Source organism: Clostridium sp. DL-VIII (genome assembly GCF_000230835.1).
In the GTDB taxonomy this organism is placed as follows: domain Bacteria; phylum Bacillota; class Clostridia; order Clostridiales; family Clostridiaceae; genus Clostridium.
In genome coordinates this window covers 5,351,521-5,409,191 of the sequence record NZ_CM001240.1, presented here as the reverse complement: position 1 = coordinate 5,409,191, position 57,671 = coordinate 5,351,521, and the positions used below count along the sequence as shown (strand labels likewise).

Here is a 57,671-nt window from a genome sequence, read left to right as displayed (position 1 = left end):
CCAGATCCAGCTACAGATTCAAGAGCAGTACCAATTTATCAAACAACTTCCTATGTATTTAAAAATTCAGCACATGCAGCTGCAAGATTTGGGTTAGCAGATGCTGGAAATATATATGGAAGATTAACTAATTCTACTCAAGATGTCTTTGAAAAACGTGTTGCAGCACTAGAAGGTGGAATTGCAGGACTTGCAGTAGCATCAGGAGCAGCAGCAATAACATATGCATTCCAAAATATTACAAGTGTTGGGGATCATATAGTAGCAGCAAAAACTATATATGGAGGATCATATAACTTGTTAGCCAATACTTTTCCGACTCATGGAGTTACAACAACATTTGTAGATCCAGAAGATCTAGCAAATTTTGAAGATGCTATTCAAGATAATACGAAAGCTATATTTATAGAATCTCTTGGAAATCCCAATTCAAATATTATAGATGTTGATGCACTTGCAGAAATTGCTCATAAGCATAAAATACCATTAATAGTTGATAATACATTTGGAACACCATATTTATTTAGACCAATTGAACATGGAGCAGATGTTGTTGTTCATTCAGCAACAAAGTTTATTGGAGGACATGGTACATCATTAGGTGGTGTTATTGTAGATTCAGGAAAATTTGATTGGATAGCTTCAGGAAAGTTCCCACAATTAAGCGAGGCAGATCCAAGCTATCATGGAATTAAATTTGCAGAAGCAGTAGGAGCAGCAGCATATATAACTAGAATTCGTGCGGTTATATTAAGAGATACCGGAGCATGCATAAGTCCATTTAATGCATTTATTTTATTACAAGGATTAGAAACTCTTTCTCTAAGAGTTGAACGTCATGTGGAAAATACTTTAAAGGTAGTAGATTTCTTAAAAAATCATCCAAAGGTTGAAAGTGTAAATCATCCATCATTACCAGATAACCCTGATAATGCATTATATAAAAAGTATTTTCCTAATGGCGCAGGATCAATTTTTACATTTGAAGTTAAAGGAAGTGCTAAGGAAGCACAGGAATTCATAGATAAGTTACAAATATTCTCTTTACTTGCTAATGTAGCTGATGTTAAATCGTTAGTAATTCATCCAGCTAGTACAACTCATTCACAAATGAATGAAACTGAATTAGCTGAATCAGGAATTAAGCCAAATACAGTTCGTCTTTCAATTGGAACTGAACACATTGATGATATAATTTACGATTTATCTCAAGCTTTAGGAGAATAAATATATAATATTTAATATTTAAGTTTAAATAACTAGAAGATAATCAGTTAAAAGATTATCTTCTAGTTATTTTCATTTTGAATATAAATACTTTAATCTATAATCGCTAGGATATACTCCTACATTTGATTTGAATACACGGCTAAAGTAAAAGGCATCCTTATATCCTATTAATTCTCCAATTTTTTTTATCTCAAGTTCAGGCTGATTAATTAAAAGCTGTTTAGCTTCATTAAGGCGGATTTTAGTTATATATTTTATTAGCGTTACGCCTGTGTGCTTTTTAAATATTTTACTCAAATATTCATTTGTAAATCCAAATTTTTCAGCAATTTCATGAACAGATGTTATAGAGGAATAATTACTAAGTAAATAATTTTCTAAAAGCTGGCTTAAGTCTTCAGGTTTTAAATTGTTATGATCAACTGAAAAGGAAGATATTTCTTTATTTTCAGATTCAAGTATGAGAAGCACATTTTGAAGAGCTGTACTAAGTTCTTCAATTCTTATTGGCTTTAATAAAAAATCTTTAACACCATATTTCAATGCTGTCTGGGCATACTTAAAATCATTATATCCACTTAATATAACAGTTTTAATATGAGGATGATTTTTATATAAATATTTAATTAATTCTATTCCATCATATTGAGGCATTTTTATATCAGTTATAACTAGAGAAGGATAGAGTTCTTCTATGAGAGAAACAGCTTTTTCTCCGTTGCTAGCTTCTCCAGCTAATTGAAATGGTATAGATAAAGAGTTGATTTTTTTTATTATATTTTGCCTTATAAGTGGCTCGTCCTCAACAACTATAAATTTATATATGTGTGTACTGTTCATAAAAATCCTCCTTATTTATATGAATTGGCCCCCCAATTATAAAAACCGTTTTATTTTTTTGAGAATTATCTATTAAAAATATAGCATCTTTGTTATATAAAAGTTGTAATCGTAGATAAACATTTTTTAATCCCATACCACCAATTTTTAAAGAGCGAAATTCCTCATTTCTATTTAAATTATTAAAAGTAGATAATAGCTGTTCCTTTTTTTCATCTGTTAAACATCCTCCATTATCTTCGACGCATATTAACCATTTATTATCCTTTATAATAGATGAAATTTTTAAATTCCATGGAGGAGAAGATGTAAAACCATGTTTGAATACATTTTCAACTATTGGTTGAACAATTAATTTTGGAATTAAGATTTCTTTCGTTTGTTCATCAATATTAGAGGTATAAATGAAATCGTTTCTGTACCGCATTTTCATGCATTCAATATATTTCTCTGTATATGATATTTCTAATTTAAGAGGAACTGCGGTTTCATCATATGTTGTAATGTATCGTAGATAATCACACAAAGCATAGCAGATATTTATGATTTCCTTATTCATATTCTCCTCGGCCATAATGCTTAATGTAGTCAAGCTATTGTATAAAAAGTGCGGATTAATAAGAGATTGAGTAGCTTGAAGTTTTGCACGTGTTTCTTCCGATTTTAATAATAAAATTTCATGAGAAGAAGCTCTAAGTTTATCATACATATCTAAGAATGATTGATATAATTCGGAAATTTCAATTATATTGCTGTTTATTGGTGCTAATATAGTCTCATTTTTATTCAATACACTATTTATAGTTACTTTTTTTGTAGAGTTTGTTAATGCACTTAATGGATGAGTCAAACGACTTGAGATTAAAAAGCATAAGAATAAAGTAAATATAATAGAAAGAATTATTATAAATATAAATCCTTCTTTAAATGATTGTAAAGATTTAAATACAACACTCTTAGATTCCACAGTAACAACTGTCCAATTATATGAATCAATTTTTTGATAAGACATTAATACATCATTTTTATTATTTAAAGTAACAAAGTATCCTAGCGATGGAGCTAAATTATTTTCTTTAATAGTATTCATATAGTTTGTATTGTTATCTACAGTAGTTGAATAAGGATAAATTAATTCATTTTTATCGTTATATACGTAAAAGGATATGGAAGGATTTTTCTGTTTTAATTCAGATATTAGGTTAAATACAGTATTACAATCTTGCAAAACTTCCACTATGCCTTCAGGTTCATTGGTGCTATTAAAAAATACACGAGTCAATGATAGATAACTATGATTAGCAGTATTTTCAACTTTAGTAGGCGAATTTAATAATTTATTTGTAAGGTAAATATTTTTGCCACCATTTTTATTTAAAGTTTCTGAATACCAAGGAATATTATTTAAGTCAACATTTATTACACCTTGAAAATATCCAGAACCAATACAGGTTCCATTGAGCGTATAGAGATTAACTTGATTTGCTGATTGAAAGGGGCCAATTATAGCAGTAATGATATCATATATTGCTAAAACGTTTTCTCTAGATTTTGAAAAATTCTCGAGATCAATTTGTTTTTCATTACTATTTGAAAAACTAGTGAAATTTTTTTTTATAGCATTAGAATATACTATATTCATGGATACTGTAGACATACTATTTAATTCAGTAGATATTGAATTATGAATAGAAGTACAAATGGTCTCTGAGTTTGTCTTAGCAGTTTTGTAAATATTTTCGCTGTAGAAATAATAAAAACAAATGAAGAAGAAAAATAATAAGGTTACTACTAAGAATCCATAAACAATGAATAAATATATTCTTTGAGAAAAATATAATTTATGTTTCATTATTTCCACTCCTTTCCAAAAGTATTATATAATATTGTTCAAAAAAGTGCAAAAATGAGTTCTCTTTTATCTATGTCTTATTACTATGCTTAATGATATTATAATATCATGCTAATGTAAAGCTTATCATAAGGGATAGATTAAAAGTATTGGAGGTAAAATTTATGAATAAACGTCTAGTCAAATTGATTAGTACAGTTTCTATGACTGTATTAATAGGAAGTTCCTTTGCAGGCTGCGGGAGCAGTAATGGGGGTGATGCTAGTAAGAGCACTTCAGGTAATGGTGAAGCAATCACACTAACATTTGGTTCTCATCAATCAGGACTTCCAGACTCAGGGGTAGTACAGGATTTAGCCAAGGATTTTGAAAAAGAGACAGGAATTAAAATTGATTTTCAAATTTCACCTGATGCTCAATGGAGGGATTTATTAAAGGTAAAATTGGATTCGGGAGAAGCACCAGATATATTCTGTGCAGATGCTGATCCTTTAAACTTGGTTACAAGAGTTAATCCTGAAAAATATGTTCAGGATGTAACAGATCAAGATTGGGTAAAACGAATGGATCCTAATGTTCTTCCATCAATATCTTATAACAATAAAGTTTATGGAATTACTTTCCCAGGAAAGAAAATGTATTTTTATGTATACAATAAAGAAATATTTCAAAAGTTAGGTTTAAAAGTCCCAACTACTTATGAAGAATTTAAAAATGTATGCCAAAAGATAAAAGATTCTGGAGTTACTCCAATTTTTGAAGGAACACAAAATGGATGGCATCAAGTGCTTCCACTATTTGAGACAGGAGCTATGTATCAAGAAAAGCATCCGGATTTATATGACAAATTAAATAAAAATGAAGAGGATTTAGACTCTGTACCTGAATTATTAACTATCATTTCTGAGTTAAAGGAATGTGCTGATTTGGGTTTTTATGGAACAGATTATTTAAGTAATTCTGTTGAAAACGCAAAAGAAGCGATGGCTGATGGAAAGGCAGCTATGTTCATAGCTGAATCCGCATGGAGAAATGAAGTAAAAGCAGATTTTCCAGACTTTGATGTTAATAAACTTGGAATATTTGCAATGCCTTGGGGAGATAATCAAACAATTGGTGTGAATCCAGCTAGTAATGCATACTTTATTAATAAAAATGGTAAGCATGTAAAGGAAGCACTACAATTCTTTGAGTTTTTAGCAAGACCCGAGAACTTACAAAAGCGTCTCGATGGACAACCTGGATTATCAGAGGTATGCTGGCCAGAGATAAAATCAAAGTATTCTGAAGAAGATAAAGCTTATATTGATTCCTTAAAGAAAGGAATGGTTATGCAGGCTGGAGTTAAGTATATTGATAGTCAATGGATGGATATTGGAAAGGATTTAGAATCTATGTATACTGGGGCATCAACTCCTAAGCAAGTATTAGAGACCATTATGAATAGAAGAACAGAGCAGGCAAAACTACAAAAGGATCCTGATTGGGACAAATAAAATTAGTTATAAATTATAAGTTAATAGAGAAAAGCCACAGGCTTTTCCAAAAATAAATATTTCAGAAATCCCTTTTGGCATCTATGATTTACTGAGGATAGCTTAATCTTTAGGCGCTCAGTAGAACTTCCTATTATGGTGAAAAAATAGACAGGCATATTGACTTGTTATTTTTTTGATAATGCCTTAAGGGATTTAATCATTAAACTATAACTTGTTACTTATAACCTAGCATCAACACAAGGAGGGGTTAAAATGGACAGAAAAAAAATATATCCCTGGTATTTCACCAGTGGGGCATTAGTTATATTTTTCTTACTTTGCTTTTTGCCAGGAGTTATTGGAATACTTTATTCATTTACTGATTGGAATAACTTCACAGATAAAATTAATTTTGTAGGCTTAAAAAATTACTTGGAAGTGTTTAAAGGAAAACCAGAATATCGTATGTATATATGGAACACAGTCACTTTTACAGTAATAACAACTATTATGAAAACTGTAGTTGGTTTGGCTTTAGCTTTACTTTTAACTCAGAAGGTAATTAAATTTAAAAACTTTCATAGAATGGTTATTTTCTCACCACAGGTAATGTCATATTTAGTTGTTGGTCTTGTATTTAAGAGTATGCTGCATCCACAAACTGGCTTTTTAAATGTTTTTTTAAAGTCACTTGGATTAAATTTTTTAGCTAAAAACTGGTTAACTGATTTAAATATAGTGTTTCCAACGGTTATGTCAGTAGATACATGGAAAGGAATGGGCTATATAATGGTTGTTATCATAGCTGGCCTCTTATCTATTTCTCCAGATTATTATGAGGCAGCCAGTATAGATGGAGCGAATTTTTGGCAGAAGTTTAGACTAATAACATTGCCTTTATTAAAGCCAATAATTATAAATGTAACTATACTAAATGTTACATATGGTTTCAGAGTATTTGATATGATTTACTCTTTAACAAATGGTGGACCGGGAAATGCAACTGGTGTAATTAACACAGCTGTTTACAAGGAGTTTTCACAGGGGGACTATGCAATGGGTACAACCTTATCTAGCATTCTATTTTTTGCATTACTATTTTTAGTTTACTTTATTATAAAATCTATGGAAAATAAGGAGATTGATGTATAATGAACGTTTTAAGAAGATCTATTGGTAGTATAGCAGCAAATATAATAACAATATTTATGAGCCTAATAATTTTAATACCTATAATAGTGTTATTTCTTAATTCCTTTAAGAATAAAGGCGAATCTAATACAATGTCATTATCCTTGCCAAAGAAATGGATATTTGAAAATTATAAAACAGTAATAGAGCAAGGGAAATTAGTATCTTCATTTTTTAATAGTCTTTTGTATGCCACTTGTAGCGTTGTGATCATAGTTTTTGTTGTAGCAGCAGCAGCTTTTGTTATAGCGAGAAATAGAAGTGGAATTAATAATTTTATTTATTATTTTATTATTTCGGGAATAGCTATACCAATAAACAATGTTGCATTAATGAAAGTATTGCAGGCTTTGAATCTTGTAAATACTAGAATAGGAATTATTTTAGTCTATGCCGCAATAAATATTCCTCTTAGTTTATTTTTATCCTATGGATTTATATCAACTATTCCCCGGGAAATAGATGAAGCAGCGATAATCGATGGATGTGGACCGGTGAAATTATTTATAAAAATAATACTTCCATTATTAAAGCCAATTATATCAACGCTCTTTGTTTTAAATTTCATGGCAGTGTGGAACGACTTCATGATGCCTCTATACTATTTAAATAATTCAGGAAAGTGGCCAATGACTTTGGCTGTTTACAATTTCTTTGGAGCGTTTGAAAATTCGTGGAATTTAGTTAGTGCTGATATTATATTAACTTTACTTCCAGTTTTAATAGTATTTATACTTGGACAAAAATATATTGTTGGAGGAGTTGCAGCCGGCTCTGTTAAGGGATAATAAGAGAAAATTAATATAAAGGGCATCAATTATATATTGTAAATTTTAAATCACAACACATATATGGTAAAAAGTATATTTTAAAGTTTTATAATTGCTATCAATATAGTATATAATATAGAAAAAGAAAATCTATAAATATGTCTGGAGTGATATGAAATGGAATTGAATTGGAGTCTAAAAGAAATATACACATCGTTTGAAAGTCATGAATTTGAAGATGATTTGGTAAGAATTGATAAATTAATAGAAGATATTAATTTGTGGGCAGATACTATAGTAAAGGATAGAAAAAATCTAATAGAGAAATTAGAAGCGTATATAAATAAGTTTGAATTAATTAAAGATTTATCAAGCAAACTTGAAAGTTTTATAAATTTCAGCTTAAGTGTAAATACAAAAGATATAGATGCATTGAAATACTCAGATATTTTGGAAAAGAAATTAACTAATATAGTTGAAAGTTCAGTTAAATTAGAAAGATATATAAGTGGCATAGAAAATATTGATGAGATAATTAATCAATCTAAGCTGCTTAAAGAGCATGAATTTATTTTAAAAAATGTAATTGAGCAAAGTAAGTATCTATTAAGTGAAAAAGAAGAAGCAATAATAGCCAATATGAAAAACACAGGTTCTAATGCATGGTTGAAATTAAAGGATAATTTGATTTCAAATTTGCAGGTTGAACTTGAAGAGGATGGAGAGCTTAAAGAAGTGCCATTAACTATAGTATTAAATATGGCTTATGATAAAGATAAAGAAGTGAGAAAAAAAGCATATGAAGCAGAAATAAATTCTTACAAAAAAGTAGAAGACGGTGTAGCAGCAGCTTTGAATGCCATAAAAGGTGAGGTTTTAACAGTTTGTAATTTTAGAGGATATGAATCTCCTTTAGATAAGACGCTTAAAGACTCAAGATTAGATGAAGAAGCTTTAGAAGCAATGCTTTCAGCTATGAGGGAAAGTCTTCCTATGTTCAGAAAATATCTAAGAAGGAAAGGTGAGATATTAGGACATAAAAATGGTCTTCCATTTTATGATTTATATGCACCAGTTTGTGAAGCAGATATGAAATTTTCCTATGAGGAAGGAACAAAATTTGTAGAGAAAAACTTTAGAACCTTTAGCGATAATTTAGGTGATTTTGCAAAGAAAGCAATAAATAATAATTGGATAGATGTAAAGCCCCAGGAAGGAAAAGTTGGAGGCGCTTTCTGTGAAAATTTACATTTCATCGGTGAAAGCAGGATACTATTAAATTATGGAGATAACTTTGGAGATGTTGTAACTCTTGCTCATGAGCTTGGACATGGTTTTCATGGAGAATGTTTAAAAGGGGAAAGTACATTAAATTCAGATTATCCAATGCCTATAGCAGAAACCGCATCTACTTTTTGTGAAACAATAATAAAGAAAGCGGCAATTAAGGAAGCCACTAAAGATGAGGCTTTGGCTATTCTGGAAACTGAAATTAGTGACTGCACTCAAGTAATTGTTGATATATATTCTAGATTTTTATTTGAAAAATACTTTTTTGAAGCTAGAAAAGAAAGTTCATTAAGTGTTGAAAAGATAAAAGAATTAATGCTGCAAGCACAAAAGGAAGCATATGGAGATGGGCTCGATCCTAACTTTTTACATCCATATATGTGGACTTGGAAACCTCATTATTATGATGCAGAATATAATTATTACAATTTTCCATATGCATTTGGTTTATTGTTTGCAAAAGGATTATATGCTGAATATCTCAAAAGAGGAGAGGAGTTTACCAAAGATTATGAACAATTACTTGCTATTACAGGTAAAAATAAGTTAGCAGATGTAACAAAATTTATGGGAATAGATATTAGTGATAAAATATTTTGGGAAAATTCTTTGAAAACCATTGAAGAAGATATAAATAAATTTATTGAACTTAGTAATAAAGCACAATCAAATAAATAATCCTAATACAAAAATAGAAAAACTAATATAAATTTTACCTTCTCCAGTTAACTCATAGATTTACATTATATTACCGAAGCCTAATTAATAGCTTATAAGTTAAAATTAGGAAATAAATTATAAATTAAGTGAAATGTATGTAAAAATATGGTAATATGTATTTAATAAAGCATACGAAAGAAAACAGACAAGTGGATTGATTTGTTATTTCTTGATAATGCTTAAGTAAAATATGAAACGGAGTTGAAAATTATGGGGTTTTTCAAAAAGGATGAGATCCAAGAGAAAGAAATGCAACCAGTTATTGAAACTAAAGCAGACGTAAAGGAAAATGACATAAATGTTTTCAAGAAAAAAAATTTATCTTTATTTGATGTAGATACAATTCAATATGTAATTGAGAATTTTCCATCTATGTCTATTGAAATTCAAGGAGCACTAAATAATCTTGCAAACATATTAGAAAATACTATAGACTACATTGAGGATGAATCGAGTGAAATAATAAAGACAAAAAGAGATTTTAAACTTAGCAAAGCTTATAGAAATACTTCTATATCAATATACGAAGTTGTGCAAAATATAGGAGAATATATTAAGTGGATGCAGCAGGAATATGAAAAAAGCATCAATATAAATCATGATGTAGCTAAAGGATCAGTAAATAAAAAGAATGAAGATAAAGTTCAAGAAAAATCTATTGCAGAAAAGAATGAAAATTTAGGTAATCAGATTGTCAATGAGAAAGAAATAGAGATTTATAAAGATTTTTCATTAAAAGAACCTAAAGGATTCAAGTTGAAGGATAATGTAATTATGGTTGAAAATTGGGATGATCTACTTGTAAAGACAGCAGAAGTTTTAACTAAGAAATACAAGGATAATAGACATAGTAATATTTCAGTTAAAGAATTTCAACCAATACTTAAAAAATCAACTCAAAATTCTTTTAGAGACACTGCTATAGAGATGCTCAATGAATATAAGATAAGTCTTGATGAATTTAAGGTTATAATTAAATAATATAATCCATTATTTAACTTTAGCTGTAAATTAGATTTGCAGTTAAAGTTAAATTTTTCTTACAACTTAATAAATAATTGATATAAATTTAAGAGAAGAAATAAAATTGCATTTAAGATATTGACAATAGTTATTATAGAAAGTAAAATATAAATAAATTTTATTAAATTAAATTTTTATAAATATAATTATGCTATATGCATAGTAATATCATAAATGTTTATAATAATTAATAATTAATTTTAATTATAAAGATAATGGAGGAAGAGAGTATGAAATTAGTAGATAGTGCTGAATTTAGAAGTCAAATAGAAAGTGGTGTTACACTTGTAGATTTTTCTGCAACTTGGTGTGGACCTTGTAAAATGTTAGCACCAGTGCTTGAAGGTTTATCAGGTGAGATGGAAGATAAGGTTAATTTTATAAAAGTTGACGTAGATCAAAGTCCAGACTTAGCAAGCGAATTTCAAATATCAAGTGTACCAACTATGATTGTTTTTAAAAACAATGAGAAGGTAGATCAACTTATAGGATTTTTACCAAAGGAAAAAATTAAAGAAGTAATTGAAAATAATTTATAAAATATTTTTTTGATTATGCCTTAAGAAACATAGTATATATAAAAATATACTATGTTTTAATTTAAGCTATATATATTGGATAAAATTAAATTTTTAGAAATTTAGAATTGGATAGTTTATTGGTAAAAAGAAATGAGTCAAAAGTTGAAACTAATAGAATTATAATACCCTTTAATGTTGGAGGAAGAAATATGAGTGATAGGTATGATATTGCAATAGTAGGAAGTGGTCCAGCAGGCTTGTCGGCTGCATTAAATGCAAAGATAAGAAAGAAAAAATTTATTATTTTTGGAAATAAGGAGCTTACCAGCAAGCTTGCAAAAGCTCATGAGATAAATAATTATTTAGGTTTTTATAAAAAGAGTGGAAAAGAACTTCAAGAGGAATTTTGTAATCATATAAAAGAAATGGATATAAGTATAACAGAAGAAAAAATTAATAATATATATGCAATGGGCGATTATTTTGCTTTAATGGTAAATGAAAAAATGTATGAGGCAACATCAGTGATAATAGCCACAGGAGTGGAATATGGAAAACTATTTGATGGAGAAGAAAGGTTACTTGGAAAAGGTGTAGGATATTGTGCAACTTGTGATGCACCTTTATACAAAGATAAAGTAGTTACAATAGTATCATATAATAAACATGAAGAGGAAGAGGCTAATTTCATCGCATCAATTGCATCGAAAGTTTATTATATTCCTATGTATAAGGAAGAAGTTGAAGTTGATTCATCTATTGAAATTATAAGAGATGTTCCGGTCAGTATTTTAGGAGAAGAGAAATTGAATAAGCTTAAGCTTAAAAATTCAGAAATTGATACTGATGGTATTTTTATATTAAGGGATAGCATTTCTCCAGGACAATTAGTACCAGGGCTTAAAATAACGGATAATCATATTGAAGTGGATAGATTGATGGCAACTAGTATAAAAGGATGTTTTGCAGCAGGAGATGTTGTTGGAAAGCCATATCAATATATTAAATCAGCAGGTGAAGGCAATATAGCAGCATTATCAGCAGTAAGTTATGTAGATTCAATTAGCAAGAAGTGATTTATGTAAGGCACAATAAAATTTAATTTGCATAAACAATGCAATGATTATAGGAGAAAGATTATGGAAGAATGTAAATATGAGAGTATTAAATTAGATAATCAGGTTTGTTTTTCATTATATGCAGCATCAAGGGAAATAATAAAATTATATAAACCTGTTTTGGATAAATTCAATCTCACATACACTCAATATATTGCAATGCTTGTCTTATGGGAAGATGAAAAAAGTACTGTAAAAGATATAGGGAAAAGACTACATTTAGATTCGGGAACACTAACTCCATTACTTAAGAAGATTGAAGGTATGGGATTAGTAACAAGATATAGAGATGTAAATGATGATAGAGTTGTAATAGTTGAGCTAACCGAAAAGGGAAGAAGTTTAAAAGATGAAGTAACTGAAGTGCCAAATGAAATAGCCTGCAAGGTAAAAATGCCAATAGAAAAACTTATGGTTTTGAAAAAACATTTGGATGAATTATTAATGAATTTAGAACGCTAAATAGATATAATTAATGATAAAAACTCTGAGAATATAGAAGATCTCAGAGTTTTTATTATAAAAAATATAACATTGTTTTAAATCATCTTATAATGATATAATTAGGTACACAGAATTTAGGCATATTCTTCATGTGCCTTATGTAAATAATTCGGGAGGAATGCATATGGAAGAGATCATTGATAAGTTAAAAGGAAATGAATTTTTTAAAGATCTTACTGTTGATGAAATAAGAAAGCTGATTTCCAGTATTCCATATTCTTTAAAGGCATATAAAAAAGGAGAAATTATTGCAAATGAAGAAGATGAATGCACTAGCTTAGGTTTTGTTTTAGATGGTACAGTAGAAATTCAGAGAATATATCTTAGTGGGAAGCAAATTATATTAAAGAGATTAAGCAATGGAGATGTATTTGGAGAAGCATTAGTTTTTTCAAAAAAATCTAATTATCCATCAACAGTTATGGCTTTTTCTGAATGTAATATATTATATATAAATAGATCAGATATATTAAAGTTATGCACAATGGATGAAAGAGTTCTTGGAAATTTTATGTCTGCATTGAGTAATAAAATATTCATGCTAAATTCAAAAATAAAAAGTATTGCATTTAAAAGTATTAAACATAAAGTGATTAATTATATTTTAGAACAGGCAAAATTGCAAAGAAGCAAAACGGTTAAACTTAAAGAAAGTAAAGAGGAAATTGCAGCATCAATGGGGATACCTAGGCCATCTTTATCAAGAGAGCTTATGAATCTTAGGGATTTAAATTATATAGAGTTTGATAGAAATATAATTACTATCTTAAATATTGAAGAGTTAGAAGAAGAATTATTTGATTAGGCATATAAAAATAAATTATAGACTCAACATGCACGAATATTAATTTATTATTTATTTGGTTGTGCCTTAGTTTAGGAGTATTATGAAAAGTATTACGAAATCACAGTTGAAGGAATTAGAAATTTTTAACAATGTATCAGAATCTTCATTAGATGAACTCGAGGAATTTGGAGAAATTAAAAAGTGCAAGGTAGGAAGTCATCTATTTAGGGACAAAGAAAATATTAACACTCTATATGTTGTAATAAGTGGAAATGTATCATTATATAAATTAAATGAAAATGGGCAAAAACGCGTGATTTTTATATTGGGAAAAGGCAAAGTGGTCAATGAATCAATGATGGATTTACCTTCATCAGTTAACTGCGAAATATTTGAAGAAGCACAAGTCTTAAGCTATGATAAAAATATATTTTTAAGTATTATGGAAAAAGATTTTAATCTCACAAAAAATGTTATGTATTCCTTAGATATGAAGGTTAGAAGATTATATCGACAGTTAAAAAATTCAACAGGAGTTTTGAAAATGGAAAAAAAGCTTTCTGCAAAGCTTTGGAAATTGAGCAAGGATTACGGAATAAAATGTGATACTGGTGTAATAATTAATATGAATATAAGTGTCACATATTTAGCCGATCTTCTAGGGTCAAAAAGAGAAACAATATCTAGATCCCTTAAAATACTTTCAAATGAAAAGTTAATAGAATACGATAATAAAAAAATAAAAGTTATAAATCAAGAAAAATTATCTAGATTTTTTAAAGCACCGTGATGAAAATCACGGTGCTTTAAATTTTAATAAATTATAATTAAGTTAAAAATATGTGTGCTTATGAAAGGGGAAATTATAGTATGTTTTGTGAAGAATTTAACAGTGTTATTATGGCAGCAAAGGCAAAAGTTAATTTATTAAAGAAAAATTCTCTAGGATATTTCTTGAGTTCTATACTTGCAGGACTTTATGTAGGTATGGGGATCATGCTTATATTCACTATTGGAGGGTTATTAAGTGCCAGTAATTCACCTGCAACAAAAATAGTAATGGGAGTATCATTTGGTATCGCACTTAGCTTAGTTATTATGGCTGGTTCGGAACTTTTCACAGGAAATAATTTTATAATGACAGCAGCTTCTTTAAGTAAAGAAGTAAAGTGGAGCGACACATTAAAAGTATGGATAGTTTGTTTTATAGGTAATTTATTAGGATCTATTATTGCAGGATATATGTTTTATGCAACGGGGCTTTCAGCAGGAGCAGTTGGAGAATTTATTGCAAAGACTTCGGCTACAAAAATGAGTATTCCGTTTTTACCATTATTGATGCGCGGAATATTTTGTAATATTTTAGTTTGTTTAGCTACCTGGTGTAGTTTTAAATTAAAAAGTGAATCTGGAAAGCTTATTATGATATTTTGGTGCTTGTTTGCATTTATAACTGCAGGCTTTGAGCATAGTGTGGCAAATATGACTCTTTTAACAATTGGGTTGCTTAATCCGGGAGCTGCTAATGTTAGCGTAATGGGTTATGCATATAACATTGGAGTAGTAACACTTGGGAATATAATTGGTGGGGCAGTATTTTTAGCATTACCTTATTATATAATTTCAAGAAAAAAGTAAAGGAGTAAGCTTATGGGATATAAATTAAGTAAAAACAATGTAAATGATATTTTTGAACAATTATCAGAAGAATATGTAATATATGCACCTAAGTCATTTGCAGGAGAAGGTACTTATTCTGATACTGATAGAGTGCGTTATGGAGAAATAAAAGTAGTAGATGATATAGTATTTGATAAGAAGGCGGAATATTCATACAAAGAAGTATTGCTTCCTATTTCACAGACACTATTTTTCTTTACAGAAGATTCTATAAAAGAAGCAGATGCACCTAAAAAAGGAGCAATTATATTTTTAAGAAGCTGTGATTTGCATGCAGTTAAACGTATGGATGATATTTACTTAAGAAATGGACAAGAAGATCATTATTATAAAAGAATAAGAGAAAATGCAAAATTCATATTAATGGGATGTGAAAATTCCTTTGAAAACTGCTTTTGTGTAAGCATGGAAACTAATAAGACAGATGAGTACAATGCATATTTAAAAGTAGAAAATGATTTTGTTTTTGTAGATATAAAGGATGAAGAATTAGAAAAAATATTTATTGATAATGAAAAAGTAGAGGTTAAGCCTGATTTTGTTACAAGTAATAATGTAAGCGTTTCTATACCAGAAAACCTTTCTTTAGATGTTATGAAATCAGAAATGTGGAAAGAGTACAGCAGTCGTTGTATTGCTTGTGGAAGATGTAATTTTGTATGTCCTACCTGTACTTGCTTTACAATGCAGGATGTTTTTTATACTGATAATGGAAAAGCGGGCGAAAGACGTAGAGTGTGGGCATCTTGTCATGTAGACGGATTTACAAATATGGCAGGAGGCCATAGTTTTAGATTAGATAAAGGACAACGTATGCGTTTTAAAGTGTTGCATAAAGTTTATGATTATAAGAAGAAATGGGGATATCACATGTGCGTTGGATGTGGAAGATGTGATGATATATGTCCAGAATATATATCCTTCTCTAATTGTGTAAACAAATTAAATGATGGTATGAAAGAGGTGTCACAAAATGAGTAAAAATGAATATATTCCTTTTTTATCAGAAATTAAAGAAGTAATTAAACATACAGAAATAGAGTATACTTTCCGTATGGAATTTCATGGAGATGTAAAACCTGGGCAATTCTTTGAAGTTTCACTCCCAAAGTTTGGTGAAGCACCTATTTCAGTAAGCGGTATAGGTGATGGAACTGTAGATTTAACAATAAGAAGGGTTGGTAAAGTAACTAATGAAATTTTTAATAATTATATTGGAGACAAATTATTTTTAAGAGGACCTTATGGAAATGGATTTGATCTTGAAAATTATAAAGGAAAAGAATTAATAGTAGTTGCGGGAGGTACGGGACTTTCTCCAGTAAGAGGTGTTGTAGATTATTTTGCAAAAAATTCAAGTAGTGCAGAAGGCTTTACTTTAATTGCTGGCTTTAAATCACCAAGTGACGTTTTATTTAAAGATGATATTAAAGTGTGGAAAGATAACATTAATCTTATTTTAACTGTGGATAATGCAGAAGAAAATTATGATGGAAATGTAGGTATGGTTACGAAATATATTCAAGGGCTTCCGATTAAGGATATTAATAATGCAGTAGTTATAGTAGTAGGACCTCCTATTATGATGAAATTCACTGTAGCAGAATTTTTAAAACGAGGAATACAAGAAAACAATGTCTGGATTTCTCAAGAAAGAAAAATGTGTTGCGGAATTGGTAAATGTGGACATTGTAAAATAGATGACACTTATATTTGTTTAGATGGACCTGTTTTTAATTATTCAAAGGGTAAATCCTTAATAGATTAGGAGGAATGCAGCTGTGGATTTAAATACTAAAAAAATCAAAAAAAATGCTTTCAGAGTTACAAAGGTAAGAGGAGTAACTGCTTCTAGAGTTAGGGTTCCAGGTGGACATTTAGATGCAGAACTACTAGGAAAAATACAAGAAATTTCAGAAAAATATGGTAATGGTACAGTTCATATAACTACTCGTCAAGGTTTTGAAATTCCAGGAATAAGATTTGAAGATATGGATAGGGTTAATAAATTATTACAGCCTATTATTGAAAAATTATATATAAATCAGGAGGTTCCAGGAAAAGGATATACAGCAGCTGGGACTAGAAATGTATCGGCATGTATTGGAAACAATGTTTGTCCATTTGCTAACTATAATACAACAAACTTTGCTAAGAAAATTGAAAAGGCAATTTTTCCAAATGACTTACACTTTAAAATTGCATTAACAGGCTGTCCTAACGATTGTATTAAAGCTAGAACTCATGATTTTGGCATAATTGGAATGACAGAGCCACAATATAATATTGATAGATGTGTAAGCTGCATGGCATGCGTGAAAGCCTGCAAGAAAAAATCAGTAGGAGCACTTGAAGCTGTTAATTATAAAATTGTAAGAAATAAAGAAAAATGTATTGGCTGTGGTGAATGTGTAAATGCATGTCCAACAGGCGCATGGACAAGAAGTAAAGAAAAATATTATAAATTAGTTCTTATGGGAAGATCGGGAAAGAAGAATCCACGTCTTGCTGAAGATTTCTTAATTTGGACTGACGAACAAAGCATAATTAAAATAATATTAAATACCTATAAATTTGTTGAAGAATATATAGATAAAGATGCTCCGGGTGGAAAAGAACATATAGGATATATTATTGATAGAGTTGGCTTCGAAGAATATAAGAAGTGGGCTTTAGAGGGGATAGAATTCCCAGAAAAAACTATCATTAAAGACCGCATTTACTGGAGTGGGATACATTTCTGCTAAGGTTAAAAATATTACGAAATGCTCAAAGTGAAGCTATAAACAAGCGAAAGAGAATACATATATGCAGCAGCTTATTTTTCAATGCCTGCTCCGCATATATGTATTCTATTTCTTTGTTTTGATACCATTTTAAGTATTTCACAAATACCTATCTGAAAATTTATATGCATATTGTATTAAAGATTGTAAATATTTTTTTAAAAAGGATTCTTACAGTTAGCAATACAATTTAAATCTGCGTAAAAAATATGATATATATGAAATGACCTAGAAAACGCAAGCTTTCTGGGCTATTTTTATGGTGTTATAAAAATAAATAGCAAAAGGTTATTACTTGTAACAAATGAAACAGATTGTTTTTTCATTTACCTGTAAAATAAGATCATAAGGTAATTCAAGAAAAGATATCCAAAAGAAAATATAAATAAAAATTTATTTGATAAAATTTAAATTACGGAGGAGATATTAAGATGGATAATAAAATGTTTTGTTTTCAATGTCAAGAGGCAGCAGGATGTACAGGCTGTACTGTAAGAGGAGTATGTGGTAAGACTCCAGATCTAGCAAAAATGCAGGACTTATTAATATATACAACTAGAGGCTTATCAGAAGTAGCAACTAGAGCTAGAGAACAAGGAGTTACTGTATCTGGAGAAATTAATACTACAGTTACAATGAACCTTTTCACAACTATAACTAATGCTAACTTTGATAAAGAAGTATTTTATGGAAGAGTAAAAGAAACTTTAAGATTAAAGGATGAATTATTAGCAAAATTAAATAATAAAGAAAATTTAAGTGCGGCTGCTTTATATACTGCTGAAATTAGAGAAGATATGGAAGCAAAAGCAGAAACAGTTGGAGTATTAGCAACTGAAAATGAAGATATTAGAAGCTTAAGAGAACTTATTACTTATGGATTAAAAGGTTTATCTGCATATATGAAACATGCCAATGCTTTAGGATATGAAGATGAAAATATATGTGCATTCATGCAAAAAGCTCTATCATTAACTGCAGATAATAAGGTAACAATAGATGAATATATAGCATTAACTTTAGAAACAGGAAAAGTTGGTGTTGATGGAATGGCTTTATTAGATAAAGCTAATACAGAAAGTTATGGTAATCCAGAAATAACAAAAGTTAATATAGGAGTAGGTAAGAATCCGGGAATATTAATTTCAGGACATGACTTAAAAGATTTAGAACAATTATTAATTCAAACAGAAGGAACAGGAGTAGACGTTTATACTCATTCTGAAATGTTACCAGCTCACTATTATCCACAATTAAAGAAATATTCACACTTAGTAGGTAACTACGGAAATGCTTGGTGGAAACAACCAGAAGAATTTGAAAGTTTTAATGGACCAATACTTATGACAACTAACTGTATAGTTCCTCCAAAGGATAGCTATAAAGGAAGACTATATACTACTGGTGCATCAGGATATGAAGGATGTACTCATATTGCAGCTGATGAAAATGGAAAGAAAGATTTCTCAGTTATTATAGAACAAGCTAAGAAATGTGCAGCTCCAACTCAAATTGAAGAAGGAGAAATCGTTGGTGGATTTGCTCATAATCAAGTATTGGCATTAGCTGATAAAGTAGTTGATGCTGTTAAGTCAGGAGCAATAAAGAAGTTCTTTGTAATGGCTGGCTGCGATGGTAGACAAAAGTCTAGATCATACTACACAGACTTTGCTGCAGCACTTCCAAAAGATACAGTTATATTAACTGCAGGTTGTGCAAAATATAAATATAACAAGTTAGATTTAGGAGATATAGGCGGAATTCCTAGAGTTTTAGATGCAGGACAATGTAATGACTCATATTCATTAGCAGTAATCGCATTAAAGCTTAAAGAAGTATTTGGTCTTGAAGATATAAATGAATTACCAATAGCATTTAATATTGCATGGTACGAACAAAAAGCAGTAATAGTTTTATTATCCCTATTACACTTAGGAGTGAAGAACATTCACTTAGGGCCAACACTTCCAGCGTTCCTTTCAGCAAATGTAGCTAAAGTTTTAGTTGAAAACTTCGGTATTGGCGGAATTACAAATGTTGAAGATGATATGGAAATGTTTTTAAAATAAAAATTGAATAGTATTTACTACAGTATTGAATTGATATAGATTCAAAAGATATTAGTAAAAGCTGTATAAGTATTTAGAATAACGTCGAATCCTTAAACATCATTATTAAATGAAGTTTAAGGTTCGATGTTAATTTTTAATATACTTAATTATAAAAAAGTGGTAAATAGTTAACTTGATAACTATTTACCACTTTCTCCATAACTGAAATATTATTTACAAGAGCTACATGATATTTTCTTCATCGTCTCTTTTTATATCATTTTCATAATAATTTAAATCAACTTCATCTAAAGGAATGACCTTAGTTTTATATTTTACCTTATACCAAACATATAGGATAATGAATAGTGGAATTCCAATATAAGAAGCAATCAATCCCTGCCAGTCAACTCCATCAGGTTTTATACATGAATAACCTTGTCCAAGGATGATTATTATACACATTAATAGTGCTAATATAGGTCCAAATGGATATAAACTTGCTTTATATTTTAAGCTTCCTAAGTCTTTTCCTTGATAAACAAATGCTTTTCTAAATCTATAGTGACATACAGCTATTCCAACCCAAGCTATAAATCCGGCAAGACCTGATGCAGCAACTATCCATACATAAACTGTACTTTCTGCATAAATACCAGTTAAAAAGCAAAGAGAAGCTACTAGTGTAGTTAAAATTAATGCATTTATAGGTACACCACGTTTATTAGTTTTAGCAAATAATTTAGGTGCCATACCCTCTTTAGCCATTGAATAAAGCATTCTGCTTGATGCATACATTCCTGAATTACCAGCGGATAATACAGAAGTTAATATAATTGCATTCATTAACGAAGCAGCTCCAGCTACACCAGCTTTTTCAAATACCATTGTGAATGGACTTGTATTTACACTCGCTTCAGTAAATGGAATAATAGCACCAAGTATTATTATTGTTCCTAGATAAAATATTAGAATTCTCCAGAATATAGACTTTATAGCTTTTGGTATTGTTTTTTCAGGGTTCTCACTTTCACCTGCAGCAATTCCTATAAGCTCAGTTCCTTGAAATGAGAAACCTGCAATTAAAAATATAGCAAAAATAGATTTTATGCCATCATGAAATGGGCCATCAGCTACAAAATAGTTGTGAAAACCGATATTATCGCCACCCATTATACCAACAATCATCAAAATTCCAATTATTAAAAATATAATGACAGTAACTACTTTAATACCAGCAAACCAATATTCAGATTCACCATATGCTTTTGATGAAAGAACATTTAAGCCCACAATTATAACTAAAAATATCACGCTCCAAATTAGCCCGTTAACATTAGGAAACCAGTACTTCATGATTAAAGAACCAGCAACCATTTCAGCAGCTACGGTAATAGCCCAGTTATACCAATAGTTCCAACCAAGTGCAAAGCCTAAGGCAGGATCTATAAATTTAGTGGCATAAGTACTGAATGAACCTGATATTGGCATATGAGTTGCCATTTCACCTAAACTTGTTATTAAGAAATATACCATAAGACCTATTATTGCATATGCTAATAATGCACCTCCAGGACCAGCTTGATTTAAGGTATCTCCCATAGCAAGAAATATTCCAGTTCCTATGGAACCACCTAAAGCAATCATGTTTAAATGCCTTGCACTTAGACCTCTTTTAAGTTCGTTGTTTTTTTCATCCATTTTATGTCTACTCTCCTTATGATATTAATATACATAAGCAAGTAACTAAGATAATAAATAAGGATTAAAGATTTAAGCAATAAAAAAATGCCATGAAAGCATATTCATGGCATAAATACGAAAATCATATATCAACAATATAATAAATCACGTACATTTACATTGAAAATAGCTCTCCACAAATCACTTGTGACAGTTTTATGCATATTCTACATAAAACCAGCAAATAGTATTAAAGCAATTTACTATTTACTTCGGCGAAAGTTCCTTTCGTATTATTTCATTATGCTTGTGTCCATAATACTACTCATAAATTTCGCGCCTCTATCTTAGTTATCTACCTATTAATTTACAGTAATTATCTAATAAAATTAAAAATAAGTCAACATTTTTAATATTTCATGAAAAAAATTAAATAATAGATATTTAAAATAAAGCGGCAATATTTGAAAAGTTAACAACATATAGCTTAACAAAATGATAAAAAGTTTACAAATAACTATGAAAAGTATTTAATTGACAATAATAAGGGGCGAGGTTATAATTCAGTATAGAAATGTTTATCATAAGATGACAATGGGGTCAGCTTTACAAAGGAGAAGTTGACTCTTTTTTTGAAAATTTAATTTGAGGGGGAATATTTCTATGAAAAAATTAAAAAACATAATTGCAGTGGCTTTATGTTTAGCAACTATTACTGTATTAGGCGCTTGCGGTTCTAAAAGCGGGAGCGATGAAAAGATATTACGTGTAGGAACAGAAGGAGCATCTGCGCCGTTTAACTGGACTCAAACTGATAATTCAAATAATGCAGTACAAATCAATGGTACAAATGAATATGCAAATGGATATGATTTAATGATTGCACAAAAAATTGCAGATAAAATCGGTTATAAATTAGAAGTACATAAAATGGACTTTGATGGCTTAATTCCGGGTGTAAGTTCTGGCAAAATTGATGTTGCAATTGCGCAAATGAGTATTACAAAAGAACGTATGCAGAGTGTAGACTTTTCAGATCCATATTATAAAGCTAATATTGTAGCACTTACAAAGAAAGGAACTCCTTATGAAAATGCTAAAAGTGTTTCGGATTTAAAGGGAGCTACTTGTACATCTCAGCTAAGTACAGTTTGGTATGATATGCTAAAGCAAATTCCAGATGCTAAAATTCAACCTGCTATGGATACTGTACCTTCACTAATAGTAGCACTTGCATCAGGTAAAATTGATGTTGTTACAATGGACAAGCCTACAGCAATGGCAGCAGTTCATTCAAATCCAGATTTGGTTATGATAAATCCTGAAGGCGACAACGGATTTAAAGCTTCGGATGAAGATGTAAATATTGGTATTGCTATTAAAAAGGGAAATAAAGAATTAACTGATAAAATTAATAAGGCGATTTCAGAAATTTCAGAAGAAGATCGTAACAAAATGATGGAAGAGGCTATTAAAGATCAACCATTATCAAAATAATAATAAAAATCATACAAGGAGGTTTTTCGAACTAGCCTCCTTTTATAATGTCGTAGTGAGAAAATATTTTTTTGTGAGGTGGAAAATAATATGACATCAAGTTCACCAGAAGGATTTTTCCAATGGGTCTGGTATCTCTTACAACAGTATGGAAGCTTATTTGTTCAAGGAACATTATATACTCTTCTAATTGCAATAGTTGGTACAATAGCAGGATGTATTATTGGATTTTTTGTAGGAATTGTAAGGACTATTGAAGTAAACCCGGAGGATAGTGTAGTAAAAAAAGTTCTTTTAAAATGCATACAATTGGTATTATCTGCTTATGTTGAATTTTTTAGAGGTACGCCAATGATAGTACAGGCTATGGTTATATTCTATGGTGCAATGGAGGTATTTAATATTGATTTGTCTCCATTATCAGCCGGATTAATAGTTGTTTCAATTAATACAGGTGCGTATATGGCGGAAACCGTTCGTGGTGGAATTGATTCAATTGATGAAGGACAAACGGAAGGTGCAAAAGCAATTGGAATGACTCATTTTCAAACTATGTTATATATAGTATTACCACAGACTTTGCGAAATATTATGCCTCAAATAGGTAATAATCTAATTATTAATATTAAAGATACATCGGTATTAAATGTAATATCTGTAACAGAATTGTTTTTTGTAGGAAAATCAGCAGCGGGTGCATATTACAAGTATTTTGAAGTGTTTTTCATAATATGTGTAATTTACTTTGTTGTAAATCTTGCAGTTTCTAGAATATTACGTTTTGTAGAGAAGAAGATGGATGGACCAGATAGTTACAAGTTAATAACAAGTGATTATATGTCAGGAGAGATTACTGAGAATAGTTCAGTTATGAAATTAAAGGGAGGGAAACAATAATGGAAGCAGCAGGGAATATAAGTAGTAATTTTCCTATATTAGAAATCAATCATTTAGGAAAAAGCTTTGGAAAAAATGAAGTATTAAAAGATATTGATTTTAAAATAAACCAAAGAGATGTTGTTTGTATTATTGGTGCATCAGGCTCAGGAAAGTCAACACTTCTTAGATGTATAAACATGCTTGAAACTGCAACTTCAGGGGAAATATTACATGATAAAGAAAATATATTAAGTAAACGTAAAGAAATAACAAAGTATAGAGCAAAGGTCGGAATGGTATTTCAGCAGTTTAACTTATTTAGCAATATGACAGTACTTGAAAATTGTATGATTGGAGTTACTAAAGTTTTAAAAAAAGATAAGGAATATGCAAAGGATATTTCTATGAAATATTTAAAAAAAGTAGGGATGGCTCCATATATTAATGCAAAGCCGCATCAGCTTTCAGGCGGACAAAAGCAGCGTGTAGCTATTGCCCGTGCTTTAGCTATGGAACCAGAAGTATTGTTATTTGATGAACCAACAAGTGCTTTGGATCCTGAAATGGTAGGAGAAGTTTTATCAGTTATGCGTGAATTGGCTAAAGAAGGAATGACAATGATTATAGTTACTCATGAAATGGCTTTTGCAAGAGATGTATCTACTAGAACAGTATTTATGGAAAAAGGAGTTATTGTTGAGGATGATACTCCAGAAGTGATATTTAATAATCCTAAAAATAAACGTACACGTGAATTTTTAAGTAGATTTATGGAAAGATAAATTTAATTGAGTTGTAAAAATATATTTTTAGCATGATACAAAATAGTAAGGTTAATATGTGAAAATAATCTTACTATTTTGTATTATGTTATTTTTTATTTTAAAGTAATAACTTTAATAAAAGATATATGGGCTAAAGGATTAAATTAGTATTATTCTAAATTTAATTTATTCTTCAATATATAATTGGTTATTATAAAGTAAACCAAGAAGAAAATCAAATTAAAGATTATCACTAATATTATAATTAAATGAATATGCCAAATGAATTCAATATTAAGGTTTCTTAAATTTGATAATGAAAATGCTATTCCTATAGTAGATGAAATTGCAGCTGCAATTAAGTTCAAAACAACAAATGCACCAAAAGAATAAAGTATTTTATGCTTACTAAATAAATGTCCAATTGATATAGAAGCATATATCATGCAAACAAATTTTGCAAGCTGCATCAAAGTAGCAATAATTATTTCTAGTATTATTATATAGGTTTGAATTCCAAATTCCCCATAAGCTTCTGAAAGAACTCTAAAAAAATCACTGAAAATCCTTCCAAATGTTCCAGGGTCAAAAGTCATAATAATAATTGAAAGTATAGCTATAATTCCACTTATTATATTCCAAAATGTTGCAATTGAAAGTTTGCTTGCAATATTTGCAGTAGTGCTCACAGGAAGAGTATTCATTAAATATCCCTGATCGCCAAGTAAATTTCTATAAAACCTTTGGACTATTACGAAGAAAGTAACTATGAAAACAGCGGCCATTGTACATCCATATGCAAAGGCACTAAGTATGAATGGAATTGAACTGAAGCCTCCAAGACCTAAATTTTCTAGCTTAGCAGATAAGCCAGTTTCTAAAAAAATTTTATTTATAATAGCAAATGCTAATAGAACTACATATAGTGGGACAAGGGTTCTGCCTGTTGCTTTTATTTCATATTTCATTAGTTTACCTAACATTTAAATACCTCCCTAAATAGAGCATCGACACTCTTTCCTTCTTTTTCTCTAATTTCATCAACACTTTTGGTTAAAGCTATATTTCCATATGAAATAAATATCACATCATCTAATATTCTTTCAATATCTGAAATAAGATGAGTAGAGATAATAATAGTGGCATTTTCATTATAATTAGTGATTATAGTGTTTAAAATGTAATCCCTGGCAGCAGGATCAACTCCAGCTATAGGTTCATCTAATAAATATAAATCAGCTTCTCTGCTCATAACTAGAATAAGTTGAACTTTTTCCTTTGTTCCTTTAGACATAGTTTTTAGTTTATCATTAGGATTAATATTTAATTTCTCGAGCATGCTGTAAGCTTTTTTGGGGTTGAAATTTTCATAAAAGTCTTGAAAGAATTCTATAATATCAGAAACTTTCATCCAATCATTTAGATAAGTTCTTTCAGGTAAATATGAAACTATTTTTTTTGTTTCTACCCCAGGTTTAAATCCATTTATTAATATTTCTCCACTTGATGGAGTTAATAATCCATTTGCAAGTTTTATAAGAGTGCTTTTACCGCTACCATTTGGACCTAAAAGACCAATAATTTTTCCTCGTCCAATTGTTAGATTTATGCCTTTTAAAGCATCTGCATTAGCAAAAGTTTTAACTAAGTTTTTGCATTCTAAAATAGGGTTATTATCCATGCTGTCATTTGTAAGAGTAGACTCTGTAATAGTTTCAGTAAGATCATACAATACTTTATTGTTAGCATTATCCATTATTTCATCTCCTTTGATATGACTTTAATGAGTTCTATAGTTTCATTTTTTGTATATCCGATTTTCTCCATATTATAAAGAAAGTTTTGAATCTGGTCTTTTGCTAAACCGTTCTTTATATCTTTAATCATATTAATATCCTCCGTAATAAATCTGCCGCTTGTTCGCTGGCTAAATACTAGGCCTGTTCTTTCTAATTCTGTAAGCGCTTTTTGCATTGTGTTTGGATTAACCGATGCCTCGCTTGCAATATCTCTAACTGATGGTAATTTTTCACCAGCTTTATATATGCCTGAAACAATTCTAAGTTGTATTTGTTCCATCAGTTGTATATAAATTGGTTTGTCATCATTAAAATTCCATGACATATTCTCACTCCTTTGTAAACTTGATCGATGTATTATTGTATTAAGTTGATAATACAATAATACAATTATAAATATATCGTGTCAATAGATAAGATTTTATTTTTTAAAATGGTAGGAAAGCAATGTATAAAATGGAAGTTAAATATTTTACAAAAATTTATATAGTCTTATTAAGGCAATATCGTAAGTAAACGATAATTAACTTGTAATTATAAATCGAAAAGTAAATATGAGTGATATATTTAGAGAGGATGAATTTTATGGTAAAATTATTAGAAAATAATGAACTGGACATGGAAGCACTTGAGATAAAAGATATAATTGATATTAATTTATTACAAAAGTTTCAGGATGATTTTGCTTTTGCAATGAATTGTGCAAGCGTAACTGTTGATAAGAAAGGTAATCCGGTAACAAATCCAAGCAGCTATACGAGATTTTGTGATAAATTTGTTCATTCAACAAAAAAAGGAGATGATAGATGTGCAGCTTCACATAAGAGAATGGGAGAAGAGGCAACGAGAACAGGAAAACCTTTTGTAGGAGCATGTCATGCGGGACTTGTAGATTTTGCGGCTCCAATTATTATAGAGGGTAAATTAATTGGAACAGTGTTAGGTGGACAAATGTTAACACAGTCTCCTAGTAATGCAGAATTTATTCAAATTGCAAAAGAAATAGATGTAAATCCAGACTCAATGGTAGAGTCAGTTCATGAAGTTAATGTAGTTGATATGAGGCACATAGAAGCAGCAGCTAATGTATTATCTTTAGTGGCAAATTCATTAGCTAAAAATGGGCATAATCAAATTCAATTAGATTTGGTATCAAAAAGATTAGCAAATAATTTTATGCAGATATCTGCTACAGTAGAGGAACTTTCAGCATCAGCAACTAGTATTTCATCTCAACAAGAAGAACTTAATAGCGAAATTACTCAAGTAGGTGAAATAGCTAAACAAATTAATAATATACTTGATGCAATAAATAATATAGCTGCTCAAACAAAGATGCTAGGACTTAATGCATCTATTGAGGCTGCACGTGCGGGAGAAGTAGGAAAAGGATTTTCTGTTGTTGCAAAAGAAATAAAAAATTTAGCAGAAAATTCAAAAGAAACAGCAAAGAATATTGCTGATCTAACAACTAAAATACAAGATTCAGTTGAAGGCACTGTGAAGAACTCTAAGATAACACTAGAAACAAGTAAAGAGCAATCAAAGGCCATGGAAGTGGTAAGTGAAAATATTCAGGATTCTGTACATATTGTAGATCAGTTAGTAGAATTGATGGAAAGTTTAAAATAAATATGCATATATAATGATATTTTATTATAAATCTCAAACTTATGTAGTTTGGGATTTATTTTTTATGAAAGAAAAAGAGCCGTGCACTTTAGCGTGGCAGCCCGTTTTTATATAACAAAGCCTATCATTTGGCCGTTTCTTATATGTAGCTTTTATGCAAATCTTCTATAGGATGAAGGAGACTGCCCCATGTATTTTTTGAAAATTCGGCAGAAATAGCTCATATCTTCAAACCCAACAGACAATGCAATATCTGTTATACTGCTTTTATTTTGTTTTAGCAGCATGGCCGCTTTTTCTATACGAAATAGATTTACATAGTCAGTAAAACTTTTTCCGGTCATTTGCCTAAAACAGGTACAGAAATATCCTTTTGACATTTCCGCAAGTTTAGCCACATATGACAGTTTGATTTCACTTTCATAATTATTTTCAATATATTCCAAAACGCGCTGAAAACCAACACGAGATTTTCCTAGCTGTTCTGCATTCCTTTTTGAAAGAGATCTTGCAACCTCACTTTCAAACAATTCAGAAATAAGGAGGTATAGTAAGGAAAGTAATTTAAGCTCATAACCGTTTGCTTTTTCTTCGCATTTGGTAATTATAAGCCTTAATGTCTCTTTAATATTTTTACTTTCGATTCTGTTATGAAATAAAATCATATTTTGCCTGATCGGCAAGATATATTTCTCGTTGCAATCTGTAATAGTACGTAAATCTAACATATTCAAATCGATTTTTATTATAAAAAATTCTACTGATTCAGACAACCGTTCGTTATCATGATTTTCATTGTTATTAATAAAAATAACGTCCTCAGAAGTAACAGAATAGTGATTACGCCCACAGTAGATTACAGCTCGGCCTTTTTTAAAATAAAAAAACTGAAGCTGATTATTGTGCAGATGCTTCTCAAATAACTGTTCATTCTTTTTATAATGGCGTTTGACAACAGAAATAGGGAAGGGGGTACCATCTGGGAATTTTAGCAAATCGTCATTCATATTATTTTCCTCCGATATTATGAATATTGTACAACTCTGTGAACATAGTCCAAGCAAGGCATAAAGCAATAATATATACTGAATTAGACAAACAAAGTTTACACCTTCAATTATAGAGGTTGTTTAGAGTATTTTCAATTATATTACTATTTTTGAATATGTGAATATAGTCCAAATAAGAATTTTTAATAAAAGCAAATTATCCCACAAAAAATTGATCGTAAAGAAAAACAAAAGGAGGAAATATAATGAATCAAATTAATAAACGTCCTAGGATTGGATATAGTCAAGTAATATTTGTATTATGTCTGACAACTTTAATGTCTTCTATTGATACCAGCATCGTCAACATAGGGCTTCGAACAATTGAAGAAGCGTTGAATGCAAATTTTTCAAGTGTACAATGGGTTATCCTCAGCTATATGCTTGCAGTAACGTCTCTTATCGTTGGCATTGGACGTATTGGAGATATCTTTGGTAAAAAGAAACTTTTTATATTTGGAATAGCACTATTCACTGTTGCTTCACTTTTATGCGGTATATCAGCTTCTATTTATGAATTGATTGTATTTCGTGCATTTCAAGGAATAGGAGCGGCAACGTTAATTGCACTGTCTTTCGCCATTGTGGGAGACCTCGTACCGAAAGAAAAGATTGCAAGTGGTATGGCAGCCCTTACAGCAACAATGCCGATGGGGTTTGCCCTTGGTCCTTCAATAGGCGGTTTATTAATAAGCGCCTTTGGCTGGCAATCTATTTTCTTTTTGAATATACCATTAGGTGCAATCGCTTTTATCATGGTGTTGAGATTTCCATCCATCCCGATTTCTGAAAAAGCACAGAAATTTGATATTTGGGGTATGCTTATTTTGGCTGCAACCCTTATGGCTTATGTTTTAAGTGTTACTTTGGCCGAAAATTTGGGAATAAGGGGGATTGTTATTGGTTTGATAGCTGCTGCAATAGTAGGTCTTGTAGTATTCATTATTGTGGAAAAGAAAATGAAAGCTCCTCTTATAAATTTAAAAATGTTTAAAGACGCTATTTTCAGCGGGAGTTTGGTTATCAGCGTGATACTTTATACAACTACCAACGGATTTAATACTATCTTCCCCTTCTTTTTGGAACAGGCAAAAGATTTATCTGCATCAACTGCGGGGCTATTGATGATGGCTGGCCCTTTGGGATGTGCTGCTTTTACTCCTGTTGCAAGCTTCATGGCAAAACGGTTTGGGAACGCGAAGACTATGATTCTAGGAATTCTGATTTTAGGAATTGGCATATTTATCATGTCTACATTCGGAGTATTAACGAGCACCATTATTATAGCGATCATCGTGTTTTTATGGAATGGTGGCCTAGCATTTTTTCAGGCGCCGAATAATGCTTTTATTATGTCGTTAGCAAAACCGGAACAACGGGGGGTAATATCAGGACTTCTCAATCTTGCACGTACAATTGGACAGACTACTGGGATAGCAGTACTCGGCGCTCTTTTCTATTTATTTACACGCACAAAATCCATTGTAACTGCGAGTCCTAAGGACATAGTGGTTGGAATTCATAGTACATTTTTAGTTACGGTATTGATTATGATCTGTGCTTTTCTGCTTGGTATGATAGTTTATAAGCCATGGAAGAAGGAGAAAACTCTATTAAATGATGAAAGATAAGTTGAATTTTTGATGCATCAGAGTTGCTATCAAATTTTGAAAATAAGCTTGATTACCAGTAGAATTTATATTATTTATTGGTCAGAAAGGATTTGGATTTTATGTTACATAAAAAGACTTCAAACACCCCATCATATAGAAAGTCTCTTACTATCTACATGGTAGTTCGGCTTTCCATCATGTTCACAACCCAGATGGTGAGTGTTGCTGTGGGATGGCAGATTTATGCTATTACTAAATCGGCCTTTTATCTTGGACTTGTCGGTCTCGTGCAGTTTGTACCAATGGTGCTTCTGACACTCATAGTTGGAATGATAGCTGATCGTTTCAACCGTAAGACAATTATTTGTTTAAGCGAAGCGGCGCAGACTGTTATTTTTGTTTTCATGGCGCTAGGCAATTTTATCTCAAGTGAGACAATCCTTATTGCGGTTTTCTTACTTGGTATTTTTAACGCATTTCAAGGTCCAGCACTACAATCTTTGCTGCCTAATATTGTCCCAAATGATGATTTTACGCGTGCCGCTGCCGGATCAACATCAGCAAGCCAAGTGGCCATGGTTGCAGGACCGGCAATTGGTGGGATTCTCTATGCTTTTGGTCCAAAGATTGTCTATCTGATTGCAGGTTTTTACTCATTGCTTTCTGCGATTCTAGTTTTGTTTATTTATGTGATGAATGAACAAATAAAGTCACGTGAACCCGTTACGTTAAGATTAGTTCTATCTGGTATTAGTTTTATCAAGAGCAAACCAGTTGTGATGGGTGCAATACTACTCGATCTCTTTGCAGTACTGTTCGGTGGAGCAACAGCATTGTTGCCTATCTATGCGGAGAATATACTTAATGTTGGTTCTATTGGCCTTGGAGTGCTTCGATCCGCTCCAGCAATCGGAGCTGCAATTATATCTTTTATTTTATCGCGTCGGCCACTTCAGCATAACGTGGGGCATATATTGTTTGCTGCTGTCTTATGTTTTAGCATTACTACAATTATCTTTGCTGTTTCTAAATCATTTCAGCTTTCATTTTTGATCCTCATATTGCTCGGCTGTTCTGACGGAATTAGTGTTGTAATACGTGCGACACTCGTCCAGATTGAAACACCAAATGCTATGTTAGGTCGTGTCAACTCTGTAAGGCAACTCTTTACGGGGACCTCAAATCAGCTTGGAGAGTTTGAATCAGGTATTACCGCAAACTGGTTTGGTGCGATGCCTTCAGTACTTATTGGAGGTATTGGTACTCTCCTTATAATACTCTTATGGTTCCGTCTGTTTCCGTCTCTCTACCATGTTGATCAATTTGATAACAGTAGGCACTAAGAAAGAGATCACATGGACTAATATAAATTTTTTATATCTGATATCTTAATTAGTGTAGAGTAATTTATAATTTGTTCAATGTGCACTAAAACATTGTTGAAAGAAATCATAGAATAGATGTGTATTTTTTGATACTATTAGTTTGACGAAGATGTCTTTAATATTTATAAAGACATCTTTTGTACTTATGTAGGGTTAAAATGAATATAGAATAACGCTTAATAATATGGGAGGAATTGAACATGAAATTTAATTACAACTTACCGGTGAATTTATTATTCGGAAGAGGAAGAAGCAATGAAATAGGAAAAGAAGTGGCTAAATACGGTAAAAAAGCTCTTATTGTAACAGGAAAAAGCAGTACTAAAAAGAGTGGATTACTTGATAAAGTGATAAATTTATTAAATGACGCAAAAATACAATATGAAATTTTTGACAAGGTAGAGCAAAATCCTCTCACAACAACAGTATATGAAGGAGTAAAGATTATAAAAGAAACTGGCTGTGATGTTATTTTGGGACTTGGTGGTGGAAGTATTATGGATGCTGCTAAAAGTATAGCATTTTCAGCCCAAAATCCTGGAGATATATCAGAATATATATTTGGTATAAAACGAGGAAACGAAGCACTTCCTATAGTTTTAGTTCCAACAACATGCGGAACAGGGAGCGAAGGAAATAGTTTTTCAGTTTTAACAAATCCTGAAACTAAAGATAAAAAGTCGCTTAGAACAAATGCAATAATTGCAAAAGCATCAATTATTGATCCAGAACTAATGACAACAATGCCAAAGAGCATTCTTGCATCTGTTGGATTTGATGCGTTAGCACATAATATGGAAGCTTATCTATCAAAAATGGGACAGCCATTGACAGATATGAAAGCATTTTATGGTATAAAGTTATTAGCTGACAACTTAATTAAAGTATATAATGATCCATCCGATTTAGAGGCATGGGAAAAAGTAACATTAGCTAGTACTTTAGGTGGAATGGTAATTGGAGTAGCAGGTGTAGCAGCACCGCATGGACTTGAACATCCAGCAAGTGGACTCTATGATATTGTTCATGGAAAAGGTCTTGCAGCACTTACACCTATAATTGTTGAAAAATCATGGGAAAGTGATATTCAGAAATATGCTGATATCTCAAAATTACTTGGAGGAACAGATGCAAAAGATTGTGCTGATGCTATAAGAAGTTTCCTTGAAAAAATTGATTTAAAAATAACATTAGGAAAACTTGGAGTAAAAGAAAAGGATGTTGAGTGGATGGCAGAGAACTGTATGAAAGTATCAAAACCAAGTATAACAAATCATCCAAAAGAATTCACATTAAATGAGATTAAAGATATCTATTATATGTCATTATAAGCATCTTATACTTTGTGCAGAGTGCACTAAAATATTGTTATTATAGATAATAGAAATATAGATTTTAATGTGATAATATACATACAAGCAAAAAGTTTTTATAAGATTAAATAAAGTTTGTATTAGAGAAAAATTTTAATTTTAGGAAATCAATGATGAGAATGAAGGTCGTGAGATAAAATAAGAATCAAGGTGTTATTTGTCTATGTATATTTTATTTAGATTTTAAATAAAGAAGGAATCTTTATTTATAAATAAGAGGAAAAAGACTAATTTGAAAACATGCTTAATTATTATTTATTGAATGTACCCGGATGAAACTTAAGATTAAATATTATGCACACTGCACAAAAAAAATGTTACTTATGGGCATAGATATTATTATAATATAATGATAATATTATTTTAATTTAAAACAGAACAATTTATATTAAATGCAAAGGCGCACTGAAACAAAGACAGTGCGCCTTTTTCATTACAGCGGAATTGGAGTTGAGATTATGTACAAAGTTTGTGAACTATCAAAAAAATATGGAGAATTAGAAGTATTAAAAAACATAAGCGTAGATATAAAAGAAGGCGAAGTAGTATGCATAATAGGACCATCAGGCTCTGGGAAAAGTACATTTTTAAGATGTTTGAATTTATTTGAAATTCCAACAGGCGGGAAAATGTATTATGAAGGAAAAGATATTATGGACAAGTCTATGGATTGCAGATCTCTTAGAGAGGAAGTAGGAATGGTATTTCAAAAGTTTAATCTTTTTCCACTGCATACTGTTGTAGAAAATGTTATGCTTGCACCAGTGCTTACAAAAAAGAAAAATAGAAAAGAAGCAGAAGAAATAGCATTGGAGCTTCTTAAAAAGGTTGGGCTAAAGGATAAAGCAGATGTGTATCCTAAAACCTTATCAGGAGGACAACAACAACGGGTCGCTATAGCAAGAGCATTAGCAATGGAGCCAAAGATGCTTCTATTTGATGAACCTACATCAGCTTTGGATCCAGAACTAGTTGGTGATGTATTAGATGTTATGAAACAACTAGCAAAGGATGGAATGACCATGATAGTTGTAACACATGAAATGGGTTTTGCAAGAGACGTATCAGATAGAGTGATTTTCATGGATAAGGGATATGTAGTTGAAGAAGGAAAACCAAAAGATATTTTTACAAATCCTAAAAATGAGAGAACTAAGGAATTTTTATCTAGAGTATTAAATTAACAGAAATGTTTTAGTTAAGAAAAATAGTGAAAGTAAGCATAAGCTTTAAATATTAAAAACAATTAAGAAAAGGGGAAATTTTTATGAAAAAACTATGGAGTAAATTAGTAATATTAACGTTAATTGTAGTAAGTTGTGTTGGATTAATGGCTGGCTGTGGTTCTAGCGGAAACGGTGGTACATCAGCAGGCAGTAATTCAAAAGATACCTTGGCGGCAGCAAAAGAGAAAGGTGTATTAACAGTTGCTTCATCAAATGATGCACCATTTGCTTTTATTGATTCTAAGACAAATGAATTTACAGGTATTGACGCAGAAGTTATTAAAGAAGTGGCTAAAAGGCTTGGTATTAATAAAGTTGAAATGAAACAAATACCATTTGAAAACTTATTAGTGGAATTAAATAATAATTCAGTAGATATGGTAACTGATGGAATGTATGTAAAAGACGAACGTAAGAAACAAGCTTTATTTACAAATATATGGTATAAAGAAGGAGAAGCAGTTATTATTCCTAAAGATTCAAAAATAACAAGCAAAGATGATTTAAAAGATGCAGTAATAGGTGGGCAAAAAGGAACAGCTTTTTTAGAAACAGCTCAAAAATGGCAAAAAGATGGTATAGTGAAAGACGTTAAAATATTTGGTAGTCAGTCTGAGCTAATGTTAGCTGTAAATACTGGAAAAATAGATGCCTGCATTACTGATGGTGCAGTTGCAGGATACACATTATCACAAGATAGTAGTTTGAATTTAAAGATCTTATCACCATATAAGGCAGAAGCAGCTGGGATGATAGCAGCAGCAGTTAGACAAAAAGATACTGCTTTAGCAGATGCGGTTAATGAACAAATTGACGCAATGAAGAAGGATGGAACTATACTAAAGATTCTTGAGAAATATGGAATGAATGAAGATAACTTTGTATCAATTGAAGATGGTAAAACTTCAGATAAGTAATAATATGAGCTAAAAAAGAATCCACATGGAATGGATTCTTTTTTAGAAAAGGAGGCAGCATATATGGACATTTTATCTAAATTAGATTTTAACACTGCATTTAAATATTTAGTACCTTCTTTAGTAGATGGTCTTTGGATTGTAGTTCAAGCTACAATATTTGGATTTTTCTTGGCAATAATTATAGGATTGTTTATTGCAATTGGGCGAGTTAGTAAAATAAAGGCATTAAGAGGAATTTTAGTAGTATTTTTAGAGTTTATTAGAGGAACTCCATTATTAGTTCAATTAGTGTACATGTATTACGTAGTACCATTATTATTATCTATGGTTATACAAATTTGGAGTCCAGGATATCAACTTAAAATAAGTTCATTAGCAGCAGGAACTATTGGTCTTGGAATTAATTATGGTTGCTATATATCAGAAGTTATCCGTTCATCAATAGTATCAATAGATGGTGGACAAACTGAGGCTGCATTGGCACTTGGGCTTACAAATAATCAAGCTTTATTTAAAATAGTAATACCTCAAGCTCTACGCAATTCAATACCTGTATTTGGAAATTATTTAGTGATGATGTTAAAGGATACATCACTACTTGCATATGTGTCAGTCAGCGAGCTTTTATTGCGTACTCAAAGTTATGCTTCACAATCCTTTTTAACTATTGAATCATATACAATTTTGGCAGGATTTTATTTAGTATTAAGTTTGCCGCTTTCTCAATTAGTAAAATTGGTAGAAAAGAAAATGCTTAAGTTTAACTAAACGAGTTTAAATTTTATGAGCAATTAAGCATTGATTGATAAATTATTTTCGTTTCTGTAATTGATTGGAAAAATTATAATCGAAAATCTAATTTAAAGAATATTACCCTGTTCAATTAACGTTAATTGTATATTTAAATAAGAGAGTTAGATCAGATAATTGTAGTCAAAGCTTTATTTAAGATAATTGACTATAGATATCTGATCTAGTTATATTTGACTATATTATGAATAATATAAATTTTATATAATTAGCTCTTTTTTTATGGATAAATATATGATAAAAATATAATAAGCGTAAGCAATTATTTTAATGAGGCATATGAAATAAAGTAACAAGTCCCAATATGCAGACAGATTGACTTGTTATTTTTTGATAATGCCTAAGTAGAGGGTAAAGGTGAATTCTATGTCAATTTCGGTAAAAGATATACTCAAATTAGATTCTTTAAAAAAAATAGGTCTTGTTGCTGGAGAAGCGGGGCTAGAAAAAGGTATAGAGTGGATATATGTAGCAGAATGTTTTGAAGATCCATTGGAAGGGATTAAGTGGCTTCAGGGGGGAGAAATTATATTTATAACTGGAGTTGGAATTAAGGATAATATTGAGCTATTATTAGATCTAATTAAAGGTATAAACGAGAAAAATGGATCAGGACTTATAGTAAACATAGGTCCATATATAAAAAAAATACCTGAAAAAGCAATAGAACTTGCAGATGAACTTCAAATTCCACTATTTACGCTTCCATGGGAAGTAAAACTAGTTGAGGTTTCTAGAGAGATTAGTAATGCTATAGTTCTATCTCGTATAGAAGAAAATTCACTAACTCATTTTCTGAGTAATATTTTATTTGGGGATGGAGAGATAGAAGGGGATGCAATACAGAAAGCTGCTTATTTTGGTTATAATTTAGCAGGAGAATGCTGCATATGTGTTATAGACATTGATGGATTTGAAAGATATTTAAAGCTGAAAAAATTGGAAGATGAAGTGAGTATTTCTAGAATTAAAATTACATTTAGGAAAATAGTACAAGATATATTAGAGAAGCATGCATTAAAGGTACCTATAATTGATAAGGATGATGCAGTAATTTTCTTTATTAGATCAGAAGAAAATTATATAAATAGATTAAATAGGGCATTAGTAGAAATACAAGAAGTGATAAAAAAGCGTATGGACGGTCTCTCTGTAAGTGTAGGTATTGGAAATCATTATAAGGATTTAAAAATGATGAAACAATCATTAAGCGAAGCAGAATTAGCCATTGATAGTGCAAAATGTCAAGGGCTAGATGATACAATTACTAGGTATAAGGATATAGGAATATATGGATTGCTCTTTAGCATAAAAAATAGAACCGTTCTAGAAAATTATTTTGCAGAAGTTTTAGGAGAAATAAGCAGCAGTGATAATAAAGATAATAATTTAATTGAAATACTGGAAACATATTTAAATGAAAATTGTAATATTACAGCTACAGCAGAAAAGTTGTTTTTACATAGAAATACTCTTAAGTATAAAATAAAAAAAATAGAAGAATTACTGAATTGTGATTTGCATAATTTTAATGACTGTATAAAAGTAAAAATTGCATTATATGTTAATACTGTATTGAAAAAATGATGTTTTAGATATTATGGACAAAATTTATATGTCTTTTGGACATATAAAATATTAAAAGAATTTTATATAATGTGTAGAAATAAGAAATATTGAATGGGCAATGTTAGTCTATCACTTGTAGTGATAGACTTTTGTTTTTATAAATTCAATTAATAAAAGTTTAAGATAGGTAAAAGCAAGGATTATATTTAAATGAAAAGCTGTTTTTTAAGTACAAGCATTAGCTCTTCTATTATAAATTATTAACTTAGTAAAGGGATGATTATATGGCAATTTTAGTGAAAGATATTTTAAAATTAGAGACTCTTAAAAAAATGAAGCTTGTGGGTGGGAGTTCGGGTTTAGAAAAATCTATAGAATGGGTATATGTATCGGAGTGTCTTGAGGATCCTTTAGAGGGAATTAAGTGGCTGCAAGGAGGAGAAATAGTTATTATAACTGGAGTAGGAATAAAAAGTGATGGCAGTGTTTTAACTAAGCTTATTGAGGGAATAAGCGAAAGAGGTGGAGCAGCGCTCGTTGTGAATGTAGGGAGGTACATAAAGGATATTCCAAAGGAAGCTATTGAGAAAGCAGACAAGTTAGAGCTGCCATTATTTACATTGCCATGGGAAGTAAGATTAGTTGAAGTCTCAAAGGAAATAAGCAATACAATCATATTAGCACGAATTGAAGAAAAGTTCATGAATGATTTCTTAAATAATGTATTATTTGGCCAGATGGATTTAAGTGCAAATATAAAAGAAAAAGCAAATTATTTTGGGTATAATTTGCAGGGAAAGTGTTGTATATGTATCATAAAAGTTAATGATTTTAAAGAGAATGAGAAGGTAAGAAATATAGAAGATGAAATAAGTATATCAAAAGTCAGGCTGACATTTAGAAAATTAGTACAAGATATATTAGCAAAATACTCATTAAAAGTTCCTATTATTGATAATGATGATGAAATCATATTTTTGAATAGAGCAGAAGAAAATTCTATGAATAGGCTTAACAAAGCATTAGTTGAAATACAAGAGATGATTAAAAGTCATATGAATGGAATTTCTATAAATATTGGTATTGGAAATGGTTATGATGAAATGAATTTAATGAAAGATTCTTTTAACGAGGCTAAAATAGTTATTGATAGCTTGAAGTGTGAGGGACTTACGCAAGTAATTAGAAAATATAGTGAAATAGGAGTATATAGCTTGATATTTGGTATTGAGAACAAAAAAATATTGGAGAATTATTGCAGACAGGTAATTGGACCAATTATGGAAAGATCAAATAAAAATAAAGATACTAGTTCTATCGAAATATTGGATATGTATTTAAATGAAAATTGTAATGTTAGTATAGCAGCAGAAAAATTGTATTTACATAGAAATACGCTTACATATAGAATAAAAAAAATAGAACAGTTGCTTAACTGTAATCTGCATAATTTTGAAGAATGTCTTAAAATAAAAATGGCTTTATATATAAGTAAAACTTTGTAGTTTTATTCTTAGAGCTAAGCTATAGCAGGTTTTAGTCAAAATAGACAAAAATATTATATTGCATGGACATAGAAAATGGGCAGAGAGAGTATTATTATATAGTCAAGCTAACAAATAGAAAAATAGTCCGGTAGACAAAGGGGTCTTTCATGAATATATGCATGAAGGCTCTATTTTTATAAGGTTAGATAAGTAAATAATAAATTTGGTACATATAGAAGAAAAAATAAATCAATTGAATGTTGAGTTATTTATTTTGAAATATGTAAGACATAGGGGGATTTAAAATGATAGAAGAATCAAATGTAAAATTAATAACTTCAATACCAGGACCTAAATCTAAGGAAATATTTGAGGAAAGAAAAAAATATGTAGCAGATGGAGTTTCTGTATCAACTGAAATTGCTATAGCAGAAGCAAAGGGAGCGTTACTTAAAGATGTTGATGGAAATGTATTTTTAGATTTTGCAGGAGCAATTGGTGTTCAAAATGTTGGACATTGTGATGATGAAATAGTTAAAGCAATTAAGGAGCAAGCAGAAAAATATATTCATCCAGGATATAATGTAGTAACATATGAGTCTTATGGAGCTTTAGCTAAAAAGTTAACTGAGATAACAGTAGGGGGTTTTGAAAAAAAGGTTATGTTTGCAAACAGTGGAGCAGAAGCTGTAGAAAATGCAATAAAAATAGCTAGAACTTATACTAAGAAAACTGGCGTACTTTCAGCTACAGGTTCTTTTCATGGACGTACAAATATGACAATGTCAATAACAAGTAAATATAAACCATATAAAAATGGTTTTGGACCATTTGCACCAGAAACTTATAAATTTGATTATCCATATTCATATAGAGCACCGCTTGGAGTTTCAGCTGAAGATTATGCAGATGAATGCCTTAATAAATTAAAAACAGCTCTTAAAACTACACTTTCTCCAGATATGATAGCATGTTTAATAATTGAGCCATTACAAGGAGAGGGCGGATTTATAGTACCATCTGCAAGGTATATGCAGGAATTACAAAAGATTTGTAATGAAAATAAAATAGTGCTTATAGTTGATGAGATACAAGCAGGATTTGCAAGAACAGGTAAGATGTTTGCCCATGAACACTATGGTATTGAACCAGATATTATAACTATGTCAAAATCATTAGCAGCAGGAGTTCCATTAAGTGCTGTAGTTGCTAAAAAGGAGATAATGGATTCAGCATGTGTTGGAGGAATAGGTGGAACATACTGCGGAAGCCCACTTGGGTGCGTTGCGGCATTAAAAGTAATTGAAAAAATAGAAAAAGAAGATTTATGTGGAAAGTCACAAAAGCTTGGAGAATATATTACTGAAAGATTAAATCAAATGAGAGAAAAGTATGATGTTATAGGTGAAGTTAGAGGACTTGGTTCCATGATAGGTGTGGAATTTGTAAAAGATAGAACAACAAAAGAACCAGCAGCAGATATAGTTAAAGCTGTTATTAAAAAATGTTATGAAAAAGGAGTTATTCTCTTAAATGCAGGAATACTTGGTAATGTAATACGTTTCTTGCCCCCATTAGTAATAACAGATGAGCAAGTTAAATATGGAATGGATATATTAGAAGAATCGATTAAAGAGTGCGTTTAAGCATATATAAGAAAACAAATGTATTGATGGACTTATTTAATGTGCAATATATGATTTTTAGAATTCATATTTCATATATTGTACATTAATTTATAATTATTTGATTTATATATTTATATTGAAAAAAATACCGATATTGTAAAGAAATTTACATAAACTTAATAGACTTATATTTTATTATATGATAACATTGATAATATAGTAAAATTTAAGTATTTTAAGCAAAGGCGCACCTAAAATGAATCTGGGTGTTTTTTTGTTTTATGATAAATAATACATACAAATAAATTCATATTGATGCATTAAATATATAATAAAACAAAGAGGGTGAAGAAATTATGAAAAGTATAAAAGCGCAATTAATTTCTATTTTTAGTATAGTATGTATAACTTCTTTACTTATTGCAATGTGTATAAGCTGTTTTATTTCATCTAAAATGATATATAAAGAGACAGAATATAAATATTCCAATCAGATAGAAGCTTATTCGGCAAAAATCGATGGATATCTTAAAGTTCATGGAAATACAATAGATACCATAGATAATTACTTGCAAACAATGCCTGATTTTGATAATGAAAAAATTCTTTCTTATTTAACAAATGAATTTAAGAATAATAAATCAACAACAGATATCTATGTAGGATTAATGGATAAGACGTTTTTAGATGGATCGAGCTGGGTACCAGATGCAGATTTTGATTGTACTAAGAGAAGTTGGTTTACAGGAGCTATTAATAAAAATGATTTATGTTATGGTGATCCTTATTATGATCTTACAACAAATACAATGGCTGTTGCAGTTTCGAAGCCAATTGTCAGAGAAAATAAGGTTGTAGGTGTAGTTTCAATGGATATAGATTTAAAGGTTTTAGCAGAAACCATTAATGAATCTAGAAATAATGGTGGTATATATGGTTTTGCACTTGATAGTAAAGATAATATAGTAGTGCATCCTAATGAAGATTATATGCCTAAAGAAGATAAATCAACAAGTATTGAAGATATACTTGGAAGTGCTTTTTCAAATGCAGCACAAATCGAAAGCAGCGATGGAGTATATAGTACTAGTAAAATAAGGGATTATGACAGCACAGATAGATTTATAATGTTTACTACAATACCAAGCTCAGGCTGGAAAGTTGGACTTGCTATACCTTCTCAAATTTATAATTCTTCTGTTGAAATTTTAATTGGTACTTTTATTGCTATAATTGTTGTAGCGTCAATTGCAACATATATTTTAGGACATATGTTAAGCTTAAAAATAGCAAATCCTATATCTACATTGACAGCTATAATTGACGAAGTTAAAAATTTGAAGTTATCTAATAGTGAGTATAGTAATAAGCAAGGAAAAGCAAAAAATTCAAGTAAAGAAATAAGTACCATCTATAAATCGGTAGATGAGTTAAGAGATAATTTGCTTAGTATTGTACATAAGTTACAAGGAGAGTCTAATAAAGTAGTAGATGAAAGCTCAAATTTATCTAATGTTGTAAATGAGAGTGTTGCATCCATTGAAGAAGTTTCAGCTACACTTTCAGAAATTGCACATGCAATTGAAATTGAAGCACAGGACTCTCAATATGGAATAGAACAACTTTCTAATCTATCAGAACAGATTAGTAATGCAGCAAAAGACACAAATACTTTAGAAAAACTATCAGCCATAACTTCAGAAAATATAAATAATGGAATATCATGTATAGAACTTTTATCAAGCAAAATAGAAGAGACAGCTTCAGCACAAGATAAAGCAAATAAAAATGTTTCAATCTTAGCTGAAAAGTCAAAATATATTGGAGAAATAAGCAATACAATAAGTGAGATAGCAACTCAAACGAATTTACTTTCACTTAATGCTTCAATTGAAGCAGCTAGAGCTGGAGAGCATGGAAAAGGATTTTCAGTTGTAGCTAATGAAATAAAGAAACTTTCTGAACAAACAGCTGACTCTACAAAAAACATAATAGAAATAATCAATGAAATTCAACAAGAAATTGGATTCACGAAATCCAATATGGATGTAGTTGAAAAATCAACAAATGAATATATTGAAAGCATGGATGAAACAAGAAATGTATTTATGGAGATAAATGATAAAGTCAACATTATGTCAAAAAGTGTTTCAAATTTAGTAAATTCACTTAATAGAATTAACGATCATAAAGAGGAAGTAATTAAAAAATTCTCTGATATATCAGCAGCTACTGAAGAGACAGCTGCTTCATCCCAAGAAGTTTTGAATGTCATGGAAATTCAAGAGAGTAATATTTCTGAGCTAAGTGTCTTAGCAGACAATTTAAATGAAATAACTTTATCATTAAATAGAATTATCGAAACTTTTCATATTAAGTAAGATATGAATAGTAATTATGGAAATATGATGGAAAACTGATTGACAAGAAAATTTTCAAGTAGTAATATTAAATTGAAGCAAAGAAGCTCACAAAGTGAGAGTCTTTGCTTCTTTATTTATATTAGAAGAAAACTTTTTTACAAATAATTAAATTTGTTGTAGAGTTTTTTCAATAAAAATGACTAAATGATAAAAACTCAGATGTTTATTAAAAGGGAATAAATAAAATGAGTTGTTGAGCTTATGGAGGTAAAAATGGTAGAAACGGTAGTATCTTTAAGATTATCAGTTGATGAAAATTTAATAATTAAGAAAAACAGGCTGGTTCCAGAAAAAGTTAATGGGAAAGAAAAACGAATATGTATTATTACAGGGCTTCATGGAGATGAGCTTGAAGGACAATATGTATGCTATAAGTTAATAAAAGAAATACAAGAAAGCAAAGAATATTTGAACGGGATAGTAGATATATATCCATCGCTAAATCCACTTGGAATAGATACAATCCATAGAGGTATGCCCACATTTGATTTAGACATGAATAGGGTGTTCCCAGGATCTGAAAGCGGAGCTATGGCTGAACATGTTGCAGCTAGGATTATTGAAGATATAGGCAGAGCAGACATGTGTATAGATCTGCATGCAAGCAATATATTTTTGAGAGAAGTACCACAAGTTAGAATAAGTGAAAATATGAAGGACAAATTAATACCTTATGCAAAGTTATTAAATATGGATTTCATATGGGTACAGCCAGAAGCAACTGTTTTAGAATCGACACTAACATATAATTTAAATAATAGAAATATACCAACACTGCTTGTAGAAATGGGAGTTGGTATGCGAATCACAAGAGAATATGGAGATCAATTGGTAGATGGAATATTTAAATTAATGAAGGAATTGGGTATTTGGACTGGAAAAGTTGCTTCTGTAAGGGAGCCTATCATATCTGCTGAAAAAGAAGTGAATTTTATAAATGCAAATACATCGGGAATATTCATGCCTTGCGTAAAACATTTAGCAGAAATAAAAAAAGGTGAGGAGATTGGTGAAATATTTAATTCACTAACTGGTGAAATACATGAAAAGGTTGTTTCACCTTGTGATGGAGTAATATTTACATTGAGAGAATATCCAGTGGTTTATGAAGGTTCTCTTATTGCCAGGGTACTTGGAGGTGCAAAATGAGGAAGGAGATAATATATACATTAAAATCACCCCATAGGGATGATATGAGAATTACAGGATATAAATTTGGGAAAGGTGAAAAGACCGCCTGCATAGTAGGAGCAATCAGGGGTAATGAAATACAACAGTTATATACTTGTTCTCAATTAATTAAAACATTAACTAAGTTAGAGCAGAGGGGAGCAATTTCAAAAGATCGTGAAATTCTTGTAATTCCGTGTGTAAATCCTCATTCTATGAATATAGGAAAAAGATTTTGGACAATGGATAATACTGATATTAATAGAATGTTCCCAGGGCAGCAAAATGGTGAAACAACACAAAGGATTGCAAGTGGCGTTTTTGAACAAGTAAAAGATTATCCTTATGGAATTCAATTTACAAGTTTTTATATGCCAGGTGATTTTATACCTCATATAAGGATGATGGAGACAGGATATCAAAGCCCGAGTCTTGCAAATTTATTTGGCCTTCAATATGTTATAATTCGTAAACCCAAGCCATATGATACCATGACCTTAAATTATAACTGGCAGATGTGGGAGGCAAGTGCCTTCTCATTATATACAAATGCTACAGACCAAATTGATGAAGTTTCAGCTAAGCACGCAGTTGTTGCTGTATTGAGATTTTTGACAAGGATGGGGGTAATAAAATATAGCAGCCATAGTGGATATATTGCAAGTGTATTGAAGGAAGATGATCTTCTTTCGGTTAAAACTACATCAGGAGGTATCTATAGGAGACTAAAGAATCCAGGTGATGGTGTAGAACGAGGAGATGTACTTGGAGAAATAATTCATCCTTACGAGGGGGAAGTTATAGAAAAGATAATATCTCCTACAGATGGAATAATATTTTTTGCCCATAAATCCCCTCTAGTTATGGAAAATGTTGTTGCCTACAAGATAATTAGACGACTTCATGAATAAAAAACTACAGTATAACTATTATAAACAGTTTTGGAAATCTTAATTCTGTTTATAATAGTTATTTTTTTGTTCTCTAAAAAATTGTATTAAAGCTAAATTGATAGGTAACTCGTGCAATGAGATATTTTGTTTAGGTTTTACTTTGTAGTAAAAAATAAAAAGTGTTGACAAAACTGTTCATACTGTATATATTGTATATATACAGTATGAACACAAAGGAGGCGAAGTAATAATTTTGAAGATATTACTTTCAAATAAGTCTGATTTGCCTATTTATGAGCAGATTAAGTCTCAAATAAAAGAGCAAATTATATCTGGAGTTATTGCAGAAAATGAATTTTTACCATCAATAAGACAATTAGCTAAAGATCTCGGGATAAGTGTTATTACTACAACAAGAGCTTATTCAGATCTTGAAAGCGAAGGCTTTATAGCAACCCTTAGAGGAAAAGGAAGCTATGTACTTCCAAAAGATAGTGAGATGGTTAAGGAGCAATATTTAAAGAAAATAGAAGAAGCATTTATGAGCGCAATTGAAAATGGAAAATTGGCTAATATATCAAATGATGAATTAATGTTAATTTTAGAAACATTGATGGATGAATAAATGTTTTAAAAGAGTTTTTTTATAGGTATGTTTAGTAAATATTATATAAAAATAGCTTAAGGAGTATAGAAATATGAATGCACTTGAAATAAAAGATTTAAATAAAAAATTTAGTGATTTTAATCTTAAAAATATAAATTTAGAATTGCCAAAAGGATATATCTTAGGATATATAGGACAAAATGGAGCAGGAAAAACTACTACAATAAAACTTATAATGAATCAATTAAAATCTGATAGCGGTAAAATAAAAATATTTGGAAAAGAATATAAAGAAGATGAAGCTGGATACAAAGACATGATAGGATTTATTGGGGATGAATGCTATTTCCCAACAAGCTTTACACTAAAAGATATAATTAGTACGCTTAAGGATTTCTATGACTCTTTTGATGAAGTTAAATTTAAAGAGTATGCTGATAAATGGAAGCTCCCTTATAAGAAGAAAGTCAAGGATTTTTCAAAAGGTATGAAAGCTAAGTTATCCTTCGCAAGTGTGTTATCAAGAAATACAAAGTTACTTCTATTAGATGAGCCTACCAGCGGACTTGATCCCGTTGTAAGAGGTGAGGTGTTAGAAATACTACAAGAGTATATCTCAGATGGAGATAGGAGTGTTATATTTTCCACTCATATTACTAGTGATTTAGAAAAAATAACTGATTACATTTATTTCATTAATAATGGAGAGAAAGTATTATTTGATACAACAGAAAATGTACTTGGAAATCACTTATTAGTTAAAGGTGGGACAGGAGAATTAAATCCAGAAATAAAAGAAAAATTAATTGGGTATAAATGTTCAAATATTAATTTTACAGGTTTAATTAACTCAGAAGATAGAAAATATTTAGATGAAAATTTGTTGTTTGAAAAACCTTCTATGGAAGATATTATGGTATTTTACATTAATGGTTCAAAGAAAAATTAATATAATCGAGTCAATAAAGGTTTTGCTGCTTTAAAATATGATTTCTATGGAGTTATTAAGAAATATATTATTTAATTTAGAATTTATAGAATAAAAGAGGTTTAGATATTATGAAAAATGCGATGAATTATTTAAAATTTGATTTAAGACTTACTAAAGAGGCTATAAAATACTCGGGTTTATTAGGGATTATTTTTCATATTTTCTTAGTTTATATTGCTCATTCATATAGTTTTGGAATAGTGTATTTACTATTTATGATGGTTGTTTTAGCAATGAGTCCATTTAGTAGCCAGGGAAATGAAAAGAGTTTAGAAATGTACTATATGTTCCCATCTAAAGTATCAAATATGGTAATGGGAAGATTTTTATATTTGATAGTACTCATATTACCTGCATTTACTATAAGTGGTTTTACCACTTTGTATTTATACGAAATAAATAAAATTAATAAGTTGGAAGTTATTATACTTTGTTATTCAGGTTTGTTGAGCTCTATAATTTGCCTGATTCAATATCCACTTTATTATAAGTTTGGATTCGTAAGAGGAAGGATGTTATCAACAATTATAAATTTTCTACCAGCTTTTATTGTATTTACTGTGCCAAATTTTGCGCTAGATTCTGTGCGTGATACGAGCATAGAATTATATAAAAATTTCGATCTAGAATTTATATTATTATTAGCTTTAGGAGTATTTGTAACATGCTTAATTGGGTATATATCTTATTTGTTATCATGTAAGATATGTAAAGAGAAAGAGGTATAAAAGATGAAAAGAGCCATAAACTATTTTAAGCTTGATTTAAGGATGATTAAGAAAAAAAGTATAACTTTACTTATAGCTTTAATAATTTTTTTAGGAATTCCTCTTATTAGTTTCTCTAAAAGTTTTCATATTGAACTTATGCTTTGTTTAATTGGAAGTATCTTATTTATAGAAGAAATTCCGTTTTTTATTCAAGACAATGAAATGAATAGTGAATATATATATAATATGTTTCCAGCAAAGATATCAGAAATGGTACTTGGTAGGTTTTTATTTTTAATTTCGATTATATTGATAATATGTGCCATTAGTGTATTTGGGATTATCTATGTATATTTTGGTGGAATTGAGAATAAAGAAACTATTATGATTTTTGGAATAATAGCAATTATATTATTAATAATGGAATTTATAGAATATGCTATATTATACAGATTACCTAAGAAGGGAATACAGGTTTTTAATATTGTTCTTATGATATTAGGCATATCAGCTCCAGGGCTGATTGTTAAATTAGTTGAGCTATCTTCGGATGGAAATAAAGAAATTATCCAAGCTGCTATTATTAATAATGGTGCTTTTATACTGGTGGTAGGAATCGTAGTTTTAGGAATAGTAGCAATTTCATCATATAAGATTTCATGTAAGATTTGTGAAGGAAAAGATTTTTAGAAAATTAGAAAAGAAATAGAAAATAACAATAAAAAAAGAGATACTTATAGAAAGTTAAGTATACATTAAGATAAATTTAATATTTGGTCTATAATTTATTGATAAAAAATATGTATAATAAAGATATGATATTAATCCATTTATTAACATATATTGTGTTTTTATCATAAGATATAAGTATTTATAAGGGGAGATAGAGATGAGAATTAAAAAAACTTTAGCATTTATTATGGCAGCTGCTTTAGCTGTTGGAACAATGACTGGATGTAGTCAAGCTACTCTAAATTATTCAAAGGAAATTGCAAATACAGCAAAATGGGAAGCAGCAACATCAAATTTTGAAGGCATCATCGATATTAATGCACAAGGAATAAGCAAAGAAATTAAATTTACATCTACTGGGTATAAGGCTAAAGATCAATCATATGTAGATATGAAATTTACAGATCCTTCAGGTACACTTAATATTCCAGAAATTAAAGCATATAATGATGGAACTACAGCTTATATAAATAAAGGTTATTTTGAAGGTATATTTGCTTTAACAGGACAAGCAGTTCCGGAAGGAGTGGCTAATATAAAAGAAGATTATATAGGAATTGATTTAGCTTCTTCAGGAATGAATGTCAATCAGATAAAAGCATTTAGTGAACCAGATGGAATGGTCCAATTTGCTAAACTAGTATTTGGAGAAAATAATGATTTAGATTTACCATTTGTTCAAAATGGAAGAGAATATACAATTAATCTTGATGCAGATAAAACAGTGGACTTAGCTGGAAAAGCTATAAAAGCCGCAAGTAATAATTTAGATAATATAAATAGTACATTTAATATGAGATTACCAGCTGAAAGTATTGCACAAATAAAAACTGCAGTTAATGATGCAAGCTTTGACACTCAATTAAATAATCTTAAGGAAACTTTAGCAGGATCAACTATTACTTCCAAAGAAGATTTTACAGATTCTACTTATAATGATAATTTCAATATGGATTTAAAAATCAAAAATTTTGGAACAATCTCGTTAGTTATGAAGGCCACAAGTGCTAAGAGTGAAGTTAAGACAATAGATTTTCCAACTAGTACACTTAAAGTTACACAAGATGAGTATATAAAACTGTTGATTTCACCAAGTGTAAGTAAAGGAACAACTACAGTAAATACAAAATAGCAAAGTGAAATAAATAAGGCACATGAAAATAAATAACGAGTCCAAAATTGCGATGGATATTTTCTATCAGGGCATTTTGTTGACGCAGCATGATGGAAAATAGCCTTGCAAGTGGACTCGTTATTGTATTTGATAGTGCCTTATTATTTAAGACTATACTAAATGGTTAGAAATCATTTGGTATAGTTTTTTTTTGTTATTTATAAAATTGTTTATATGAACGTGTTGTTTTGAACAATGAAAGATGTTAAGATGATTTTGTTCAAAAAATGAACTTAATAATTAAATGCGAGCACTTTTATTACAATAAAAGCTTTGAAAATTATAAAGTAATAATTTTATTTTGCAAAGAGAGGGGCAGTGTGAAGTAATGAGAAAAGTAAAAATAGCTGTAATACTGGCAGCAGGCATGGGGTCAAGATTACAGGATGTAACAAATGATATGATACCTAAAGGGCTAATAGAGATAAATGGGAAAAGTTTAGTTGAAAGGTCCGTGGAGAAATTAAGAAGTTTGGGGATAGAAAAAGTTTTTATTGTAACTGGGCATTTACATGAGTTCTATGATGAATTTGCAAAAGATAAGAAGTATATTGTAACAAGAAGAAACAGAAAGTATAAAGCTACAGGAAGTATGACATCTCTTTCGATTTTAGAAGATGAGCTAAAAGAGGACTTTTTATTGCTAGAAAGTGACTTAATATACGAAGTTTATGGTTTAATAAAGGCTTTGAATTATAAGGAAGATGATTGCATTTTATTGAGTGGAAAAACAAATTCGGGTGATGAATGTTATGTAGAGGTTAAAGATGATAATTTATATAAAATTTCTAAAAATAAAGCTGATATTCAAAATGTATATGGAGAATTAGTTGGAATCTCTAAAATATCAAAAGAATTATATAAAGAGATGCTAAAGCAATACAGAAAGTTTAATAGTGAAATATATGATTTTAGGAGCGGGGAATATTTCTTTGAAAATAGAAAAACACCAAAATATGATTACGAAAATGCAATATTTGATTCTGCTAAAAATAGAAAAGTAGGTTATTTAAAGATCGAAGATCTTGTATGGGGAGAAGTTGATGATAAGAATCATCTTGAAAGAATACAAAAGATTGTCCTTCCTAAGTTAGAAAAGAATTCAGAAGAAAAAATAATTATATAAAAAATTGTTATTAAATAAATAGGAGAGTGTTAGAGATATGAAAACAGTTTATGTTGCTATGAGCGCCGATATAATTCATCAAGGTCATTTAAATGTACTAAATGAGGCAAGAAAATTTGGGGATATAATAGTTGGGTTACATACAGATGATGTGATCAGAGGATATTGGAGAAATCCAATAATGAAATATGAGGAGAGAAAAGAAGTTGTAAGCAATATAAAAGGAGTTGTTTCTGTAGTACCACAAGATAGCTTAGATCAAGTTGAAAACCTAATAAAGCTTAAACCAAACTATGTTCTTCATGGAGATGACTGGAAAGAAGGGTTTCAAAAGGATCTGAGAGAAAAGGCTATAGAGGCAATAAAAGAATGGGAAGGAGAGCTTGTAGAAGTACCATATACACAAGGTGTATCTATTTCAAAGCTAGATGAAGAGATAGCTCAAATAGGTATAACGCCTCAAATGAGAATGAAAAGTCTTAAGGAATTAATTTATTCCAAAAAACCAGTTAGAATACTTGAGGCTCATAATGGATTAACTGGATTAATAGTAGAAAAAACTAAAATTGAAAAGGATGGAAGAATAAAAGAATTTGATGGTATGTGGGTGAGTTCATTATGTGATTCAACTGCTAAGGGGAAACCGGATATAGAATTAGTGGATTTAACCTCTAGAGTGAACACAATAAATGATATCCTAGAAGTTACTACTAAACCAATAATCGTTGATGGAGACACAGGCGGGCAAATTGAACATTTTGTCTATACAGTTAAAACCTTGGAAAGGCTAGGGGTATCGGCAATTATTATTGAAGATAAAACAGGGCTTAAGAAGAATTCATTATTTGGAACTGACGTTACTCAAACTCAAGATACTATAGAGCATTTCAAAAGCAAGATAAGAGCTGGAAGAGAGGCCAGGGTTACTAGCGATTTTATGATAATTTCAAGAATAGAGAGTTTAATTGCAAAGGCAGGTATGGAAGATGCAGTTAACAGGGCAAAAGCTTACATTGAAGCTGGTACCGATGGAATCATGATTCATAGCAAGGAAAAGGACGGAGAAGAAATTAGAGAATTCTGCAAAATATACAATGAATTTGAGAATAAAGTCCCGTTAATAGTGGTTCCAACTTCATATAATTTTATGACAGAAGAGGAGCTGGTTGAATTAGGTGTCAGCGTTGTTATTTATGCGAATCATTTAATTAGAAGTGCTTATCCAGCTATGGTTAATACTGCAAAAAGTATTTTGGAAAATGGAAGGTCAAAAGAAGCATCAGTGAATTGCATGCCTATAAAAGAAATTCTTACTTTAATTCCAGGAGGAAATTAAATTATAGATATCCAACTTTAAAATTAAACTTGTGTGGTAGCTTACCGAAATCACATACATTTTTATTCCACAGGACTCATGAAATTTTCGCTGAAAGTTCTAAATGTGAGCATGCACCCATTACTGCATGCTCCCGAAACAAGTTCGTGACAAGCAGTAAATGGAACAAGCTCCCATTAAGAACTTTTAGCAGCTTAATTTCAAATGCCTGCTTCACAAAAATGTATATGATTTCTAGTATAGATACACATAAAAGTTTAACTTAAACGGATAATTATTCTATATATAAGTCAAGTTTATAATTTGTTTATCTATATATAGATATCCAATTTATAAATTTAGCATATACATTAGCCTGATTCGTGTAATATCAATAAGAATTCCTAGTGTATAAGTCAATTTCTTGTTTTGGATATCTATATATAAACGAATTAAGAACTTGATTTATTACTTGTAATTTTTAGATTGAGTAAATTAATAGAGAAACAATTGTATTTTAGGAGTGAAGTAAATGATTGATGTTAAAGAATTTTATAATGAGCTATTAAATAATGATATAGATTTTTTCGCTGGAGTACCAGATTCTTTACTTAAGTCTTTTTGTGCATTTATTAAGGATAATGTTGGCGAAAGAAAAAATATAATTGCAGCAAATGAAGGAAATGCTGTCGGGCTAGCGGCAGGATACTATTTAGCAACAAAAAAAATAGGACTTGTATATATGCAAAATTCAGGAATTGGAAACGCATTGAATCCTCTTGTTTCCCTTGCTGACAAATTAGTATATAGTATACCTATGCTTTTAGTAATAGGATGGAGAGGTGAACCGGGTAAAAAAGACGAACCTCAGCATATAAAACAAGGTATAATAACTACTAAAATTTTAGATGTACTAGGAATCAAATATAAAATTATAAATAACACTATAAATAATAATGAAATGAAATTAATAGTGAAAAAAGCACATAATCATATGAAGGAAAATAATGAGCCTTATGCTTTAGTAATAAGAAAAGAGACATTTGATGAATATAAACTTAAGAGTAATCCAGTCTATGATTTTGATATTACAAGGGAAGATGCTATAGAGATGTTAGTAACTAATATGAAGCAGAATGCAGTGGTAATATCAACAACAGGAATGGCATCTAGAGAACTATTTGAATTAAGAGAAAAATATAAGCAAGATCACAATAAAGATTTTCTAACAGTGGGTTCAATGGGACATGCATCACAGATTGCTTTAGGCATTGCACTAAGCAAAAAAAGTAATGAAATTTATTGTATAGACGGGGATGGGGCATTGTTAATGCATCTTGGTGGATTAGCCATTATAGGAAATCAAAAACCTAAAAATTTCAAACATATTTTAATAAACAATGGCGCACATGATTCGGTTGGAGGTCAAGAAACTGTTGGATTACAAGTAGATACTGTAGCGTTTGCAAAAGCATGTGGTTATAATGAGGGCTTTTCCTGCTCTTCCAAAGTAGAATTGATAAAGTTATTAGAAGAAATAAAAGATATAGAAGGGCCAGTATTTTTAGAGATTAAAGTAAAAAGAGGCGCAAGAAAAGATTTGGGGAGACCAACGTTAGCACCAATAGAAAATAAAGAAGCTTTTATGGATTTTTTGAATATTTAGTGGAGGTATTAGAGTGGAAATTAAGAGAAATATATTATTAAATCCTGGTCCTGCAACTACGACAGATACAGTGAAACTTGCTCAAGTTGTACCAGATATATGTCCAAGAGAAAAAGAATTTGGAGATGTTATGGAATATGTGTCAAAAGAATTTACTAATTTTGTAGGCTCTAATGACCAATATACAACTGTATTATTTGGAGGTTCTGGGACAGCAGCAGTGGAAGCAATCTTAAGTTCTGTGGTAGATGATAATATTATTTTAATCATAAACAACGGGGCTTATGGGAAGAGAATGTGTGAGATAGCTGAAATTTATAATTTAAACTATATAGAATTTAAAAGCTCACCAATAGAAGAGATTAAATTGGATGAATTAGAAGAGATAATAAAAAAACATAATTCAAAAGATACGGAATCTGAGAAAACATATATAAGCCATTTAGCAGTAATTCATCATGAAACTACAACGGGATTGCTAAATGATATAAAAACTATAGGAGGAATATGTGACAAATACGATATTGAGATGATAGTTGATGCCATGAGTTCTTTTGCAGGAATTCCTATAGATATGGAAGAGATGAACATAAAATATTTAGCTTCAAGTTCTAACAAATGTATACAAGGAATGGCTGGAATAAGTTTTGTGATAGCCAATAAGAAATCATTGGAAAAGACAAAGAATATTAAGCCTAGAAATCTATACCTTAATATGTATAAACAATATTTATATTTCATAGATAATTACCAAATGAGATTTACTCCACCAGTGCAAATTCTTTATGCGTTGAAGCAAGCAATAATTGAAGCAAAGGAAGAAACGATTGAAAGCAGATATGAGAGATATAAAGCCTGCTGCAGAATATTATGGGACGGATTAGATAAGCTTAAATTAAAGAGATTGGTAAAGGACAAAGCATCATCTATGCTTTTAACTACAATCATTGAGCCACAAATTTATGACTATAATTTTAAGGATTTGCATGATTATTTATATAGTAAAGGATTTACTATATATCCAGGAAAAATATCATTCGAAAATACTTTTAGAATAGCTAATATAGGACAGATATATCCAGAAAACATGGCTAAATTTATTGAGATATTAGAAGAATACTTCAGCCAGTTAAAAGTTAAGAGTTAAGAATTAAGGAAGAAAAGCCTACAGGCTTTTCAAAAACACATATTTCAGAAATTCCACTAAAGGGGCATTTCATCTTTAACTCATAACCTATAATTCATAACTCATTATTGTGTGTAGTATAATCAAAAAATTACAAGTAATAATCAAGTTTGGGATTATTACTTGTAATTTTTTAAGCAATTTCATAACTGAAAAATCTTTTGAAAGTTATTGTTAATACTAATATTATAACTGATGTTAATGCTATTGTTCCACCAGGAGCACTATTTACATAATAGGAAAGAACAAGTCCAGCCATAACATCCAGTAATCCAAAAAATATTGCTAGAATTAATGTTTTAGTGAACCCTCTTTTTAATTGCATAGCTGTTGCTACAGGAACGACTATGATTGAAGATACAACAAGGATCCCCATTACCCTTATTGATAGAGAAATAGTAGCACCAACAAGTAAAGTAAAAATATAGTTTATTAATTTAACATTAATGCCAGCTGTTTTTGCAGCATTTTCATCGAAGGTTACATAAATTAATTTATTATAAAGAAATAAAAGAACTGCAAGGCAGATTGCACCAACGATTGTGATTAATAATATATCAGAGTGTGTAACGGTTAAAATACTTCCAAATAAAAATGAATCAACCTTAGCAGAAGCTTTTCCACTGCTAATTAAAATAATCGCTATTCCTAAACTCAAGGTCAAAACTATAGACATTACAAGCTCGCCGTACTTTTTAAAATAAGTTCTTAAAAATTCAATAACTAAAGCACAAATGCTAGTAAATAAAAATGCTGTTAAAAGTGGATCAGTGCCAATAACAAGACCTATTGCAACTCCGGCAAAGGAAGAATGAGATAATGTATCTCCAATCATTGAATAGCGCCTAAGTACAATAAAAAGTCCTATAAATGGACAAAGTATAGAAACAATAAAACCTACAATAAATGCATTTTGCATAAAACCTAATTCAAACATAAAATATTACCTTTCCAAATTACTACTATATGATCTTAGAAAATGAAGTTTCAGATTCTAAGTATTTCTTAAAACTTTCTTTTGTGTATAGAGTTAAGATACCATCTTCTATTCTTAGAATATGTGTTGAATATTTCAGTGCAACTTTTGTATTATGTTCAACAGAAATAATAGTTTTGTTAAAATCTTTATTTAAATTTTGGAGTAATGGATAAATTTCTTTTTGACTCTTTTCGTCTACTCCAGTTGAGGGTTCATCCAAGATAATTAAATCTGGATCTCCAATTAATGCTCTTGCAATAAAAATTCGTTGTTGCTGGCCTCCTGAAAGGTTACCAATTAAATTTTTACTGAATTCGGACATATTTACTTTATTTAGAGCATCATAAACATAAGTTAAATTTCTAATTCCAATTGTCTTTGCGTGACAAGATAGAACTTCTTTAACTGTTATTGGAAATTCAGCGTTGAAATTGTCCAATCTTTGTGAAACATAAGAAATTTTATTAGTATCTAAAGTGATTGATCCTGAGTCGGGTTTTAAAAGTCCTAATATAAGTTTTATTAATGTACTTTTACAGCTTCCGTTTTCACCTAAGATAGATAAATAAACTCCTTTTGGAATATTAAGATTAATATCTTTTAGTAAATCTGTTCCTTTTATATATGAAAATGATAGATTCTTTATAGTAATCAAATAATCAACTCCTTAAAACATTATTATATTATACACTTTATTGCAAATCATTTGCAATAGAAATTCATATTATAATTTGCACTAGAAAAAAAATATGGTAGAATTTATATGACACAGTAACTTAAATTATGAGAATAAAATATATCACTATTTTAATTAAATGATATTTATATAAGTGAGTTTAAGGAGAAAAGACAATGAAGATTTTGGAAGGAATAAAAAAGTATTCTAGGAGTGATAGAATTGCGCTAAAGTGTGATGGAAAAGTCATGAAATATAAAGAATTAGATGATATTTCAGAACATGTAGCTGCATTCCTATTAAAAGATTTGGGAGAGGATAGGACACCAATTATAATATATGGGAATAAAGAAAATCTAATGATGGCAGTTATGATGGCTGCGTTAAAGTCTGGAAGAGCATACATACCAATTGATATAAGCTATCCTAAGGAAAGAGTTGAAGCTATTATTAGTGAAGTTCATCCCAAAATACTTATAGATTTTAGTAAAGATAATATATTTAATGGTGTACGTGTTTTAAAGGAAAAAGAAATAAATGAAATTGAACAGGAATATCAAGGCTATGAAGTTGATAGGATGAGCTGGGTAAAGGAAGATGAAAGTGCTTATATTTTATTTACTTCCGGAAGTACTGGAAAGCCAAAAGGAGTACAAATAAGCAGTAATAATTTAGACAATTTTGTTGAATGGATAGTAGAATATTTAAAGCTTGATGAAAGTGAAGAAGTATTTATGAATCAAGCTGCATATTCTTTTGATCTATCAGTAACATCAATTTATCCAGGATTATGCTACGGAAAAACATTGCATGGGTATTCAAAAGAAACCCTTTCAAATTTAAAGAATATGTTTAATGACATGAGAGA

The 57,671-nt window shown here is 30.1% G+C and carries 51 protein-coding genes and 1 riboswitch (2 of these 52 only partly in view); of the genes, 42 read left to right on the top strand and 9 right to left on the bottom strand.

Going from position 1 to position 57,671, the window contains the following annotated elements; genetic code table 11:
* On the top strand, positions 1 to 1,227 hold the 3' portion of the coding sequence (locus tag CDLVIII_RS24785) for an O-acetylhomoserine aminocarboxypropyltransferase/cysteine synthase family protein (protein ID WP_009172236.1). Its footprint begins 63 nt before the window's first position; 1,227 of the gene's 1,290 nt are visible here — the last part of the coding sequence; the start codon falls outside the window, past its left edge; it ends in the stop codon at positions 1,225 to 1,227.
* A gap of 72 nt (positions 1,228 to 1,299) precedes the next feature.
* Here CDLVIII_RS24785 and CDLVIII_RS24780 read toward each other — a convergent pair whose 3' ends face one another.
* Together CDLVIII_RS24780 and CDLVIII_RS24775 are read right to left on the bottom strand one after the other, a co-directional pair.
* Positions 1,300 to 2,070 carry a response regulator gene (locus CDLVIII_RS24780; RefSeq protein WP_009172235.1) on the bottom strand — a complete coding sequence of 257 codons (771 nt, stop codon included), beginning with the start codon at positions 2,068 to 2,070 and terminating at the stop codon, positions 1,300 to 1,302.
* On the bottom strand, positions 2,048 to 3,922 hold the full coding sequence (locus tag CDLVIII_RS24775) for a sensor histidine kinase (protein ID WP_009172234.1): 1,875 nt from the start codon (positions 3,920 to 3,922) through the stop codon (positions 2,048 to 2,050). The genes CDLVIII_RS24780 and CDLVIII_RS24775 overlap by 23 nt, the downstream gene beginning before the upstream one ends.
* A 164-nt stretch (positions 3,923 to 4,086) precedes the next feature.
* On the opposite strand from CDLVIII_RS24775, the gene CDLVIII_RS24770 reads away from it, so the two are divergent.
* From CDLVIII_RS24770 to hcp, 15 genes are all read left to right on the top strand, one after another.
* A complete protein-coding gene (locus CDLVIII_RS24770) occupies positions 4,087 to 5,418 on the top strand; it encodes an ABC transporter substrate-binding protein (protein WP_009172233.1) in 1,332 nt (443 codons plus the stop codon).
* 255 nt (positions 5,419 to 5,673) lie between these two features.
* Positions 5,674 to 6,552 carry a sugar ABC transporter permease gene (locus CDLVIII_RS24765; RefSeq protein ID WP_009172232.1) on the top strand — a complete coding sequence of 293 codons (879 nt, stop codon included), beginning with the start codon at positions 5,674 to 5,676 and terminating at the stop codon, positions 6,550 to 6,552.
* The gene (locus tag CDLVIII_RS24760) at positions 6,552 to 7,379 is read left to right on the top strand and encodes a carbohydrate ABC transporter permease (protein WP_009172231.1); all 828 of its coding nucleotides are present in this window, start codon (positions 6,552 to 6,554) and stop codon (positions 7,377 to 7,379) included. Before CDLVIII_RS24765 ends, CDLVIII_RS24760 begins: the two co-directional genes overlap by 1 nt.
* A gap of 159 nt (positions 7,380 to 7,538) precedes the next feature.
* Positions 7,539 to 9,329, top strand: coding sequence for a M3 family oligoendopeptidase (locus tag CDLVIII_RS24755; RefSeq protein WP_009172230.1), 1,791 nt, complete (start codon positions 7,539 to 7,541; stop codon positions 9,327 to 9,329).
* Positions 9,330 to 9,581: 252 nt separating this feature from the next.
* Positions 9,582 to 10,352, top strand: a complete 771-nt coding sequence (locus CDLVIII_RS24750; protein ID WP_009172229.1) for a hypothetical protein — start codon at positions 9,582 to 9,584, stop codon at positions 10,350 to 10,352.
* 272 nt (positions 10,353 to 10,624) lie between these two features.
* Positions 10,625 to 10,933 (top strand): thioredoxin, encoded by a 309-nt coding sequence (trxA, locus tag CDLVIII_RS24745; protein WP_009172228.1) that lies wholly within the window; start codon positions 10,625 to 10,627, stop codon positions 10,931 to 10,933.
* 191 nt (positions 10,934 to 11,124) lie between these two features.
* Positions 11,125 to 11,991, top strand: coding sequence for an NAD(P)/FAD-dependent oxidoreductase (locus CDLVIII_RS24740; RefSeq protein ID WP_035301923.1), 867 nt, complete (start codon positions 11,125 to 11,127; stop codon positions 11,989 to 11,991).
* Positions 11,992 to 12,054: 63 nt separating this feature from the next.
* Complete coding sequence (locus tag CDLVIII_RS24735; protein ID WP_009172226.1) at positions 12,055 to 12,495, top strand: MarR family transcriptional regulator; 441 nt, start codon at positions 12,055 to 12,057, stop codon at positions 12,493 to 12,495.
* 166 nt (positions 12,496 to 12,661) lie between these two features.
* Positions 12,662 to 13,342 (top strand): Crp/Fnr family transcriptional regulator, encoded by a 681-nt coding sequence (locus tag CDLVIII_RS24730; protein WP_009172225.1) that lies wholly within the window; start codon positions 12,662 to 12,664, stop codon positions 13,340 to 13,342.
* 82 nt (positions 13,343 to 13,424) lie between these two features.
* The gene (locus CDLVIII_RS24725) at positions 13,425 to 14,114 is read left to right on the top strand and encodes a Crp/Fnr family transcriptional regulator (protein ID WP_009172224.1); all 690 of its coding nucleotides are present in this window, start codon (positions 13,425 to 13,427) and stop codon (positions 14,112 to 14,114) included.
* A gap of 80 nt (positions 14,115 to 14,194) precedes the next feature.
* A complete protein-coding gene (locus CDLVIII_RS24720) occupies positions 14,195 to 14,962 on the top strand; it encodes a formate/nitrite transporter family protein (protein WP_009172223.1) in 768 nt (255 codons plus the stop codon).
* A gap of 12 nt (positions 14,963 to 14,974) precedes the next feature.
* The gene (gene asrA, locus CDLVIII_RS24715; protein ID WP_009172222.1) at positions 14,975 to 15,985 is read left to right on the top strand and encodes an anaerobic sulfite reductase subunit AsrA; all 1,011 of its coding nucleotides are present in this window, start codon (positions 14,975 to 14,977) and stop codon (positions 15,983 to 15,985) included.
* Complete coding sequence (gene asrB / locus CDLVIII_RS24710) at positions 15,978 to 16,772, top strand: anaerobic sulfite reductase subunit AsrB (RefSeq protein WP_009172221.1); 795 nt, start codon at positions 15,978 to 15,980, stop codon at positions 16,770 to 16,772. The genes asrA and asrB overlap by 8 nt, the downstream gene beginning before the upstream one ends.
* Positions 16,773 to 16,785: 13 nt before the next feature.
* A complete protein-coding gene (gene asrC, locus CDLVIII_RS24705; RefSeq protein WP_009172220.1) occupies positions 16,786 to 17,751 on the top strand; it encodes a sulfite reductase subunit C in 966 nt (321 codons plus the stop codon).
* A gap of 470 nt (positions 17,752 to 18,221) precedes the next feature.
* Positions 18,222 to 19,859, top strand: a complete 1,638-nt coding sequence (hcp, locus tag CDLVIII_RS24700; RefSeq protein ID WP_009172219.1) for a hydroxylamine reductase — start codon at positions 18,222 to 18,224, stop codon at positions 19,857 to 19,859.
* A gap of 225 nt (positions 19,860 to 20,084) precedes the next feature.
* On the opposite strand, the gene CDLVIII_RS24695 is transcribed toward hcp, so the two are convergent.
* On the bottom strand, positions 20,085 to 21,542 hold the full coding sequence (locus CDLVIII_RS24695) for an amino acid permease (protein ID WP_009172218.1): 1,458 nt from the start codon (positions 21,540 to 21,542) through the stop codon (positions 20,085 to 20,087).
* A 161-nt stretch (positions 21,543 to 21,703) separates the two neighbouring features.
* A riboswitch (Lysine riboswitch) is annotated at positions 21,704 to 21,877 on the bottom strand.
* Positions 21,878 to 22,187: 310 nt separating this feature from the next.
* Between CDLVIII_RS24695 and CDLVIII_RS24690 the strand changes: the two genes are divergently transcribed.
* The 3 genes from CDLVIII_RS24690 to CDLVIII_RS24680 all read left to right on the top strand — a co-directional run bounded on the left by CDLVIII_RS24690 (position 22,188) and on the right by CDLVIII_RS24680 (position 24,682).
* Positions 22,188 to 23,021: a transporter substrate-binding domain-containing protein gene (locus CDLVIII_RS24690; protein ID WP_009172217.1), complete on the top strand. Its 834-nt coding sequence runs from the start codon at positions 22,188 to 22,190 to the stop codon at positions 23,019 to 23,021.
* Between the two features lie 90 nt (positions 23,022 to 23,111).
* Positions 23,112 to 23,918, top strand: coding sequence for an amino acid ABC transporter permease (locus CDLVIII_RS24685; protein WP_009172216.1), 807 nt, complete (start codon positions 23,112 to 23,114; stop codon positions 23,916 to 23,918).
* Positions 23,918 to 24,682, top strand: coding sequence for an amino acid ABC transporter ATP-binding protein (locus tag CDLVIII_RS24680; protein ID WP_009172215.1), 765 nt, complete (start codon positions 23,918 to 23,920; stop codon positions 24,680 to 24,682). The genes CDLVIII_RS24685 and CDLVIII_RS24680 overlap by 1 nt, the downstream gene beginning before the upstream one ends.
* A 152-nt stretch (positions 24,683 to 24,834) precedes the next feature.
* Here CDLVIII_RS24680 and CDLVIII_RS24675 read toward each other — a convergent pair whose 3' ends face one another.
* The 3 genes from CDLVIII_RS24675 to CDLVIII_RS24665 form a co-directional block, all read right to left on the bottom strand.
* On the bottom strand, positions 24,835 to 25,647 hold the full coding sequence (locus CDLVIII_RS24675) for a hypothetical protein (RefSeq protein ID WP_009172214.1): 813 nt from the start codon (positions 25,645 to 25,647) through the stop codon (positions 24,835 to 24,837).
* Entirely contained in the window at positions 25,641 to 26,345 is a 705-nt protein-coding gene (locus CDLVIII_RS24670) for an ABC transporter ATP-binding protein (protein ID WP_242836036.1), read from the bottom strand. The genes CDLVIII_RS24675 and CDLVIII_RS24670 overlap by 7 nt, the downstream gene beginning before the upstream one ends.
* 74 nt (positions 26,346 to 26,419) lie before the next feature.
* Positions 26,420 to 26,788: a GntR family transcriptional regulator gene (locus CDLVIII_RS24665; protein WP_009172212.1), complete on the bottom strand. Its 369-nt coding sequence runs from the start codon at positions 26,786 to 26,788 to the stop codon at positions 26,420 to 26,422.
* A 260-nt stretch (positions 26,789 to 27,048) separates the two neighbouring features.
* Here CDLVIII_RS24665 and CDLVIII_RS24660 point away from each other — a divergent pair, with 260 nt between their 5' ends.
* The gene (locus CDLVIII_RS24660; protein WP_009172211.1) at positions 27,049 to 28,095 is read left to right on the top strand and encodes a PocR ligand-binding domain-containing protein; all 1,047 of its coding nucleotides are present in this window, start codon (positions 27,049 to 27,051) and stop codon (positions 28,093 to 28,095) included.
* Between the two features lie 152 nt (positions 28,096 to 28,247).
* Here CDLVIII_RS24660 and CDLVIII_RS24655 read toward each other — a convergent pair whose 3' ends face one another.
* The gene (locus tag CDLVIII_RS24655; protein WP_009172210.1) at positions 28,248 to 29,102 is read right to left on the bottom strand and encodes an AraC family transcriptional regulator; all 855 of its coding nucleotides are present in this window, start codon (positions 29,100 to 29,102) and stop codon (positions 28,248 to 28,250) included.
* Between the two features lie 248 nt (positions 29,103 to 29,350).
* On the opposite strand from CDLVIII_RS24655, the gene CDLVIII_RS24650 reads away from it, so the two are divergent.
* The 21 genes from CDLVIII_RS24650 (at position 29,351) to CDLVIII_RS24550 (ending at position 55,109) form a co-directional block, all read left to right on the top strand.
* Positions 29,351 to 30,775, top strand: coding sequence for an MFS transporter (locus tag CDLVIII_RS24650; protein WP_009172209.1), 1,425 nt, complete (start codon positions 29,351 to 29,353; stop codon positions 30,773 to 30,775).
* Positions 30,776 to 30,984: 209 nt separating this feature from the next.
* Positions 30,985 to 32,100: an MFS transporter gene (locus CDLVIII_RS24645; protein ID WP_347461976.1), complete on the top strand. Its 1,116-nt coding sequence runs from the start codon at positions 30,985 to 30,987 to the stop codon at positions 32,098 to 32,100.
* Between the two features lie 242 nt (positions 32,101 to 32,342).
* Entirely contained in the window at positions 32,343 to 33,473 is a 1,131-nt protein-coding gene (locus CDLVIII_RS24640) for an iron-containing alcohol dehydrogenase (protein WP_009172207.1), read from the top strand.
* Between the two features lie 500 nt (positions 33,474 to 33,973).
* Positions 33,974 to 34,699: an amino acid ABC transporter ATP-binding protein gene (locus CDLVIII_RS24635; RefSeq protein ID WP_009172206.1), complete on the top strand. Its 726-nt coding sequence runs from the start codon at positions 33,974 to 33,976 to the stop codon at positions 34,697 to 34,699.
* An 83-nt stretch (positions 34,700 to 34,782) separates the two neighbouring features.
* Positions 34,783 to 35,658: an ABC transporter substrate-binding protein gene (locus CDLVIII_RS24630; RefSeq protein ID WP_009172205.1), complete on the top strand. Its 876-nt coding sequence runs from the start codon at positions 34,783 to 34,785 to the stop codon at positions 35,656 to 35,658.
* A 63-nt stretch (positions 35,659 to 35,721) separates the two neighbouring features.
* On the top strand, positions 35,722 to 36,429 hold the full coding sequence (locus CDLVIII_RS24625) for an amino acid ABC transporter permease (RefSeq protein ID WP_009172204.1): 708 nt from the start codon (positions 35,722 to 35,724) through the stop codon (positions 36,427 to 36,429).
* Positions 36,430 to 36,837: 408 nt separating this feature from the next.
* Complete coding sequence (locus CDLVIII_RS24620; protein ID WP_035301922.1) at positions 36,838 to 38,058, top strand: PucR family transcriptional regulator ligand-binding domain-containing protein; 1,221 nt, start codon at positions 36,838 to 36,840, stop codon at positions 38,056 to 38,058.
* A 266-nt stretch (positions 38,059 to 38,324) separates the two neighbouring features.
* Positions 38,325 to 39,545 carry a PucR family transcriptional regulator gene (locus tag CDLVIII_RS24615; protein ID WP_009172202.1) on the top strand — a complete coding sequence of 407 codons (1,221 nt, stop codon included), beginning with the start codon at positions 38,325 to 38,327 and terminating at the stop codon, positions 39,543 to 39,545.
* Between the two features lie 287 nt (positions 39,546 to 39,832).
* A complete protein-coding gene (gabT, locus tag CDLVIII_RS24610) occupies positions 39,833 to 41,173 on the top strand; it encodes a 4-aminobutyrate--2-oxoglutarate transaminase (protein WP_009172201.1) in 1,341 nt (446 codons plus the stop codon).
* A gap of 338 nt (positions 41,174 to 41,511) precedes the next feature.
* Positions 41,512 to 43,536 carry a methyl-accepting chemotaxis protein gene (locus CDLVIII_RS24605; RefSeq protein WP_009172200.1) on the top strand — a complete coding sequence of 675 codons (2,025 nt, stop codon included), beginning with the start codon at positions 41,512 to 41,514 and terminating at the stop codon, positions 43,534 to 43,536.
* A gap of 255 nt (positions 43,537 to 43,791) precedes the next feature.
* On the top strand, positions 43,792 to 44,727 hold the full coding sequence (locus CDLVIII_RS24600; RefSeq protein ID WP_009172199.1) for a M14 family metallopeptidase: 936 nt from the start codon (positions 43,792 to 43,794) through the stop codon (positions 44,725 to 44,727).
* Positions 44,724 to 45,659, top strand: coding sequence for a M14 family metallopeptidase (locus tag CDLVIII_RS24595; protein WP_009172198.1), 936 nt, complete (start codon positions 44,724 to 44,726; stop codon positions 45,657 to 45,659). The genes CDLVIII_RS24600 and CDLVIII_RS24595 overlap by 4 nt, the downstream gene beginning before the upstream one ends.
* A 235-nt stretch (positions 45,660 to 45,894) precedes the next feature.
* Positions 45,895 to 46,266, top strand: coding sequence for a GntR family transcriptional regulator (locus tag CDLVIII_RS24590; RefSeq protein WP_009172197.1), 372 nt, complete (start codon positions 45,895 to 45,897; stop codon positions 46,264 to 46,266).
* Between the two features lie 73 nt (positions 46,267 to 46,339).
* On the top strand, positions 46,340 to 47,197 hold the full coding sequence (locus CDLVIII_RS24585) for an ABC transporter ATP-binding protein (protein WP_009172196.1): 858 nt from the start codon (positions 46,340 to 46,342) through the stop codon (positions 47,195 to 47,197).
* A 110-nt stretch (positions 47,198 to 47,307) separates the two neighbouring features.
* A complete protein-coding gene (locus tag CDLVIII_RS24580; RefSeq protein WP_009172195.1) occupies positions 47,308 to 47,967 on the top strand; it encodes an ABC-2 transporter permease in 660 nt (219 codons plus the stop codon).
* Between the two features lie 3 nt (positions 47,968 to 47,970).
* On the top strand, positions 47,971 to 48,639 hold the full coding sequence (locus CDLVIII_RS24575; protein WP_009172194.1) for an ABC-2 transporter permease: 669 nt from the start codon (positions 47,971 to 47,973) through the stop codon (positions 48,637 to 48,639).
* A gap of 199 nt (positions 48,640 to 48,838) precedes the next feature.
* Positions 48,839 to 49,813: a hypothetical protein gene (locus CDLVIII_RS24570; RefSeq protein ID WP_009172193.1), complete on the top strand. Its 975-nt coding sequence runs from the start codon at positions 48,839 to 48,841 to the stop codon at positions 49,811 to 49,813.
* Positions 49,814 to 50,183: 370 nt separating this feature from the next.
* Positions 50,184 to 50,981 carry a phosphocholine cytidylyltransferase family protein gene (locus tag CDLVIII_RS24565; RefSeq protein ID WP_009172192.1) on the top strand — a complete coding sequence of 266 codons (798 nt, stop codon included), beginning with the start codon at positions 50,184 to 50,186 and terminating at the stop codon, positions 50,979 to 50,981.
* A 37-nt stretch (positions 50,982 to 51,018) separates the two neighbouring features.
* Positions 51,019 to 52,317 (top strand): phosphoenolpyruvate mutase, encoded by a 1,299-nt coding sequence (gene aepX, locus CDLVIII_RS24560; protein WP_009172191.1) that lies wholly within the window; start codon positions 51,019 to 51,021, stop codon positions 52,315 to 52,317.
* A 511-nt stretch (positions 52,318 to 52,828) separates the two neighbouring features.
* The gene (aepY, locus tag CDLVIII_RS24555) at positions 52,829 to 53,962 is read left to right on the top strand and encodes a phosphonopyruvate decarboxylase (RefSeq protein ID WP_009172190.1); all 1,134 of its coding nucleotides are present in this window, start codon (positions 52,829 to 52,831) and stop codon (positions 53,960 to 53,962) included.
* Between the two features lie 13 nt (positions 53,963 to 53,975).
* Positions 53,976 to 55,109: a 2-aminoethylphosphonate aminotransferase gene (locus CDLVIII_RS24550; protein ID WP_009172189.1), complete on the top strand. Its 1,134-nt coding sequence runs from the start codon at positions 53,976 to 53,978 to the stop codon at positions 55,107 to 55,109.
* Positions 55,110 to 55,281: 172 nt separating this feature from the next.
* Here CDLVIII_RS24550 and CDLVIII_RS24545 read toward each other — a convergent pair whose 3' ends face one another.
* Positions 55,282 to 56,085: a metal ABC transporter permease gene (locus tag CDLVIII_RS24545; protein WP_009172188.1), complete on the bottom strand. Its 804-nt coding sequence runs from the start codon at positions 56,083 to 56,085 to the stop codon at positions 55,282 to 55,284.
* Between the two features lie 25 nt (positions 56,086 to 56,110).
* Positions 56,111 to 56,782 (bottom strand): metal ABC transporter ATP-binding protein, encoded by a 672-nt coding sequence (locus CDLVIII_RS24540; RefSeq protein WP_009172187.1) that lies wholly within the window; start codon positions 56,780 to 56,782, stop codon positions 56,111 to 56,113.
* Positions 56,783 to 56,979: 197 nt separating this feature from the next.
* On the opposite strand from CDLVIII_RS24540, the gene dltA reads away from it, so the two are divergent.
* On the top strand, positions 56,980 to 57,671 hold the 5' portion of the coding sequence (gene dltA / locus CDLVIII_RS24535) for a D-alanine--poly(phosphoribitol) ligase subunit DltA (RefSeq protein WP_009172186.1). The gene runs 823 nt beyond the window's last position; the window shows 692 of its 1,515 coding nt (coding positions 1-692); it begins with the start codon at positions 56,980 to 56,982; its stop codon lies beyond the right edge, outside the window.

What these genes read in the sequence shown, in the direction of transcription:
- CDLVIII_RS24605 (WP_009172200.1), top strand. Translation starts at nt 41,512, where the DNA reads ATGAAAAGTATAAAAGCGCAATTAATTTCTATTTTTAGTATAGTATGT.
- CDLVIII_RS24660 (WP_009172211.1), top strand. Translation starts at nt 27,049, where the DNA reads ATGGTAAAATTATTAGAAAATAATGAACTGGACATGGAAGCACTTGAG.
- CDLVIII_RS24585 (WP_009172196.1), top strand. Translation starts at nt 46,340, where the DNA reads ATGAATGCACTTGAAATAAAAGATTTAAATAAAAAATTTAGTGATTTT.
- aepY (WP_009172190.1), top strand. Translation starts at nt 52,829, where the DNA reads ATGATTGATGTTAAAGAATTTTATAATGAGCTATTAAATAATGATATA.
- CDLVIII_RS24625 (WP_009172204.1), top strand. Translation starts at nt 35,722, where the DNA reads ATGGACATTTTATCTAAATTAGATTTTAACACTGCATTTAAATATTTA.
- CDLVIII_RS24780 (WP_009172235.1), bottom strand. Translation starts at nt 2,070, where the DNA reads ATGAACAGTACACACATATATAAATTTATAGTTGTTGAGGACGAGCCA.
- gabT (WP_009172201.1), top strand. Translation starts at nt 39,833, where the DNA reads ATGATAGAAGAATCAAATGTAAAATTAATAACTTCAATACCAGGACCT.
- aepX (WP_009172191.1), top strand. Translation starts at nt 51,019, where the DNA reads ATGAAAACAGTTTATGTTGCTATGAGCGCCGATATAATTCATCAAGGT.
- CDLVIII_RS24630 (WP_009172205.1), top strand. Translation starts at nt 34,783, where the DNA reads ATGAAAAAACTATGGAGTAAATTAGTAATATTAACGTTAATTGTAGTA.
- CDLVIII_RS24685 (WP_009172216.1), top strand. Translation starts at nt 23,112, where the DNA reads ATGACATCAAGTTCACCAGAAGGATTTTTCCAATGGGTCTGGTATCTC.
- CDLVIII_RS24755 (WP_009172230.1), top strand. Translation starts at nt 7,539, where the DNA reads ATGGAATTGAATTGGAGTCTAAAAGAAATATACACATCGTTTGAAAGT.
- CDLVIII_RS24670 (WP_242836036.1), bottom strand. Translation starts at nt 26,345, where the DNA reads ATGGATAATAACCCTATTTTAGAATGCAAAAACTTAGTTAAAACTTTT.
- hcp (WP_009172219.1), top strand. Translation starts at nt 18,222, where the DNA reads ATGGATAATAAAATGTTTTGTTTTCAATGTCAAGAGGCAGCAGGATGT.
- CDLVIII_RS24680 (WP_009172215.1), top strand. Translation starts at nt 23,918, where the DNA reads ATGGAAGCAGCAGGGAATATAAGTAGTAATTTTCCTATATTAGAAATC.
- CDLVIII_RS24770 (WP_009172233.1), top strand. Translation starts at nt 4,087, where the DNA reads ATGAATAAACGTCTAGTCAAATTGATTAGTACAGTTTCTATGACTGTA.
- CDLVIII_RS24600 (WP_009172199.1), top strand. Translation starts at nt 43,792, where the DNA reads ATGGTAGAAACGGTAGTATCTTTAAGATTATCAGTTGATGAAAATTTA.
- asrB (WP_009172221.1), top strand. Translation starts at nt 15,978, where the DNA reads ATGAGTAAAAATGAATATATTCCTTTTTTATCAGAAATTAAAGAAGTA.
- CDLVIII_RS24575 (WP_009172194.1), top strand. Translation starts at nt 47,971, where the DNA reads ATGAAAAGAGCCATAAACTATTTTAAGCTTGATTTAAGGATGATTAAG.
- CDLVIII_RS24635 (WP_009172206.1), top strand. Translation starts at nt 33,974, where the DNA reads ATGTACAAAGTTTGTGAACTATCAAAAAAATATGGAGAATTAGAAGTA.
- CDLVIII_RS24655 (WP_009172210.1), bottom strand. Translation starts at nt 29,102, where the DNA reads ATGAATGACGATTTGCTAAAATTCCCAGATGGTACCCCCTTCCCTATT.
- CDLVIII_RS24720 (WP_009172223.1), top strand. Translation starts at nt 14,195, where the DNA reads ATGTTTTGTGAAGAATTTAACAGTGTTATTATGGCAGCAAAGGCAAAA.
- CDLVIII_RS24640 (WP_009172207.1), top strand. Translation starts at nt 32,343, where the DNA reads ATGAAATTTAATTACAACTTACCGGTGAATTTATTATTCGGAAGAGGA.
- asrA (WP_009172222.1), top strand. Translation starts at nt 14,975, where the DNA reads ATGGGATATAAATTAAGTAAAAACAATGTAAATGATATTTTTGAACAA.
- CDLVIII_RS24580 (WP_009172195.1), top strand. Translation starts at nt 47,308, where the DNA reads ATGAAAAATGCGATGAATTATTTAAAATTTGATTTAAGACTTACTAAA.
- CDLVIII_RS24765 (WP_009172232.1), top strand. Translation starts at nt 5,674, where the DNA reads ATGGACAGAAAAAAAATATATCCCTGGTATTTCACCAGTGGGGCATTA.
- CDLVIII_RS24760 (WP_009172231.1), top strand. Translation starts at nt 6,552, where the DNA reads ATGAACGTTTTAAGAAGATCTATTGGTAGTATAGCAGCAAATATAATA.
- CDLVIII_RS24565 (WP_009172192.1), top strand. Translation starts at nt 50,184, where the DNA reads ATGAGAAAAGTAAAAATAGCTGTAATACTGGCAGCAGGCATGGGGTCA.
- CDLVIII_RS24665 (WP_009172212.1), bottom strand. Translation starts at nt 26,788, where the DNA reads ATGTCATGGAATTTTAATGATGACAAACCAATTTATATACAACTGATG.
- CDLVIII_RS24735 (WP_009172226.1), top strand. Translation starts at nt 12,055, where the DNA reads ATGGAAGAATGTAAATATGAGAGTATTAAATTAGATAATCAGGTTTGT.
- CDLVIII_RS24695 (WP_009172218.1), bottom strand. Translation starts at nt 21,542, where the DNA reads ATGGATGAAAAAAACAACGAACTTAAAAGAGGTCTAAGTGCAAGGCAT.
- CDLVIII_RS24675 (WP_009172214.1), bottom strand. Translation starts at nt 25,647, where the DNA reads ATGTTAGGTAAACTAATGAAATATGAAATAAAAGCAACAGGCAGAACC.
- CDLVIII_RS24750 (WP_009172229.1), top strand. Translation starts at nt 9,582, where the DNA reads ATGGGGTTTTTCAAAAAGGATGAGATCCAAGAGAAAGAAATGCAACCA.
- CDLVIII_RS24595 (WP_009172198.1), top strand. Translation starts at nt 44,724, where the DNA reads ATGAGGAAGGAGATAATATATACATTAAAATCACCCCATAGGGATGAT.
- CDLVIII_RS24725 (WP_009172224.1), top strand. Translation starts at nt 13,425, where the DNA reads ATGAAAAGTATTACGAAATCACAGTTGAAGGAATTAGAAATTTTTAAC.
- CDLVIII_RS24570 (WP_009172193.1), top strand. Translation starts at nt 48,839, where the DNA reads ATGAGAATTAAAAAAACTTTAGCATTTATTATGGCAGCTGCTTTAGCT.
- CDLVIII_RS24690 (WP_009172217.1), top strand. Translation starts at nt 22,188, where the DNA reads ATGAAAAAATTAAAAAACATAATTGCAGTGGCTTTATGTTTAGCAACT.
- CDLVIII_RS24730 (WP_009172225.1), top strand. Translation starts at nt 12,662, where the DNA reads ATGGAAGAGATCATTGATAAGTTAAAAGGAAATGAATTTTTTAAAGAT.
- CDLVIII_RS24615 (WP_009172202.1), top strand. Translation starts at nt 38,325, where the DNA reads ATGGCAATTTTAGTGAAAGATATTTTAAAATTAGAGACTCTTAAAAAA.
- CDLVIII_RS24620 (WP_035301922.1), top strand. Translation starts at nt 36,838, where the DNA reads ATGTCAATTTCGGTAAAAGATATACTCAAATTAGATTCTTTAAAAAAA.
- CDLVIII_RS24775 (WP_009172234.1), bottom strand. Translation starts at nt 3,922, where the DNA reads ATGAAACATAAATTATATTTTTCTCAAAGAATATATTTATTCATTGTT.
- CDLVIII_RS24650 (WP_009172209.1), top strand. Translation starts at nt 29,351, where the DNA reads ATGAATCAAATTAATAAACGTCCTAGGATTGGATATAGTCAAGTAATA.
- trxA (WP_009172228.1), top strand. Translation starts at nt 10,625, where the DNA reads ATGAAATTAGTAGATAGTGCTGAATTTAGAAGTCAAATAGAAAGTGGT.
- CDLVIII_RS24545 (WP_009172188.1), bottom strand. Translation starts at nt 56,085, where the DNA reads ATGTTTGAATTAGGTTTTATGCAAAATGCATTTATTGTAGGTTTTATT.
- CDLVIII_RS24740 (WP_035301923.1), top strand. Translation starts at nt 11,125, where the DNA reads ATGAGTGATAGGTATGATATTGCAATAGTAGGAAGTGGTCCAGCAGGC.